This is a genomic window from Methylobacterium sp. UNC300MFChir4.1, from assembly GCF_900110155.1.
Lineage (GTDB): Bacteria > Pseudomonadota > Alphaproteobacteria > Rhizobiales > Beijerinckiaceae > Methylobacterium.
This window is the reverse complement of record NZ_FOCS01000019.1, coordinates 55,812-109,922: the sequence shown is the minus strand read 5'-3', so window position 1 is coordinate 109,922 and position 54,111 is coordinate 55,812. Positions and strand designations below refer to the sequence as shown.

The following is a 54,111-nucleotide window of genomic DNA, read 5'->3' as shown; positions in this document are numbered from 1 at the left end:
CGCGTGACGTAGGAGAGGCCGAAATCCCCTTGCAGGGCGCGCCACAGCCAATCGAGGTATTGGACGACGAATGGTCGGTCGAGGCCGAGCAGGATGCGTGCGTCGGCGAGGGCGGCGTCGGTGGGAGGTATCTGCGACAGGCGCAGGTAGTCGAGGGCCGGGTCGCCCTGGCCAAGCCGCAGCATCACGAACACGAGGATCGACACGCCGAGCAGCATCGGCGGGATCAGTGCGAGGCGGGCGGCGATGAAGCGGAGCATCGGCGTGGCGGTCATCGGGCTGCCGGCCGCATGGCAGCGAGGGGGATCTCGTTGATCGTCGCGCCGAAGCCGACGTCCGTTATCGAGGTACGATGAACCTCGATGGCCACGGCGTGAGAGATCGGCAGGTAGATTGCGGCCTCGTGCAGTGTGGTCAGCAGCTTGGCATAGAGCCGTCGGCGCTCGGTCTCGTCGGTCGTGGCGAGCACTTCCGCGATGGTCGCGTCGATGCCCGGCTTCTCCGGCAGCCCGACCTGCGCCTGATAGTCTGCGTGTGACGGGGTGCGCATCGAACTGATGAAAGAGGCGGGATCGTAGGGCGGCCCCCAGGTCTCGCCGAAGATCAGGCCAAAGCGGCCATCCTTCTGGCGGGCCAGGATCGAACTCTCCTCCTCGCCGATCAGCCGGACGTCGATGCCCACGCGGCTAAGATCGGACTGGAGAACCTCGGCAATCGCGCGCTGCTGGGCGTTGGTCCCGACGAAATCGACCTCGACGGCGAGGCGGCGTCCGTCCTTTGCACGCACGCCGTCGCGCCCGAGCGTCCAGCCGGCCGCGTCGAGCATGCGGGAGGCCGCGCCCCGGTCGAAGCCATAGGGCTTCAGCCCGACGTCGGCGTACGGCACGCGCGGCGCGAATAGGAAATCGGCTCGTGGCTCGATCCCGTCGAGCACCGTCCGGACCAGCGTATCCTTGTCGACGGCATGGTTGATGGCGAGGCGGACCGCCCGATCATCGGTCGGGAAGCGCGCGGAGTTCATCGCCAGTACCCGGGTCGCCAGTGGCGGCGAGACCGCTGCGGCGAAGTTCGAACCCATTTGCCGGAGCCGGACGAAGGCTTCTGAAGGAATCTGCCCGGCCGCGCCGTAGACGAGGTCGATCTCACCCGTCTGCAGGGCCATGACGCGGGTGTTGGGATCGGGGACGACCTTTACGACGAGCCGGTCGAAGATGGGTCTCCGGCCCCAGTAGCCCGGATTGCTCTCGAACGTGTCAAAGACACCGAGCTGGGTGTCGACGAGCCGCCACGGCCCCGTGCCGACCGGCCCCCTGATGCCGACGGCCGTCGTACCGCCGGGGCCCAGGGCGCTCGGAGACAGGAACCGGAAGGGCCGCGGCAGGGAGAGTTCGAGTAGCGTTGGGTAGTGCGGCGCCTTCAGGACGAGGCGGAACGCCAGAGGCCCGACAACTTCAGTGCGCTCGATCTGCTGGACGAGATCGAGCCACGCGTGCCGCTGGCGGTTTGCCAGGATCGCGTCGAAGTTCGCCTTGACCGCGGCCGCGTCGAAGGGCGTCCCATCGCTGAAGGTGACGCTGGGGCGCAGGGCGAAATCGTAGGTCCGCCCATCCTCGGAGATGGTCCACGAGGTCGCTAGCCAGGGCTCGACCGATCCATCTCCGCGGTACTTCACCAAAGGCTCGTAGACGCTCGCCTGCGCGAACATCTGGTTGGGCGCGTAGAGGTGCGGGTTCAGCGGTCCGACGTTCGAGGGCCACGAATAGGTGAGTTGCCCGGCTGCTGTCTGGAGCGGTCCGAGGAAGCTTGCCGCCATCGCGGCGACGGCGAGGGTCGCCAACTTGATCATGTATCGGCCGCGGTATGAGGATCGCTGCAGAACGTCATACACTGCCCAAGCTTGACCGTGAACCGCATCCTACAAGGCAATCACCTCGACCGAAGATCGGACGACCATTGCTGAGGTGTTCAGCGTGCCCAACCTCTCCTGTGCGAGCGCGGCAGCCGTTCGTCGCTTTGCGAGGGTGTGACTTCGAGACGGATTGGCGGAAATCCAACCTGTCTTGACATCGACCGACGCCTCAGACGCCACACATCTGAACAACGTGTTTCCGTGCGTTGACGGATGGACACACCGCAGCTTAGCTTGGTCGAGACGGTTCCCCTCGGGGATCAAAAGGGAACGCGGTGAAGTCAGGCCCGTGAGGGCTCGGCCGATGCCGCGGCTGCCCCCGCAACTGTAAGCGGCGAGTCCTTCATCACGACGTCACTGGGCGGCCTCGCCCGGGAAGACGATGAGAGGGCGGTGACCCGCGAGCCAGGAGACCTGCCGTCAGCCGTGGTCACACGCGGAGCTTGCCGGGCGGGGTGTCCTGGGAGGTGTCGCGGCGTCGTGGTTCCTTGGAGGACGCGACCGCCGAGGCCTCGTTCGCGGTGACGTGCCACAGCCGTCCCCCGAGGCCGCCCCGTGTCCTGTTCCGTCCCCTCCGCGCTCCGGCGCACGCTGGCGCCGTCCTGCGCGGCATCCGCGCTGCTCGTCTCCATTCCCGCCCTCGCGCAGCAGGTCGCCGCGCCCTTCGCCGATGCCCAGGGAGGCGCGCAGGCCGCAGTCGCCCTTTCCGAGATCTCGGTCTCAGCCACCGGCGTGCCGACGCCGATTGCCAGCACGGGATCGAGCGTGACCGTGCTCACCGACCGCCTGCTTCAGGAGCAGCAGCGCCGGACGGTGCCGGATGCCCTGCAGCAGGTGCCCGGCCTCAACGTCGTGCAGACCGGCGGCTCCGGCGGTCAGACCTCGGTCTTCATCCGCGGCACCAACTCGAACCACGTGAAGGTCCAGATCGACGGCATCGACGTCAACGACCCCTCGACCCCAAACCGCGCCTTCGATTTCAGCCAGTTGCAGACCTACGACCTTTCGCGGATCGAGGTGCTGCGCGGGCCGCAGAGCGGCCTCTACGGGGCCGACGCCATCGGCGGCGTCATCTCCGTCGTGACCAAGCGTGGCGAAGGACCGGCTCGGGCAACGGCGACGGTCGAGGGCGGCTCGTTCGGAACCTTCAACCAGTTCGGCAACATCTCGGGCTCGGAGGGGATCTTCGACTACTCGGTGTCGGTCGGCCACATCCGGCAATCCGCCGTTCAGGTCACCCCGTTCGAACTGCTGCCCCGCGGCGTGCCGCTGCGGACGGCCTTCACCGACATCAAGACGGTATCGACCAAGCTCGGGGCGCAACTCACCGACGAGTTCCGGCTCAACTACGTCCTGCGCTTCTCCGACAGCGCTTATCTCGACCAGGCTGACGGCGGCTTCCCATACGTGCTGCTTCCGTACCGAAACCTCAATGACCAACAGCAACTGATCATGAGGGGCGAGGCCGAGTGGACGCCGGTGCCGGGCTTCCACAACGTCTTCGGGGCGAACTACTCGAAGTTCGACCGCCTGTTCGCGGGCCCGCTGGATCCACTCGCGCCGCCGACGCCCACCACCTACCTCGGCGAGCGAACCCGGTTCGACTACCGCGGCGACTGGCAGGTCTCACCCGGCAACCTCGTGCTGTTTGGGGCCCAGCGCGAGGATGAGCGCTTCGAAACGACCGGCATCGACCGATCCAACGGCAACACCGCCGGCTTCGCCGAGCTACAGACGACGCCCTTCGCGGGAGCCGCGCTGGTCGCCAACATCCGCCACGACGCGAACGACCAGTTCGGCGGCGCGACCACCTACCGGGTGGCGCCGAGCTACATCGTGCCCGGCACCGGGACCCGCCTGAAGGGCAGCGTCGGCACGGGCTTCAAGCCGCCGACCCTGAGCCAACTCTATCAGGACTACCCGGGCTTCCGCTTCTTCGGGAACCCAAACCTGCGGCCGGAGGAGAGCTACGGCTTCGACGGGGGCTTCGAGCAGCCGCTGTTCGATGGGTTCATGACCGTGGGCGCGACCTACTATCAGACCGACTTCAAGAACCTGATCCAGACGGCCTACTATCCGACCTTTTCCACCAACGTGAACGTCGGCCGTGCGACCGCCTACGGCACCGAGAGCTTCGTCGCCCTGCGTTTCAATGAGTTCTGGAGCGGGCGGCTGGACTGGACCACCACGGTGACGAAGGACGAGATCGCCCACCAAGAGCTGCTGCGCCGGCCACGCAACAAGGTCAGTGCGACCGCAATCTGGAACCTGATGCCGGGCCTGACCATGACCGGCACGCTCATCGTGCTGGGGTCGTTCGTGGACGGAAACCGCGACTTCTCCGTGCCCCGCCTGAAAGCCCCCGGCTTCACGCTGGTGAACCTCTCGGTCAACTACGCCTGGAGCGAGACCCTCACGGTGTTCGGGCGGATCGATAACCTGTTCGACCAGCGCTACCAGAACCCGACCGGCTTCCAGGGGCCGGGGCTCGCCGTCTACGGCGGCGTCCGCATGACATCGTTCTGAGGTCGCGGATGCCGTCGCGCCTCATGATCGCCCTCGTGGCCATCTTGTCCGTCGTGCCGTTCGGCGCAGCGGCGGCATCCGTGCGGGTGGTCTCGATGAACCTGTGTGCCGACGAACTTGTCCTGCGGCTGGCGGACCGCGATCAGGTGCTGGCCGTCACCTACCTCGCCCGTGACCCGCGCGGGTCGACCGTCGCGAGCGAGGCGTTCGGGCTGCCGGTAACGCGGGGGCTCACCGAGGAGGTCGTGGCCCTGAAACCCGACCTCGTCATCGCAGGTGCTTTCACGACGCGCACGACGGTGGGCATGCTCAAGCGCGTCGGTGCCCCCGTGCTCGAACTCGGTGTGCCGGCCGACCTCGACGGCGTCCGGGCGCAGATCCGGCAGGTTGCAGCGGCGCTCGGTCATCCCGAACGGGGCAAGGCGATGGTGGCGGCGCTCGATGCGCGTCTTGCCGCCATCGTCCCGGCCAAGCAGCCTCTGCGTGCCTTGGTGATGCGTCCGAACGCCTTCACGGTCGCGCCCGGCGGGCTCGGGGACGCGCTGATCCGCGCCGCCGGCCTCGTGAACGTCTCGGCCGAGATCGGGCGTGACCGCTTCGGGCAGGTGCCCCTCGAAGCCGCGGCGCTGGCGAACCCAGACCTGATCGTCGTCGACGAGGGCGCACCGGGCTCGCCCTCGCTCGCCGACACACTCCTGCACCATCCCGTCTTCCAGGCCTTCGCACGAGCGCATCGGACAGTCGACATTCCGAACCGCTTCTGGACCTGTCCGGGGCCACAGGTCGCGGAGGTCGTTGCGCGGCTCGCCGAGGCTGCGAATGCACGGGCGCCCGGACCATGAACGCCCCCGTCACCGCGCTCAGCCCCGCGGCATCCCGGCGCCTCGGCACGCCGCGGGGCCGGCGTTCCGTCATCGCTATCCTCCGCATCGCCGTCGTCGCGCTGACGCTCGCCTCCGTCGCCATCGGCTACGCGCCCTTCGACGTGCCCGCCGCCTTCGCAGACCTCGTCTTCGGTCGCACGACGCTGCCGGCCCTGGTCCTGTGGGAGCTTCGTGTTCCGCGCGCCTTGCTCGGCGGCCTCGTCGGCTTCAGCCTCGGCCTGACCGGCGCCGCGATGCAGGGCTACCTGCGCAACCCGCTCGCGGACCCCGGCATTCTCGGCATCTCCTCCGCGGCGGCGCTCGGCGCGGTCATCGTCTTCTACGGCGGGTTCGCTGCCACCATGAGCCTCGCCCTGCCGCTCGGCGGCATCGCCGGCGCCGGCGTCGCCGCGCTCCTCCTGAACGCGCTCGCCGCCCGCGGCAGCAGCACCCTCGGGCTGATCCTCGCAGGGGTCGGGCTGTCGAGCCTAGCCGGGGCTTTGACCGCGCTGGCGCTGAACCTGTCGCCGAATCCATACGCGGCCCTGGAGATCGTGTTCTGGCTGATGGGTTCGCTCAGCGACCGCAGCCTGGACCACGTGCTCCTGTGCCTGCCGCTGATGGCTGTCGGCTGGGGCCTGATGCTGTCGACCGGCTCCGCCCTCGACGCCCTGACGCTCGGCGAGGACACCGCCGCGAGCCTCGGGGTCGGCCTGGTCTCCGTGCGCCTGCGTCTCGTCACCGGTGCGGCCCTGGCGGTCGGCAGCGGGGTCGCGGTTACCGGAGCCATCGGCTTCGTCGGCCTTGTCGTACCGCATCTGATGCGACCGCTCGTCGGTGCCCGTCCCGGCGCCTGTCTGCTGCCGAGCGGCCTCGCGGGAGCGGTCCTGGTCCTCGCAGCGGATATCGGCGTGCGCCTGCTCGCCACCCGACCCGAACTCAAGCTCGGCGTGGTGACCGCGCTGGTCGGGGCGCCATTCCTGATCGTGCTGCTCCTACGCGGTCGCGGGAGGCGGGCATGAGCCTCGGTCTGCACGACGCCCGGGTGACGCTGGATGGACGGACCATCGTCTCGGACATCGGTCTGATCCTGGAGCCCGGTCGCTTCATCGGGCTGGTCGGCCCGAACGGAGCCGGTAAGACCACGCTCCTTCGTGCCCTGGCGGGGCTCATTGTCCCGACGCAGGGTCAGGTCACCCTCGACGGCCATCCGTTGTCCGGCTTGGCCCGCGAGGAACGGGCTCGCCGCATCGCCGCCCTATTCCAGGGTGCGGGGGTCGGCTGGCCGATGACGGTTCGCGAGATCGTGGCGCTCGGCCGGCTGCCGCACCGCCGGGCCTTCGCATCCCCCACCGAAGTCGACGATGCCGCGGTCGCACGGGCGATGGCGCGCGCCGACATCCTCCACCTCGCCGACCGAGCCGAGCCGACCCTCTCGTCGGGCGAGCGCATGCGCGCGCTGCTCGCCCGGGCTCTGGCGGTCGAGGCGCCTTGGCTTCTCGTCGACGAGCCGGTCACGGCCCTCGACCCGGCGCACCAGCTCGACGCCATGGCGCTGCTCCGGGCCATCGCGCGAGACGGTACCGGTGTCGTCGCCGTGCTGCACGATCTGACGCTCGCGGCCCGGTTCTGCGATCGCATCGTCGTGCTGGCCGGTGGCCGCCTCGTCGCCGACGATACCCCGGAGGAAGCTCTGACCGACGTCCTGCTTGCCAAGGCGTTCGGGGTTACGGCCGAGCGGGGCTGGGCTTCTGACGGATCCCGATACATCCTGCCCTGGGCGCGGTCCGGGGCTTAGACGGAGGAACGCGATGACGTCACCATCACGGGCTGACGCGGTCACGACCCTGCTGCGCGAGGCGTTGGCGGATCCCGGCACCGCCTGGAGCCTCGGCAGCTTCGGGGCCATCGCCGAGTTCATGCGCGATCCCGACGAGGCCACGTCGCCGCTGCCGGACGGGCGCATGGGTCTGGCGACGGAGCGGGGCGCCATCGCGCTCGCTCCCAGTCCCGACCTGCGTCCGGTGGCCTACGAGACCGCCGTCGCGACCGGCTGGAACCACGCCGTCGCCCTTTGCCTGCCTGAGGCGAGCTGCGCGATGAACCGGCGCGGCGCGGTAACGGAACTCGGCCCGGACCGGGACGCCGCCCGCGAACGGGACCGCGATGCCATCCTGTTCGACCTCGGCCTTGGTCTCCTCGCGGTCGATGCCTGCGTGCGCACGAGCGACCCGGAAGCCATCGCCTGTCTTCGGTCCGGCGTCGGGCTTCCCCTGTTCGACCCTGCGAGCTCCATCGGCCGCCAACTCGTCGCGCTGAGCCCCCACCGAGTCTTCCTCGCCCGGATCGGCCGCATCGAGGTCTACGCTTCGATCCCGGGCCCGGGCGGCACCAGCCCGGAGGGCCCTCACACTCATGTCCTGCCCAAGCTCCTGCGCGTGGGCCGCACGCACGCGGCGACCACGCCGATCCCGGCAGGCTGGGTCCCCTGCGCCGGCATTCATCCGGCCCACCCCTACAAGGACATGATGGGCCAGCGGATTGCCTTCGACGTCGGCCGGCACGACGCCTTCCAGACCCTCCTCGACCGGTGGGGTGATCCTGACTTGCTCGCGGCCAAGCGCGGCGGGGACCTCGACCCGGACAGCCTCGTATCGAACCGCCACGCGCAGGCTGCCCGCCGTGTCGCCGAGGTCCAGGCGCGCTACCTGCGCGGTGAGACCGTCGAGGCTGACCCCAAGCTCGACGAGGACGAGGACGCCGCCAACCATGCCTGACCCAGTGCTCCATGGACTTTGAGGCACCCCCGCGCCGGCAGCGGGTGGTGGGGCTGATCGGGTGCCCCGGCGCGGGCAAGACGACTTACGCGCGCCGGTACGACCCGCTGCAGGGCTGGGTGCACCTCACCCTGGACGACCTACGCCAGACATTCTGGCCACCGGACCGTCAGGTCTACTGGCAGGTGCGCCGGACGGGCTGGGACGAGGAGGCGCGCGGGCTTCTTCACAGCGTGAAGGTCGCTGCCCTGGATGCGGCCCTGGCAGCGGGGTTCAGCGTGGTGATGGCCGACACCCACCTGAACCGCGAGGTGTTCGAGGCCGAGCTTGAGGTCATCGAGCGATACGGTCTCTCGGTCGAGTGGAAGGTATTCGACCTTACCTGGGAGACACTCCTCGCCCGCAACGAGGCCCGCGGCGAGGTCGACCCGTCACATCGTCAGCCGGAGACCGTCCTGCGGTTGGCCTACAATGCCTTCCATGCGCCCGACGCTTGGTGGCGATCGCTTCCTCACGCCGAAGTCGAGTTTGTCGAGCCTCGAAACGTGCCCACCGTGTGAGCTGCAAATCGGCCACCACGCCGTAGCGAAGCTGTCCCCTTCGACATCTGCCTCTGGGATACCGTCGGGCCCGGCCAAGCGGTGACCAAAGGCGCATCCCCGCCATTGTAACAACGAAATATGTGTCTGCTTTCGGGATTCGGGCAGCCGCGCGTGAGTGACTGTCTTGGGCGCAAAGCGGAACGTCCGATCCGTATCTAAAGGTCAAGGTTGCCCCTGGGCCGGCAGGAGCCCGGCAGCGCGGCAGCTCTTGGACGTGATCATGCCCAAACAGTTCCTGAAAGACATCGACCGCAGCAGCCTCGACAGTGGCACGTTCCAGGACATGCGCGTCGACACCGCTGGCGCGCCGTGTCGCGACTTCGTGCTCAACCGGCCGGAATAGGCAAACGCGCGCGTCCTTGTGGTCGGACCGAACTTCGGTTGTGGCTCCTCGCGCGAGCATGCTGTGTGGGGCCTGATGCAGCTGGGAATCCGGACAATCATCGTCACGACTTTCGCCGGCATCTTCAACGACAACGCCGCCAACAACGGGCTGCTGTTAATTTCGATGGAGCCTGAGGAGGTGAGCACCCTCTCGGCGCAGGCGGTCGATCCCGCTCCCAACCGACTGACCATCGACCTACCCGCCCAACTGGTCCTGGCTGCGGACGGCACGCGGTTCGCCTTCGACATCTCGCCGGTGCGTAAGGACGCGCTCGTACGCGGACTTGACGCCATCGGGACTACCCTCGACCAAGCCGACGCGATCCGCGCCTTTGAGGCACGGCATCATGCCACCCAGCCCTGGCCGGTCCCACATGCGAGTTGACGGTCAGCGGCCTGCGGCGTTCACCTGCCTTGGGCCGCTAACCTTCGAGGAGATGGCCATCCCGGCGGCAATGAGCAAAGAATTCATAAGCGCCTATCGATGGAGATCCGAGCCGATGCCGCATGCACAGGACGTCGGCCCGCTGCCAAGGCGTTCTAGCCACGCAGCGTGACGAAGGCCCCTTATGGCTACGACCTCAATTTATTGATCGGCAACGGTACAACTTGCTAACATCTATGAGCGCGGCGACACGAAGCAGGATCATTCATTAACCTTAAAACGATCGCCTCAACAGAACCATTGCCTTCGGCAGACAATTAGTCTATTAGATCCTGCTGCCTTCTCCCCGCCCTTAAGGGCGGTTTAAACGTTAGTGCGACTTTACCACCCATCGTTGGGTGGATGTCAGTCATATGAGACTGGCGGCAGAGTGTTTGTCTATGTCTGACCATGAAGATGTAAAAACTGGCTATGTGCATCTTGCTCGCGAGGTGCACTATCGGAATCACGATGGGCTATTCAGTGTTGCAGCTAACCCGAACGAAACAGCGATCGATGCGGTCGTCCGAGCAGAAGTTGCTCGCAGCAAAAGTATTGATCGACTGACAATCAAGCAAAGCGCCGGCGGTTTCGATGGATCGTCCGTTTGGGACGTCGAAGGCTGGAAAAAGTATAGATCAATCTATCGCGCCAGCATCACTATCTTGTACGTGATAGCCGCAGAATAAATAGAACCAGTCTCGCGGGCGTCGCAGGAATGCGACGCCCGTTTGATTTGGATCCTAATCTTCGCTTTGATGCGTCTTCCACGGTGCGGGCGGAGCCAGAAATTGGATTGCTGCTTTGTGATCAAAATGAATGATTTAAATTAATCATTAGAACTCGTAAAATTGCTTTAATTGTGAGTGATGGGTCAGCGCAGCTGGGCGATAGGGGGCAGTCCCATCGCACCGGATTACCAAGATGCAGAAACGCTCGTTCACAGTGGTGCGGGAGGCCGACCGCCGCACGGGAAGGGCGTGCGGGTGTCGGTGCGCAACGAAATCCCGAAGCTGCGCCACGGCAGGTCGCACCGTGCGGTGGGGCTGCTCGAAGACGCACGTGCTTCCCCCACACGGCGTTACAGGATCGTCCCATCGGCGTTACAGACCCACGAAGTAACGGGGCGCTCCTCAACAATACGAACGCCCTCCTGCAGGGGGGTTTCGATGAAGACGATTACGTACTCCCGGCCAGGTGTGTGTTTACCCTGACGTGAATCGCGGCTTGCCAGGATTCGTCGGATGGCGATCTCATGTGCGAGACACAGGGGGCCGCCATGAACGCACACGCCATCGTACAGCCGCTTGACGCCGGCCTGCAGCGCCTCGCCGGGATCGCTTTCGACCTGCATCAGGATCGGGCCATCGCCCGCAAGGAGGCTGCCTACGAGGAGCGTGAGCGTTCCCTGTCGGCGGTCGGCAAGGTCGCCGCCCGGGTTCAGGGTGACGCCGTCACTATCGCTGCCCTGCAGGCTGAGGTTGCCCGGCTCCGTGGAGAGAACAACACCTGGCGCGTGCGGGCCCTCGGCGCCGAGGGCAAGCTCGCCCGGATGGCCGCCGCGATCCGCTCGATGCACTCGGCGGCATGAGGTCGGCACGTGTGCGCACGACAGTGGGCGCAGAGATGCTGACGATGTGTGCACAGGGCAAGGCACAATAGGCTGCAGCAAGATTTCCGAACAAAAAGAGGGCCGCCCCGGCATTCGAGGCGGCCCTCTTTCGTTCAGTGGTGGCTGGTGCGGTCAGGCGGCCCGTAGCGTCGTCGTCTCCGGCTGGTCGTCGATGAGGTCCTCCAGGATCGCGAGCGTCCGCTCCTGTGACGTCTCCTCTCGCGCGGGAGGCGGTCCGACGTCCGCCTTCTTGATCTCCCCGATGTACTGGATGCGGTCACCGATTTTCGCGAATCCGGGCTCGACGCGCGGCGCCCGGCATAGGGGCAGGTCGGCGATGGCCTTCACCCCCAGGACGTGCTCGCCGACCCTGCGCGGCCCATGCTGGGTCAGGCGGCCGAGGTCGGCGTCGGGCAGGCTGGCGACCCACCGGACGATGTCGTCCGGCACTGGGGTCATGTCGGGCGCCGGGTGGCGGCCACCGGACAGTTTCGACAGGGCGAAATCGAAACAGCGCTGACCCGCGTCGACAGTGACGAGCGGCAGGGGCGCGCCGCCGTCGGCGGGGGGCGTCGCCGCGACCCGCTCCATGGCCTCCTCGACGTCGTCACCGGCGGGCATCGGCAGGCTCGGGATCACCGACCGGAGCACGGCCTTGCCGCCTTCCCAGACGACCTTCGTAGCCGCCGCCATCGCCGCGATGACCGCGGCCAGCATTCGAGCGAACTTCCTCATTGTGGGTGGTGTCCTTCCCGTTCGTACGTGGTCCCGGTCTCGATTGTCGCCGCACGTACGAATGGCACCAGGGGCGCACGTACGGATTTTTCAGGCGCCCCAAATCCGCGCCGCGGCGGCCCGGGCCTCTGGGGTGTCGCTGCGGGCGATGGGCAGGCCGGCTTCGGTCATCTCGGCGTAGGAGGGCGCCCGGGCCCAGACCTGTAACCGGGTGGCGCGCTCGATGATCGCCCAGTAGCCCGCCCATTCGGTGCACGTGCCACCTTCGTAGCCGTGCCCCTCGCGCATGCGGAGGCGGGTCGTTTCGAGGCTCAGCCCGGCAGCCAGGGCGAGCCGCCGGTGGAGGCGGGCCTCGGCGCCGGTGGGGTCGAGCTCGTCAGCGGCGGCATCCATCGGCACGTCCGTGAGGGAGCCGTCGGCGCCTAGCCGGTGGACCGCGTGCGAGCCGCCCCAGTAGCCGGCGCCCCGGGATGACGTGCCGGCCGGCGTCGACACGAGGAGCGTGCCGGCCGGTGCGTCGACCTCGTGGACCGCGATCATGGCAAGTCCGATTCCCTCGAACCGAACAGCACGCTGTGGATAACCGTTCGCGACGTGACCTGTCGCGCGGTCGGCGAGCTCGGCGCGCCAGAGCCAGCGGTCAGCGGAGATACGGACGGAGATCATGCATTTAAAATAGCTAAATGCTTGGCCAATTACAAGCAATCCGGCACCGTTAACCAAGGTGGCCCCGCCTCCCTTGCACGGAATAAGTGGTATCATAAAAACTACCTTTGCCGTTTTATGATACCACTTAATATTGGCCCGCCCAATCTATTGAAACTGGTCATCGACGGTGGCATATACTGCTTGTCGCGACGGCGTTTTACTGCGCGGGGCAAGATGGTGCGGAGACGGACAGCCAGTAGATCGTTGTCGGGCCTGACGGTGCGCGAGCGCCTGATGCACGCCTGCGCCGCGGTCGGCGGGCAGCGGGCGTGGGCCCGGATGCACGGCGTGGCGCCCTCGTACGTGTCGTCCGTCGTCTCCGGCGATGCCGAGCCCGGCCCGAAGATCCTGAGCGCCCTCGGGCTGCGCCGTGACGAGCCGACCTACCGTCCAGCCGAGGAGCCCACCGATGAATGAAGTCGTTACCGTCGCGCCGCCCGGCGCGGCCTTCCACCCCGCCGACGAGCTCGCCTACGTGCGCGGGGAGCTCGACCGCCTCACCGGCCGCGAGATCGCCCTGACGCGGACCCTCGTCGCCGACAGGGAGTCCCGGGTCGGTTCGCTCCACCACGCCGTCGTCCAGCGCGTGTCCGGACGGGACGCCGTCGACATCGAGCGCCTGCCCGACCTGCGGGAGGTCCTCCGTCTGCTATCCAGGCCGGTGCTCTGCATCGACTGCGAGACGACCGGGCTGCATCCGCTCGACGGCGACCGGATGGTCTCGCTCGCGATCCTCCAGGCCCAGGTCTGCTCCACGACGACGTACGGTTCCGACCGTAGCCCGCAGTGGCAGCACGGCGAGGGCGTCGCACTCGAATCCCGCACCGCCTACGTGGCCGCGTTCAACCCCGAGGGGCGGAAGTCGTCTCCGGAGGCCCTGGCGGTGCACGGCCTGTCGGACGAGCGGCTGGCGGCCTGCGCGCCGTTCTCCGACCGGGCCCGCGATGTCGACGGCATCCTGACGGGACAGGACGACGAGTTCGGCGCGACGACGGTCGTCGCCCACAACGCCCCCTTCGACGTGGGCTTCCTCGACATGGAGTTCGAGCGCGCCGGCCGGGCCGTGTCGTGGGGCCCCATCGTGGACACCCGGCTCCTCAGCAAGATGCTCTGGCCCGAGGCGAAGGGCAGCCTCGATGCCCTGTGCGAGCGCCTCGGCGTCGACCGTGGCGACCGCGACGAGCGGCACGAGAGCCTCAAGGACGCGCGGTTGCTCGCACTCTGCATCCCCGGCCTCGTCGCCGAGCTTCGCCGGAGGGTGGCATGACGACCCGCACCGCGTTCGGGGACGGCCTCGTCACCCTCGACGCGCGCGAGACCCGCGCCCGGCTCGCAGAGGCGCTCGCGGCGGTTAAGGCGCACCCGGCCTTCGCAGCGGGCCCGCGGTCCAAGCTGTTGCAGGACGCCGTCGGCGCGGTCGAGCGGTCTCTCCTCATGGCATCCCGCGAGGCGATCCACGTCCTGGCCGATGCCCTGGCGGAGGCCGACCGGCCGCCCACCGCCGCCACGACCGCCGAGGCTCACGCGCAGATCGTCGAGGGCCTCGATGCCGACGCCCCGGCGCCCCCGTCGCGATCAGGCCCGCCCGTGCCGCCGCTCGGACGGGCGCGCGTCACCGTCCCTCCGCCGCGTCCCCGTCCCCAGCATCCGAGGCAGTCATGACCCACCTGACCTTTGACTTCCCCGAGGCACCCGTTCCAGCCGAGCTACCCGCCGGATACGTCTGGGACCTCTCCGGCTGCAGCGGGCGCGGCCCGGTCATGACCGCCCTGGCAAGCGTCGAGGGTGCCGCCGGGTCCGTCATCCCGCACCGCCTCCGGGCTTCCGCCGACGACATCCCGCTCATGAACCTCAGCGCGCTCCGCATCCGCGGGCGGGCGGTCGTCATCGGGGCGTGGGAGCCGGTCCCGGACGGGGAGCCCTGCAGGGGGACGCCACTGCGCCCGGATTTCTGCGGCGCGCCCGAGGCCATCGAGCTCACCGACTTCCTTCCCCGGGTCTGCTCACCGGCCTGAGGAGTCCGTCGACGCGTCAGGCGGTCAGTGGCGCCCAGAACAAAGAACCGTTCCATCTGATCCAGAGGCAGACATGGCCAAGAATGACTACCCCACAACGAAGGTGATCCCCGCATTCAGGAGGCCGGACGGAAGCTTCCGGCCGACCTGGGAATACCGCGGCGTCCAAATCGACGGCCTCGGCTTGAAGGGTTTCGTGATCGCGATCCGTGGTCGCCCGACATGCGTCACGTTGGGCGAGGCCCGCGACCGGATCGACGCCTACCACCGCCGCCGTGCCGGGCAGGCCCGCCGTCGTGTGCTGGCCTTCCTGGAGACGCCGGTGCGTCCCGGCGTGCTCGATGAGATCCAGTCGCCCGATTACGCCGACCTCATGGAATGCATGGCGGAGGACTGCGCGACCGCGGCCTGATCGGACACCCCGTCGCGCGCCAGGCGGCAGTGGCGCCCACGATTCCGAGCATCCCCCAGAACAGGAGAGCGCCCCGTGCGCGAGACCGACGCAAACACCAGGGCAGTCAGCATCATCGGTGAGACAATGCTGATGCAGCACCCCTTTCAGCCGACATACTTCGAGCTCGCCGCCATCGCCGTTCGCAGCTTGGCAGAAGCCGGCTTTGAGATCGTGCCAACGGTCCAGGACGAGCCCCTCTACGAGCAGAACGAGATCCGCTTGAGCGTCGGGCCCGGCGAGACCCCGTTGCCATCTATGCCTGCCGGGAGCGCCGCTCGCGTCGGAGAGGCGCGCCGGACTGGCGACTGGTCCGGGGTCTCCGACGCCGACTGGACGGCCTGGGTGAACGTCCTGCGGCGGGACGATCCCGCGGCCGCGGCGGAATTCCTGCCGACCTACGAGACCCTCGCCCGCCTGCACGGCCTCTACGTCCGGGGAGACGGTACGGTGACGCCGCTCGACAAGGCCGCCGTCGATGCCGGTGTGATCGGGATCATCGAGCGGGATATCAAGCCCGCGGCGGTGACGCTGGAGCCCGGCCGGATTGAGGAACCGCTAGCCGGCGCCAAGGCCTCGACACCGGAATCCGAGACTGGCTACGCGGAGGCCGTCCGCCTGATCCGCGAGGGACGGGCTTGGCCGGGCGCGATCACGAGGGCGCTCGGCGGAGCTTCGGCCGATGGGCCGGAAGGCAACGTCTGGACGCTCTACAACGAGCGCATGCGCACGATGGGTTCGGATGCCGAGCCCGACGACGAGGAGCCCGAGAAGGATACCTGGGGCGTCCGCGCGTGCCTCGCCGACGATATGGCCGAGCGGCACGGGTGCCGCGTCGAGCTCTCAGGCATCGACGACCCGCACATGCCCCTGACGTACGTGGACGACCTGACCGCCTATGCAGTCGTGACGGAGCGGGTGTCAGGACGCCTCGTCGGTATCGTCGAGTGCTGGCAGAGCGAGGACGGTGATTTCATCGTGCCGCGGACGTGGCTGGAGATCACCCTCTCGGCCTGGGTCACCAAGAGCACAGCGATGAGGGCCGCCTGATGCGCGCCCTCCTCACCCTCACCTGCGGCGGACCCGGGCGGGTCGCCACCTCCGCCGGGGCCATCGTCGCGATCCTGGCGGTCGCCTCGGGCAACGCGTCGGAAGTCCTCCGCGCCGGGTGGATCACGGGCATCGTGGCGTCGGGGTTCGTTTTCACGTTCGCCGTCCTGGCGATGATCGGGGCCGCCACGGGCGTCTGCGACGAGACCCCCGCTCCGCCGAAGGAGGCCGATCATGGCTGAGCACCGCCCCGTCCTCCGCCTTTCCCCGAGGCTGCCCCCGGTCGCCCGAGGGGCCTGCGCCGTCGTGCATCAGACCGAGACGGTCGTACTGCCGGAGCCGGTCGCCCCGGCGCAGGCCGAGGACGCGCCGCTCGCGGAGGTCCTCGCCACGGAGGCGGCCGCGCTCGCCGTCGTTGCCGATCCCATCGTGCTGGCCGCGGCGCGCCGGGAGGCCCGGGCGGCGTCGCTGGTGGCGGACCTCGACGCGGTCATCGCCCGGAACCCGCTCGACGCCGGGCCGATGCTAATCGACGGGAGGGAGCCGAAGCACCACGAGCGGTCGGCGGCGCTGGGCCTCCGGGCGGCTCGGTGCGGCGGCGCGGCTGCCCGGCTGCGGGCATACCTCCTCGACCGCGAGCATCCCCGGCACGCCGAGCTCGTCGACCTGCACGGGCGGCTCAGCGCCGAGGAGAAGCGTCTGTTCGCCGAATCGCGAGGGCTCTCCGCCTAGCGGCGCTTGTCGATTGCGACGCGACCGATACCATGGACCCGTGAGCAGGCATCGCCGCTCCTCGCTAGGGAAACCGCGACCATGACCGTGAAGACATCCACCCGCAGCCGCACCCCCTCACCGACGCCATCGAGGCCCGTATGGCCGAGGGCGGACCGCGCCGACCGTTCGAGTATCCCAAGAGCGAAGCGGCGCTGGAGATCGAGAGGTACCTCCCCGAGCCGTACGTCCTGAAGACCACCCGGGGGCGCCCTGTGGCGATCTGGCGGTCGGACGACCTCGGCGAGGTCTGCGTGCTCCTCGGTGTCGACCAACTGCCCCGCGATTTCGTGCGGCAGTTGGTGTCGATGCACGTCGCCGGCGTGAAGGAGGGACGTCGCGTCGAGAAGGTCCGTCGGCGGCAGGCCGAACTCGCGCGGGCCGCTGCGCCGGCGGACGAGGATGCCGCCGCGGCCCCGGGCATGCGCTGATGCGCGATCCCGATCTCCTGCGCCGGGCAGGCGAGGCCCTGTACGGTGACGGCGACTGGCGCCGGCCCATGGCGCGCCTCCTCGGGCCGCACCACCCGGACGGCCCCCGGGACGAGGTCGACCCCCGCTCCGTGTCGCGCTGGTCGAACGGGGGCCGGGAGATCCCGGACTGGGTCTGGCCGGTCCTGGCCCGGCTCCTCCGGGAGCGGGCCGCCGACGCAGCCGAGGTCGCCCGGGACATCGAGGGCGGCACCTAAACGAAGGGCCCCGGATCGTCTCCGGGGCCCTTCGTCATTCCGCGTCGTCGTCCTCGTCCGGGTCCGCCCCGCGCCGCTCCTCCGGCGGGTTCGGCGTCGCCGCCAGCCGGGGCAGGATCTCGTCCAGGGTCACCGGCCTGTACTGCCAAGCGTCCACGCCAACGTCGCAGGATTGGCTGGTCCCCTCGAACGCGCCGTGCACGTGCCCGAAGAGGTGCAGCGAGCCGTGGTAGGCGCTGTCCCAAGAGCGCAGCGGGAAATGGTCGAGGATGACCTTGTGCCCGGCGAGGCGGATGGTCATCCGGTCGTGGATGCTCTCCCAAGGCAGGTCCAGGGTGCGCTTCCTGTCGTGGTTACCCCGGATCAAGTGCTTCCGTCCCCGGAGTTGGGCGAACACCTCTGCGCAGCGCTCGGGGCTCGCCTTATGGGCGAAGTCGCCGAGGTGGTAGACGGTGTCGTTCTTGCCGACGCTGGCGTTCCACGCCTCGATCAGCAACCGGTCCATCTCGGCGACGTCGGCGAAGGGGCGGTCGGAATGGCCGATGGCTCCTTGGTGGCCGAAATGGGTGTCGGCCGTGAACAGGACGCGCCCGGTCGGGAAACGGGGGTCGGCGATCTTCTTGGTCATGGCAGCCTCCGTGAGGGGGGCTGCGCGCACGGCGTCACGCCCCCGGGGGTGTCGGTTGGTTCGTGTCGGGGGGCGCTATTCGGCGTTTCACGGGGGCCTCTCGGGCGGGGTCGAATCGTGAGGATCGCAGCTCGGGACGGGGGGTCAACCGGGTGAGCGAGGCAACCCTGGGCGATGGTGAAGGAAGGGTAAGCCCGACCGCCTCGAATGGACGGCCCGGTTGCGCATAAGGGCGCCGGACCGCCCCGAAACCGGGATATCTTGAACATAAGGCACCCCTGAGCGGGATAACCTCCGCATAAGGCCGTCCCGTTGAAACCGGTCCGCATGTTCCTATTTCGTTCTCAATGCGGAGAGGGTTCATGACTGGTTACGACGAGATCGCGATGGCGTCGGCCGAGGAGCGGGACGCCCTGTGCCGGGCGCTCGCCGAGGACCTCGCGGAGGCCTCGGGCAACCGGCGCGCTCCGTCGGGCTTCGTGTCGGCCGAGCGCCCCCGGGATCTCGCCCGGGCCCTCGGCCGGGACCGTCGGGAACGCCGGCTGCTGCGTCGGATCGGCTAGCCCGTCCGAGACCCGAACTCGGACGGTTCAGGCAAACCCCGTCCGAAACCCGTCCGAGAACGAGAAAGCCCCGGACGGTGGGTCCAGGGCTCGGCGTTCGTCCGGTGTGCTCTACGGCTTCTAAGTCTATGTCCAGGCTCTGGTAATCGTCCTGGGGATTTTGGTAGCGAGGGAGGGATTTGAACCCCCGACACAAGGATTATGATTCCTCTGCTCTAACCAGCTGAGCTACCCCGCCACGAGCCGCGACCGTCCATCGAGACGATGCGTGCAGTGGCGGCGGTATAGGAAGAGCGGGCGCTCCGTGTCAACGTCTTCTGGTGAGCAAATCGCGCCTCCGGAGGTCGGGCAGGCCGCGTGCCGTCGCGCGCGGGAGGGAAACGCTTGGCTGTCACCGAGAATCGCTCGGCGACAGCCCGTCCGCCATGTCCGACCCGTCCCGGCCCGCTAGGTTTGGCACGGGCCGCTCGACGGCCCGTCAGATCGCGGAGCGTTCGATGACAGCGCGCAAGAGCCATCGCTGGACCACCAGCCTCGCCGCCCTTCTCGTCCTCGGGGTGCCGCTCGCCACGGGTCCGGCATTCGCCGCGGGCAAGGACGTCACCTACCGCGCGGCGCTCACCGGCGGCAGCGAGGTGCCGGCAACCGCGTCCTCCGGCAAGGGCGAGATCACCATGACCTTCGATCCCGCCACCAAGCGCCTGATCTGGTCGGGCCAGTACAGCGGCCTCACCGGGCCGGTCACGGCCGCCCATTTCCACGGGCCGGCCAAGGCGGGCGAGAATGCCGGCGTGCTCGTGCCGGTGACGGCGGCGAGCAGCCCCTTCACCGGCGAGGCGACCCTCGACGACGCCAAGGCCGCCGATCTCGAGGCGGGGAAGGTCTACTTCAACCTCCACACCGCCGCGAACCCGAAGGGCGAGATCCGTGGCCAGATGGAGCGCGCACCCTGATCCGGAACGCCGGGAGCCTCGACGTTCCCGGCCGCGCCCGGTAGGCGGATCCCCGTCCACCTGCCGGAGCCTTCGATGAAGCACACCGACGCCATCATCGCCTGGACGCCCGTCCGCTGGGCGGAACTGAAGCCGGAAACCGCCGGGCAGGTCGTCGTTCTGCCCGCGCCAGACGCGGCCGGAGAGGCCAAGCGCTACATGATGCGCGCCGGCGCGAGCTCGTCCGCCCTGGCCACCCTGACGGAGGAGGCCCGCGTCGCGCGCCTGTTCATCGACTTCCAGACCCTGGTCGTCCGCGACGGGATCGACCCGCAGGTCGCCCACCGGGCGTTCCTGGCGATCGACGAGTACCGGTTCCGCATCGCCCCCGATACCGAGGGCGCGGAATTCGAGGACCCGCCCGAGGAAGATTAGCCCGAGCCTCGAAGGTGCAGCGCGCATCCCTCGCGGAAGCGTGAGAATTAAGAATACACAGAGCGCGGACGCGCCCTATCTCCCGGCGGGTCCTGAATCCGTCGGAGGCCGGCCATGCCCGTATCCCGTCGCGCCGTCATCGCCGCAGCCGCTATCGCCCCGCTCGCCGGCCGCCTCGCCGCGGCGGCCGAGCCGCTGATCCGCCGCCCGATACCCTCCACCGGCGAGACGCTCCCGGCCATCGGGATCGGCACGTCCCGGCGCTACGAGGTCGAGCCGACGCCCGAGGCGGTGGCGCCCCTGAAGGAGGCGGTGAAGACCTTCGTCGCACTCGGCGGATCGGTGATCGACACGGCCCCGAGCTACGGCACCGCCGAGGACGTCCTCGGCCTGATCCTGGCGGAGCCCGGCCTGCGCCAGAAGATCTTCCTCGCCAGCAAGGTCGACACGACCGGCCGCGACGCGACGCTGGCGGAGTTCGACCGATCGCTGAAGCGCATGAAGGTCGACACCCTCGACCTGGTGGCGGTCCACAACCTGATCGACGTGACCGGGAATCTGGCGGTCCTGCGCGATCTGAAGGCGCAGAAGCGCGTCCGGTACGTCGGCGTCACGGTCTGGCGCGACAACCAGCTCGACGCCCTGGAGGCCGTCATGAAGCGCGAGAGCCTCGACTTCATCCAGGTGAACTACGCCATCGACAACCGTGCCGCCGCGGAGCGCGTGCTCCCGCTGGCCGCGGATCGCGGCGTGGCGGTGATGACCAACGTGCCGTTCGGCCGCGATCGCCTGTTCAAGGCGGTCCAGGGCAAGGAGTTGCCGGCGGTCGCCAAGGATCTCGGCTGCGCGAGCTGGCCGCAGTTCTTCCTGAAATACGTGCTCGGCAACCCGGCCGTGACCTGCCCGATCCCCGGCATGGCGAAGGCCGCCTATGTCGAGGACAACCTCGGGGCCGCGCGGGGCAAGCTGCCCGACGCGGCGCAGCGCAAGCAGATGGAGACGTTCATCGATGCGGTCTGATCTCACCTCGCGCCGCGCGGCGCTCGCCCTCGCGGCCGGCCTCGCCGTGGCCGCCGCTCTTCCCGCTTCCGTGCCCGCCGCGGCCCAGGACGGCGCGAAGAAGATCCGGATCGGCGTGATCGGCGCCGGGAACATCGGCGGCACGATCGGGTCGCTCTGGGTCAAGGACGGCCACGAGGTCATGTTCGCCTCCCGCCACCCGGAGCAGCTCGCCGCGATGGTCTCGGAGCTCGGGCCCAAGGCCAGGGCCGGCACGCCCGAGGAGGCGATCAAGTTCGGCGACGCCGTGTTCATCGCCGTCCCCTACAAGGCCTATCCGGACCTCGCGAAGGAGATCGGCCCGTCCCTCAAGGGGAAGGTCGTCCTCGATGCCGGCAACGCCACGCAGAAGCGCGACGGCGCGCTCTACGACGAGGTCCAGGCCAGCGGGATCGGCGCGACCTCGGCCAAGTACTTCCCCGGCGCCAAGATCGTGCGCGCCTTCAACGCGGCCAATTACAAGATCTTCGCCAAGGAGGGCGCGGACGGCGGCAAGGGTCGTGCGGGCGGGCGGATGGCGATCCCGATCGCCGGGGACGACCCGGAGGCGCTGAAGGTCGCCGAGGGCCTCGTCCGCGATGCCGGGTTCGACCCGGTGGTGGTCGGCCCGCTCAAGGATGCCGACAAGTTCGCCATGGGCAGCCCGGGCTTCGGTCACGACGTCACCGCGCCGGAGATGCGCGAGAAACTCGGATTGGCGAAGTAGGCGCGTCGCCCGGCCCCTTGCCGGGCCCCGCAACGGCGAGGGGGCCGACCGAGCCTTCCCCGAGGGAGGCCCGTCCGGGGAAGAAGCCCATTCCGGTGAGATCGGCCCATGCCTGAACCCGCCCGCGGCACGCTCGCGCGCCTGATCGACGTTCAGCCCGGCGAGGGCCGGGCGCTGGCCTGGTCGTGGGCCTACATCTTCTCGATCTTGGCCGCCTACTACGTCCTGCGCCCGATCCGGGACCAGATGGGCGTCGCCGGCGGCATCGAGAACCTGCCCTGGCTGTTCACCGCCACCCTCGTGGGGATGCTCGCCCTCAACCTGCCCTTCGCCTACCTGGTGAAACGGATGCCGCGGGCGCGGTTCGTGCCGATCACCTATCGGTTCTTCGCGGCCAACATCCTGGCGTTCGCGCTGACGCTCTACCTCGCGCCCGCCGAGTGGGGCGTGTGGATCGGCCGGGTGTTCTTCGTCTGGCTGTCGATCTTCAACCTGTTCGTGGTCTCGATCTTCTGGGCGACGATCGTCGACGTGTTCTCGAACGCCCAGGGCAAGCGGCTGTTCGGCTTCATCGCGGCCGGCGCGACGCTCGGCGCCATCGCGGGCTCGGCGACCACCGCGATCCTGGCCAAGAACGTCCCGACCTGGGGCCTGATGCTCTGCGCGGTGGCGCTCCTCGAGGTCGCGGTGTTCTGCATGCGCGGGCTCGCGGCGCTGTCGACGCAGCTCCACGAGGTGCCGGGCCGGAACGGGGGCCCCGAGGACGGTCAGGACCGGACGATCGGCGGCAGCGTGCTCGCCGGCGTCACCCGGACCCTCGCGTCGCCCTACCTGCTCAACATCTCGCTGTTCCTGCTGCTGTTCTCGGTGACCTCGACGTTCCTGTACTTCGAGCAGGCGGGCATCGCGAAGCGGAGCTTCCCGGACCGCGCCGCGCAGACGGCGTTCTTCGCCAGCGTCGACCTCGCGGTGAACGTCCTCACGCTGGGCATCCAGCTGTTCCTCACGGGCCGGATCGTGAACCGAATCGGCGTCGCCCTGACGCTGGCGATCCTCCCGGCCTTCAGCATCCTCGGCTTCGCGGCGCTCGCCCTCTGGCCGACGATCGGCGTCATCGTGGCGTTCCAGGTACTCCGCCGGGCCGGCAACTTCGCGATCGCCCGGCCGGTGCGCGAGGTGCTGTTCACCGTCGTCCCCCGGGAGGACCGCTACAAGGCTAAGAGCTTCATCGACACGGTCGTCTACCGGCTGGGCGATCAGGTCGGCGCGTGGTCGTTCACCGGCATCCAGGGCATGGGGCTCGGCAGCGCCAGCGTGGCCGGCGCCGCGATCCCGCTGTCGATGGCGTGGCTCGTGAACAGCGTCTGGCTCGGGCGCGCGCAGGAGCGGCGGCGGGCCGAGCAGGCGGCGGAGCCGGACATCGAGCCCGAACGGACCGCGCCGGTCGGCCGCGCGGCCGCTGCGCCCGGCGGGTGAGTGCCGTTTCGCCCCGCCTATCGATGCCGCATGAAGTCCCAGACCAGATAGGCCGGGAACGGCAGCATGATCGCGAAGAAGATCCAGTCGAACATCTGAGGCATCAAGCCGTCTCCCGCTCGGTCCCCCCTGGTTCTACCGGCTTGCCGAGGTGAAGTTCCGCGCGGCCGCGGCGGCCGTTAAGAGGCGGTTTACCCTGACGGGTGAGGTATCGCGCTCGATCCGGGCGGGAGAGTGACATGGCGGGACCTGCATGGTCGGCGCCGCGGCGCCGGTGGCGTGCCGCCGATCCCGCGATGGCGCTGCTCGGGCTCCTCGCCCTGACACCGGCACCCGTCGCCGCGCAGGAGCCGCTCTTCATCCGCATCCGCCCGCTGCCGGACGCCGAGGCGGCGCGCCTCGCCCGGGAGATGCTCTGGGCCCGTCGGCAGGCCCATGCCCGCGCGGTGATCGAATCGGTCTGCACCGGCTGCCTGGGCGCCTGGAAGCCCGAACCGGTCCCGCCACCGACGCCTGCGCCCGCGCAGGACAGGATTGCGAACCTCACCGTTCCGATAGGGGTTGAACTCGACCCCGGCTCCGGGGCATCCGAGCCCGGTCCCGATCCATCGACCTCCGAGAGGCATCCATGACGCAAGCGCATCCGACCAGCGGCGCCGAGCCCGAAGTCGATTGCCCGGTGACCCTCGAGGTTCTGGGCTCCGTGTACCGGGCCGACGACTTCGACCTGCCGCTGATCCTGGAGCAGATCCCGCCGCTGAAGCGCGCGCAGCTCGCCGCCTACCTCTACGGCAAGAGCCACATGCACAAGCTCGGGCTGAAGGTCGCCCGCTCCTGTGAGCGCGACGACCTGATCCGCGTGGCGGGGGAGATCGGCTCGGTGATCCACGGCCAGGCGCACCTGAAGCCGTCCCGACCGACGCCCGAGCCCGCCCCGCAGCTGCGCGCCAAGACCCCGCCCGGCCAGAAGAAGGTGAGCCTCGCCGGCGCCGCCGCGAAGCCCGCGATCAGCCTCGGCGGCTCGGCCAAGGTCCGCAACTTCGACTGAGAACTGGCGCGCGTCGGGCCAGCCGAGACCGCCGCGCGCGGCTGGCCGCGCCGGCACCGACGGGGCGACGCCGACGCGCGGGACCTGACGGCCGGGTCCGGCATTCCATCGGTGACGGCACGTCGGAAGGCCGGACAATCCGGACTTGTGCGTTGCACGCGCCGCGGGCTTCGGATAATCGCCCGCGATGAACACCGACCACGACAAGATCCTGATCGTCGATTTCGGCTCTCAGGTGACGCAGCTCATCGCCCGCCGAGTGCGCGAGGAGGGCGTCTACTGCGAGATCGTGCCCTTCACGAAGGCCGAGGCCGCGTTCCGCGAGCAGAAGCCCAAGGGCGTGATCCTCTCCGGCGGCCCCGAATCGGTGACCGTCGAGGCCTCGCCCCGCGCGCCCCAACTGGTGTTCGATTCGGGCGTCCCGGTCTTCGGCATCTGCTACGGCCAGCAGACCATGGCGGCCCAGCTCGGCGGCGCCGTCGAGGGCGGCCACCACGCGGAGTTCGGCCGCGCCGAGGTCGAGATCCTGGCCGACTGCCCGCTGTTCAAGGGCGTCTGGCACAAGGGCGAGAAGTACCCGGTCTGGATGAGCCACGGTGATCGCGTCACCAAGCTGCCGGACGGCTTCACCACCGTGGCGATCTCCAGGAACGCGCCCTTCGCGGCGGTGGCCGACGAGGCCCGCAACTACTACGCGGTCCAGTTCCACCCGGAGGTGGCGCACACGCCCCACGGCGCCCTGCTGATCCGCAACTTCGTGCGCGACGTCGCGGGCTGCTCGGGCGACTGGACCATGGGCGCCTACCGCGAGGAGGCCATCGCCAAGATCCGCGAGCAGGTCGGCTCCGAGAAGGTGATCTGCGGCCTTTCGGGCGGCGTCGATTCGGCCGTGGCGGCGGTGCTGATCCACGAGGCGATCGGCGATCAGCTGACCTGCGTGTTCGTCGACCACGGGCTCCTGCGCCTCGGCGAGGCCGAGCAGGTCGTGGCGCTGTTCCGCGACCACTACAACATCCCGCTGGTCCACGTGGAGGCGTCGGGGATGTTCCTCGCGGCTCTGGAGGGCGTCAGCGACCCGGAAATCAAGCGCAAGACGATCGGCCGCCTGTTCATCGACGTTTTCGAGGCCGAATCGAAGAAGATCGGCGGGGCGAAGTTCCTCGCGCAGGGCACGCTCTACCCCGACGTGATCGAGAGCGTGTCGTTCACCGGCGGCCCGTCCGTGACCATCAAGAGCCACCACAATGTCGGCGGCCTGCCCGAGCGCATGAACATGAAGCTCGTGGAGCCGCTGCGCGAGCTTTTCAAGGACGAGGTCCGGGTGCTCGGCAAGGAGCTCGGCCTGCCCGAGGGCTTCGTCGGCCGCCACCCGTTCCCGGGCCCGGGCCTGGCGATCCGCTGCCCCGGCACGATCACCGGCGAGAAGCTGGAGGCCCTGCGCAAGGCCGACGCGATCTACCTCGACGAGATCCGGCAGGCCGGCCTCTACGACACGATCTGGCAGGCCTTCGCGGTGATCCTGCCGGTGAAGACCGTCGGCGTGATGGGCGACGGGCGCACCTACGACCACGTCTGCGCGCTGCGCGCCGTCACCTCGGTCGACGGCATGACCGCCGACTTCTACCCGTTCGACATGGCCTTCCTGGGCCGGGTCGCGACCCGGATCATCAACGAGGTGAAGGGCATCAACCGGGTGACCTACGACATCACCTCGAAGCCACCTGGCACGATTGAGTGGGAGTGAGCCGGCGTCCGACCCGATTCCCGCGCCGTCATCGCGAGCGGAGCTAAGCGACCCAGAGCAGCGTGACGCTTCGATCCGTGTCGCGCTCCTGGATTGCTTCGCTCCGCTCGCGATGACGCGGCGCCGGTCCTCACGGGGTGCAGAGCGCCGGCTCGACCGCCTTCAGCGCCGGCCGGAACGCCGCGAGGTGCAGCCCGTCGCGCAGGGCGCCGGGCTTGGCGTAACCCGTATCGCCGTCGCGCAGGGCGGCGAACGGATCCGTGAAGACGCAGCCGAGCCGACCGCAGAGGTTCTGCAACCGGCGCGAGTAATCCGCGACCGCGCCGGAATCGACCAGCTTGCCGATCTCGCGACCCACCGGGGGGAGGGCGGTCACCACGACGCGCGGGCTGAGGGTCTGCAGCCGCTTGACGATCGTCTCGGCGGCGGCCTCGAACTGCTCGGTCGGCTTGTGCAGCTGCGGGTTGTTCTTCACCAGGATGTCGTTGGTCCCGATGGTCAGGACCGCGAGCCGGGGATGCACCTTGAAGGTCAGGCGCGCGAGGTAGTCCGCGTAGCTGCCCGCGGTCGCGCCGCTGATCCCGCCGTTGAGGAAGTCGAGCCCGCAGGGCCGCTGGCTCCCGGGCTGCAGCTCCACCTGGGAATCGCCGGCCCAGAACACGTAGTCCGGCGGCGCCTCGTCGAGGCTGACCTGCACGGCGATCAGGCGCATCTCCGCGTAGGCCCGTGCGTCGGCCCCCGGCCGGTGCAGGCGCCACCCGGCGAAGCCGCCGATCGCCAGGAGGGCGAGCCCGCCGAGAACGAGGGAAACGACGCGCTTCACGGCTCGGCCCCGGCCCGGTCGACCCGGGCGTCGGGCCGCGCGTCCGTCGAGGCGTAGTAGGGCTTGATGTCGAGGAGCGGCGTGCCGTCGAGGCAGTCGAGCCCGCGCACGCGGAGCGTGTCGCCGACGCGGCCGAGCAGTTCCACGACCGACAGGGCGATCGGGTTGGGACGGGCGGGCGAGCGCAGGGAGAACGTGCCCCTGGGGCCGTCGGCGTGGCGCGGCCGCTGGATCACGAGGCCGCGGGTCGCCCGGTCCATCCAGTAGAGGAGGATCAGGTGCGTACAGCCCGTGACGTTGCGCAGGCCGGGGGCGTAGGCCGGATCGACCTCGACGGTGCAGATTGCGTCGGCCTGCTGGCCGTTCTTCGGACAGTCGGACCGCGCCTGCCAGGGCGTGCGCAGCCGGCCGATGAAGTGGAGGCCCGCGTCGAAGGTCGCGGGCAGGGCGGCCCTCTCTTCACCGGGACGGGTCCCGAACTCATCCGCGTCCAGCCCCGTGTCCATGCCCGCGTCCTCGCCTTCGCGCTCCGCGCCGGTCGGCTTGTCGGCCATGTGTCCGCGGCTCGCAACCCCGCATCTCGCCCCCGGATGGCGCGGGGTGTAGATCCGGCAGAAGGAACGGAGGCGACATGATCGAGCGGGAATTGCGGCCGATGCAGGCGGTGGCGGATGCCGCGACCGCCATCGACCGGCTGGTCGAGCTCTACGACGACGCGGCCGGCGCCCTGCGGACCGCGCTGGAGCGCTACCTCGCCGGCGGGCCGCCGCCGGACGCCACGGAGCGTCTCGCCTTCCGCTACCCGGAGCTGCGGATCAGCTATCGCCCGGACGGGCCGCTGCCCCGGGTCCGGCGCGCCACCGCCAAGCTCCAGGCCGCCGGCACCTACGCCACCACAATCACGCATCCGGGATTCTTCCGGACGTACCTGACCCGCCAGCTGGAGCCGCTGATCGCCGACTACGGCATCGCCCTCGAGGTCGGTCTCAGCGCGCAGGAGATTCCCTATCCCTACGTGCTGGAGGCCGGGCTGGACGCGCGCGGGCGGACCGTCGACGGCGCTGACCTCGCCACCTACTTCCCGGTGCCGCTCCTGTCGCTCGTGGGCGACGAGATCGCGGACGGACTGTTCGACCAGATTCCTGGCGAGCCGCTGCCCCTGGCGCTGTTCGACGCGGTTCGGGTCGATTACTCGCTCCGGCGCCTCGTCCATTACACCGGCTGCGACTGGCGCGACGTCCAGCCCTGGATCCTGCTCACCAACTATCACCGCTACGTCGACCAGTTCGTCCGCCACGGCTTGGAGCGGCTCGCCTCGGGCGCGGAGGGGTTCGAGCGGCTGGTCCTGCCGGGTGGCGTGTCCGTGACCCGTGCCGAGGCGGCCGATGCAGACCCGGCCGCTGTGATCGCCGCCTCGCCCTGGCATCGCCATCAGATGCCGGCCTACCACTTGGTGGCGCGCGATTCCGACGGGACCCAGCAGGGCACGACGCTGGTCAATATCGGCGTCGGCCCCTCGAACGCGAAGACGATCACCGACCACCTCGCGGTGCTGCGCCCGGATTGCTGGCTGATGGTCGGCCATTGCGGCGGCCTGCGGCAGTCGCAGACCATCGGCGACTACGTGCTGGCGCACGCCTACCTCCGCCGCGACCGTATCCTCGACGAGCTCGTGCCGCCGGACGTGCCGGTGCCGGCCCTCGCCGAGGTGCAGGTCGCCCTTCAGGACGCCGCCGCCGCGGTGACGGGCGAGCAGGCTGACGCGCTCAAGCGGCGCCTGCGCACCGGCACGGTGGTGACCTACGACGATCGCAACTGGGAACTGCGCTTCAGCCAGGAGCGGCGTCGGATCAACCAGTCCCGCGCCGTGGCGGTGGACATGGAGAGCGGCACGGTCGCCGCCCAGGGCTTCCGCCTGCGCGTGCCCTATGGCGCGCTGCTCTGCGTCTCCGACAAGCCGCTCCACGGCGAGATCAAGCTGCCGGGTGCCGCCAACGCCTTCTACGACCGGGCGGTCTCGGAACATCTCCGCGTCGGGCTGGCGGCCCTCGACGTTCTTCGGGCCGACCGGCAAGGTCTCCACTCGCGCAAGCTGCGAAGCTTCGACGAACCGCCTTTCCGGTAAGGTTCCGCGAAGTCTTCGGAGAGGCTTAGGCCCGCAACGGACAGAGCACCGACGCAGCGACCGACTGCCACGCCGTCAACAATACTCAAGCTTGGATACAGCCGTTGCGAGCGGTGTTGAGAGGTCAAGACACCACACATCAAGCTGAGCTTTCCCATGAATCGTATGGCACTCGTTTCAACCGCCCTCCTGGCGGCCGTCGCTTTCGCGCCGACCGTCGCCGATGCCCGCGGCTTCGGCGGCGGTGGCTTCCACGGCGGCGGATTCGGCGGGGGCGGTTTCCACGGTGGCGGTTTCGGCGGCGGCTCGCGCGGCGGCAGTGTCGGCGGCGGAGCGTTCCGGAACGGCGGCTTCGGCGGCGGCGCCTTCCAGAACGGCGTCGGCGGGGCGCGGGTCGGCGGACTGGGCGGCGGCTTCCGCGGGGCCGGGCTCGGCGCGGCCGGCGTCGGCGGCGTCCGGACCGGCGGCCTGCGGGCTGGCGGATATAACCAGGCCGGCCGGTTCGGCGGGATCGGGAACCGCGGGATCGCCGGTCGCGGCTTCGTCAACCGCGGCTATTACGGCCACCGCTACGGACGCGGCGTCGGCTACGGACTCGCCGGCCTCGGCCTCGGCCTCGGCGTCGGTTACGGCCTGGGCGGTCTCGACTACGGCTACGACAATTGCGCCTACACTTACGGCTACGGCGCCTACGACCCGGCTGCCTGCAACGGCTACTACGGCTACGGCTACTGAGCCAGGCGGCGCGGGTCTCGTCCCCGCGGCGCATCCTCCAAACCGCGCGACGCCCGGCCGGCCTTCGGTCGGGCATTGCCGTGAGGCCCCCTGGGCCAGATCGGCCCACCGGATCCACAGCCTTCGCCGCAGGCGAAGGCTCGCTCAACAAGTCCCGAATTGCGAACCGTTCCAATCCGATGAGGATGCCGCTTCCGGCGGAGCGTGGTGCGGGGACGATCGCGGTGAGCGGCGAGGGACTGGTTGCGGCGACGGCGGCGCTGCTCGTGCTGTGCATGGGCCTGTGGGCGACCGCGCTGCTGCCCGAGATCGTCACGGCACTCGCCTTCTTCGGACTGGCGATGCTGCTGCGTCTCGGCTCGGCCGCGACGGTGTTCTCGGGCTTCTCGTCCTCCGCGTTCTGGCTGGTCCTGTCCGGCATGGTGGTGGGGCAGGGCATGACCCGGACCGGACTGGGCGCCCGGATGGCGCGCACCCTCGCCCTGCGGCTCTCCGGCTCCTACGGCCGCTTCATCGCTGGGCTGGTGACGCTGAGCTTCCTCATCGCCTTCGTCATGCCGTCGAATCTGGGCCGCATCGCCCTGATGATCCCCGTCACCCTCGCACTCTGCGACGCCTTCGGTCTCGCGGCAGGGCGCCCGGGGCGGACGGGTGCGGTCCTGGCCGTCGGCCTCGCCACCCCGATCCTCTCTGCGGCGATCCTGCCCGCCAACGTCCCGAACCTCGTGATGGCCGGCTCGGCCGAGCACCTGCTCGGTCTGCACCTGTCGTACCTCTCCTACTTCCTCCTGCATGCCCCGGTCCTGGCGCTGGTGAAGGGCGTGCTGCTCGTCGCCCTCATCGTTCGGCTGTTCCCGGACGACCTCGGCTCCGCCGCTCCGGTCCTGCCGGACCTTCCTCCGCTGTCCCCGCCCGAGCGGCGCCTCGCGGTGATCCTCGCCTGCACGCTGATCCTCTGGATGACCGACAGCCTCCACGGCCTTGCCCCCGCCTGGGTCGGCCTCGCCGCGGCGGTCGTCTGCCTGCTGCCGCGGATCGGGGTCCTGCCGCCGGAGGCGTTCCAGCAGGTGAACCTGCGAACCTGCTTCTACATCGCGGCGCTGCTCGGCCTCGTCGCCCTGGTCAACGAGACCGGGCTCGGCGAGCGCCTCGGCCATCTCCTGCTGACCGTCGCCCCCCTGGCGCGCGACGCACCCACGCAGAACTTCGCGGTGCTCACCGGCATCGCCACGGTGCTGACCCTCCTCGTCACCGCCAACGGCGCCCCGGCCCTGTACACGGCGCTCGCGGGCGAGATGTCGGAGGCGAGCGGCCTGTCACCCTTCGCGGTCGTCTCGCTGCAGGTGATCGGCTACTCGACACTGTTCTTCCCCTATCAGGCCCCCCCGATCGTGTTCGCCAGCGAGCTCGGGCGGGTCCGTCTCCGGGACGCGACCCGGCTCACCCTGAGCTTCGGTTTCCTGTCGCTCCTCGTGGCGGCACCGCTCGACTACGCGTGGTGGCGCCTCCTGGGACAGCTGAAGTGACAGAATCGGCAAAGTGTCGCCCCAGAGGGCACATTGCGCCGCACCATGACGGATTGCGGGTTGCCCGCTCAGGCTCTAGCGCTACCAGATTAGAGACGGTCCAGTTCGCAGCTGCGAGGCTTCAACACGATGGCACCCACCGCCCGCCCGACAGTGGCTCAGCCCATGTCGCCGCATCTCCAGATCTATCGCTGGACCTGGACGATGGCGATGTCGGTGTTCCACCGCATCACCGGCACCGCGCTCTACGGCGGGACTGCTCTCGTCGCGATCTGGCTCGTGGCTCTGGCCTCGGGACCGGCCGGCTACTCTTACGTGGCCGGGTTCTTCGGCTCGATCTTCGGGCGCCTGATCCTGTTCGTCTACACGTGGATCCTGATGCACCACATGCTCGGCGGCATCCGGCACCTGATCTGGGACACCGGCGTCGGCTTCGACCGGGAGAAGCGCCTCTCGATGGCCCGGCTGACGCTGATCGGCTCGGTGGCCCTCACCCTCGTCATCTGGGCGGTCGCCCTTCTGGTCCGCTGAGGAGGACGACATGGCTAAGGAAGAGGTCCGGCAGGACACGCGCGTCTCGATCCGCACGCCGCGCGCCCGCGTGCGCGGCCTCGGCGTCTCCCATCACGGCGCCGGGCACTGGTGGCTGCAGCGGCTGACCGCCGTCGCCAACGTCGTGCTGATGCTGAGCTTCGTGGTGATCATCGCCAAGATGGCGGGCCGCGGCTACGTGGAGGCGCGGCTCCTCGTCGCGACCCCTCTGGTGTCGATCCTCCTGATCCTGGCGCTACTGTCGGTCACGGTCCACATGCGCCTCGGCATGCAGGTGATCATCGAGGACTACGTGCACGCGCCGGCGACGAAGATCGCGGCGGTGTTCGCCAACAATGCCTACGCGGTCGTCGTGGCCGTCGCCTGCCTCTACGCGGTCCTGCGCATCGGCTTCGGACAGCCGGCCTGACCCCGCCAACATCGATCTCGAGGAGCCGAACATGGCCGCCAACGGCACAAACGGCAGCGGGCCTGCCTACACCATCCACGATCACGCCTTCGACGTCGTGATCGTCGGCGCGGGCGGCGCAGGACTGCGCGCCACGGTGGGCTGCTCGGAAGCGGGCCTGCGCACCGCCTGCATCACCAAGGTGTTCCCGACGCGCTCGCACACGGTGGCGGCGCAGGGCGGCATCTCGGCCTCGCTGGGCAACATGGGCCCGGACGACTGGCGCTGGCACATGTACGACACCGTGAAGGGATCGGACTGGCTCGGCGACCAGGACGCCATCGAGTACCTCGTGCGCAACGCGCCCGCCGCCGTCTACGAGCTGGAGCACTGGGGCGTACCGTTCTCCCGCACGGAGGAGGGCAAGATCTACCAGCGCCCGTTCGGCGGCATGACGACCGATTACGGCAAGGGCACCGCCCAGCGCACCTGCGCGGCGGCCGACCGGACCGGCCACGCGATGCTGCACACCCTCTACGGGCAGGCGGTGAAGAACCAGACCGATTTCTTCATCGAGTACTTCGCCCTGGACCTGATCATGGACGACGAGGGCCGCTGCCGCGGCGTCATCGCCCTCGATCAGGCCACTGGCGAGATCCACCGCTTCCGCGCCCAGATGACCATCCTGGCGACCGGCGGCTACGGCCGCGCCTACTTCTCGGCGACCTCCGCCCATACCTGCACGGGCGACGGCAACGCCATGGTGCTGCGCGCCGGCCTGCCGCTGCAGGACATGGAGTTCGTGCAGTTTCACCCGACCGGCATCTACGGCGCGGGCTGCCTGATCACTGAAGGCTCCCGCGGCGAGGGCGGCTACCTCACCAATTCCGAGGGCGAGCGCTTCATGGAGCGCTACGCTCCGTCGGCGAAGGACCTCGCCTCGCGTGACGTGGTCTCGCGCTCTATGACCATGGAGATCCGCGACGGCCGCGGCGTCGGCAAGAACAAGGACCACATCTACCTGCACCTCGACCACCTGGACCCGAAGATCCTGCACGAGCGCCTGCCGGGCATCTCGGAATCCGCGCGGATCTTCGCGGGCGTCGACGTGACCAAGGAGCCGATCCCGGTCATCCCGACCGTCCACTACAACATGGGCGGCATCCCCACGAACTATCACGGCGAGGTGCTGACGCTGCGCGACGGCAACCCCGACACGGTGGTCCCGGGGCTGATGGCGATCGGCGAGGCGGCCTGCGTCTCCGTCCACGGCGCCAATCGCCTCGGCTCGAACTCGCTGATCGACCTCGTGGTCTTCGGCCGCGCCGCCGGCAAGCGCTGCGCCGAGATCGTCGAGCCGAACGGCCGGGCCATGGAGTTGCCCAAGGGCGCGACCGACAAGGCCCTCGAGCGCCTCGACCGGTTCCGCTACGCCAACGGCTCGACGCCGACCGCCGAACTCCGTGCCGAGATGCAGAAGACGATGCAGAACAACTGCGCCGTGTTCCGCACCGGCGAGGTGCTGGAGGAGGGCAAGGGTCTGATCCACAAGGTCTGGAACGCCGCCGCCGACGTGAAGATCACCGACCGGTCGCTGGTCTGGAACACCGACCTCCTGGAGACTCTGGAGTTCGACAACCTGATCGGCCAGGCGGTGGTGACGATGGAATCGGCCGCCAACCGCACGGAATCCCGCGGCGCCCACGCGCGCGAGGACTTCCCGGACCGCGACGACAAGGACTGGATGAAGCACACGCTGTCCTGGCTCGACGAGGGCCAGCACCAAGTGGTCATCGATTACCGCCCGGTCCACACTTACACGATGTCCAACGAGATTCAGTACATCGAGCCCAAGGCGCGCGTGTACTGATCTGCAACTCTGCACAACGACTGCGGCGGCGGGGCCTCACCCCTCCGGCCGCCGCATCCTGCTCCAGCGGAAGCCGTCGAGAACCATGGCTCAGTTCAACCTTCCGAAGAATTCCCAGATCACCCAGGGCAAGTCCTGGCCGGCCCCGCCCGGCGCCAGGAACCTGCAGACCTTCAAGATCTACCGCTGGAACCCGGATGACGGGGCCAACCCGCGGATCGACACCTATCAGGTCGACCGCGAGGATTGCGGCCCGATGGTCCTCGACGCGCTGCTGTGGATCAAGAACAAGGTCGACTCGACGCTGGTCTTCCGCCGCTCCTGCCGCGAGGGCATCTGCGGCTCCTGCGCGATGAACATCGAGGGGCAGAACGCGCTCGCCTGCACGATGGGCATCGACGAGTGCAAGAGCCCCGACAACGCCCTGCCGGTGATGACCCGCAAGGACAAGGACGGTGCGATCCGGATCTACCCGCTGCCGCACATGCCGGTCCTCAAGGATCTCGTGCCGGACCTGACGAATTTCTACGCCCAGCACGCCGCCATCGAGCCCTGGCTCCAGACCGAGACGCCCGCGCCCGAGAAGGAGTGGCGCCAGACGCCGGAGGACCGCTCCCGCCTCGACGGCCTCTACGAGTGCATCCTGTGCGCGTGCTGCACCACGTCGTGCCCGAGCTACTGGTGGAACGGCGACAAGTTCCTCGGCCCGGCGGCCCTGCTGCAGGCCTATCGCTGGCTGATCGACTCGCGCGACGAGAACACGGGCCACCGCCTCGACGGGCTGCACGACCCGTTCCGGCTGTACCGCTGCCACACGATCATGAACTGCGCCAACACGTGCCCGAAGAGCCTGAACCCGGCGAAGGCCATCGCCGAGATCAAGAAGATGATGGTCGAGCGCACGCTCTGATCGCGCAGTCGAGTCGGGTGTTGAGGCCTGAGGGCCACACCCGGCCGAAAAGGCCGGCTCTCCGCAGCAGAGTTGGTCCAGGCTGAGAGGGCTGCCTTGCGGACAGCGCAATTGCCACGGAGTCAGGATCGAAGCGCCTCCGCGCCGTGAATCCTGACCCGAAGTGGACCGATGCTGCGCCCGAGCCTGTCGACGTTCGCCGTTCTCTGTCTGGCCGCCAGCCTCGGCGCCTGCGCCTCCAGCCGCCTCGACGGGCCGCGCACCCGGGGGCCGTCGCCCCAGGCGTCCCTGGACACGGTGCCGGCCATGCCGTCGGGCACGGTGACGGCGGCCCCGCTGGCGCCGCCGCCCGGCGTCGCGGCGAGCCCCGACGCGCCGCCCCCGCCCGGTGCCCAGGCGGCCGCGCCGCCCGCCGGCGGCCCCACCGTGATCGCCGAGCCGGTCGCCCCGCCGGCGCCGCCGCCGCCGGTCGCCACGGGCGGCCGCTCATCGGTGGTCGGAAGCTGGGATGCGCGGGACGCGACCGGTGCGAACTGCAAGGTCACGCTCTCGAGCACCCCGGCCCTCGACCTCTACCGGGCGACGGCCTCGGGCTGCGCCAACAAGGATCTCGCGCGGGTCTCGGCCTGGGACTTCCGCGACGGCGAGGTCTACCTCTACCAGCCGGGCGGCTCGGTGGCGGCGCGGCTGCGCCAGGGCGGCGGCGGCCTGGAAGGCGCCCTCACCAAGTCCGGCGCGGCCCTCGCCCTGAACCGCTGAGGCCGGGCGGCGCGACCACGCCGCGCGGTTGGCGCGCGGCGGGAGGCGCTTACATGAGGGGCTCCCGCCGCGTCACGCCCCCATCAACATGTTCCTCGATTGGCTTGAACGCCGCGTCGACCCCTTCGCGCCCTTCGACGAGGCGCGGATGCCGCCGCGGTCGGTGCTCGGCTTCGCCTGGTTCTACCTGCGCCCGATCCGCGCCGCCCTGGCGGCGCTGTTCGTCATCGCGGTGATCGCCGGCACGGTCGAGGCCTCCCTCTACCTCGTGATGCGCTGGTTCATCGACCTGCTCGGCTCGGCCGACCGGGCGACGGTGCTGTCGGACCACGCGGTCGAGCTCGGGCTGGTGGTCCTGCTGATCGCCGTGGTGCGACCGCTGTCGATCTGGGCCCACGAGGTGCTGTCCAACCAGCTCGTCGTGCCGCAATCGACCAGCCAGATCCGCTGGCGGGCGCATCTCTACACCCTCGGGCACGCGCTCTCGTATTTCCAGGGCGACTTCTCGGGACGGCTCGCCAACCGCGTCGTCCAGGTGGGCCCGGCGGTGCGGGAACTCGCCGTCGTCTTCATCGACACGCTCCTGTACGTGGCGATCTACGCGATCACCGCGGTCGGGCTGTTCAGCGCGATCTCGCCGTGGCTCGCCGTCCCGGTGCTGCTCTGGATCGCCGCCTACGCGGCCCTGACCGCGTGGTTCGTGCCCCGAGCCCGCGCGCGCTCGCACAAGACCGCCGACACCCGCTCGACGCTGATCGGCCGCATCGTCGACAGCTACACCAACATTCTGACGGTGAAGCTCTTCGCCCGCGACCGCGAGGAGCGGGCCGCGGTGCAGGACGCCGTGGAAGTCCACACCGCCGCCTATCTCCACCAGTTCCGGCTGGTCACCCTGACGACGAGCCTCCTCGGCCTGCTCAACAGCGGGCTCCTGATCGCCACCGGCGCGGCCTGCCTCGTACTGTGGCGCGACGGCGGCATGACGACCGGCGAGGCGTCGGCGGGGCTCGCCCTGGTCCTCAGGCTCATCGCCATGTCGGGCTGGGTCATGCAGACCGTGCGCGGCGTCTTCGAGAATGTGGGCGTGGTCCAGGAGAGCATGCAGACGATGGCCCGGCCGCACGCCCTCGTCGACGCGCCGGACGCGCGGACGCTCGCCGTCACCGGCGGCGAGATCCGGTTCGAGGAGGTCGGCTTCCACTACGGGCGCGGCGACGCCACCGTCATCGAGGATTTCTCCCTGACGATCCGTCCGGGCGAGAAGGTCGGGCTGGTCGGCGTCAGCGGCGCCGGCAAGTCGACCCTGGCGGGCCTGCTCCTGCGGCTCTACGACGTGGAGAGCGGGCGGATCCTGGTGGACGGCCAGGACATTGCGACGGTGACCCAGCGATCCCTGCGCGAGGCCATCGCGATGGTCAGCCAGGACACTTCCCTGCTGCACCGCTCCATCCGCGACAACATCGCCTACGGCCGCCCCGGCGCCACCCAGGCGGAGATCGAGCGGGCCGCGCGGCTCGCCCACGCGGACACGTTCATCGCCGACCTCGTCGACCACAAGGGCCGGCGCGGCTACGACGCCCAGGTCGGCGAGCGGGGCGTCAAGCTGTCCGGCGGCCAGCGCCAGCGCATCGCCATCGCCCGCGTCATGCTGAAGGACGCGCCGATCCTGATTCTCGACGAGGCGACCTCGGCGCTCGACAGTCAGGTCGAGGCGGCGATCCAGGAATCGCTCGACACGCTGATGGCCGGCAAGACCGTGCTGGCCATCGCGCATCGCCTGTCGACGATCGCGGCCCTCGACCGGCTGGTCGTGATCGACCGAGGCCGGATCATCGAGGAGGGGACTCACGCCGAACTGGTCGCCGCCGGCGGCGTCTATGCCGGGCTGTGGTCGCGGCAGTCGGGCGGCTTTCTCGATGACGGGACGGCCCGGTACGACAGCGCCGTCGCCTGAGCGTCGGAGGAGCGAGATTGCCGGCAACATACCGCTACGATCGAGGGGCGACCTTATCGCCGCGCCGCACACTGCGGCTTGACTCGGGGGCGGCAGACGGTCTCATTGCTCAGATTAGAACCATAATGCTTTGTTCCCGGGACGAGCCGGGACGAGGGCACCTGCGGCCCTGACGCCGACGCATGGAGTTCCGAACCTTGGCGAACACATCAGCCGCCGCTGCCGCGGTCTCTGGTCATGAGGGCAGCCGCCGTGACTTTCTGTTCCTGGCGACGGGCGCCGGGTTGGCGGTCGGGGCGGGAGCCGTCGTCTGGCCGCTGATCTCCTCCATGGCGCCCGACGCCGACACGATCGCCGCCGGCGCGCCGATCGAGGTCGACCTGACACCGATCCAGGACGGTCAGATCATCAACGTCTTCTGGCGCGGCAAGCTGATCTTCGTGCGCAAGCTGACCGCCAAGGAAGTGACCGACATGAAGGCGGTCCCGCTCTCGGCCATGATCGATCCGGCCGCCTTCCCGACGCGGGTCAAGAGCGGCCACGACCAGTGGCTGGTGGTCTACGGCAACTGTACGCATCTCGGCTGCGTGCCGATCGGCCACCAGGGCAATTTCGAGGGCTGGGCCTGCCCGTGCCACGGCTCGCAATTCGACGCGGTGGGTCGCGTGCGCCACGGACCGGCGCCCATCAACCTGCCGATCCCGCCCTACGCCTTCCAGACCGATACCAAGATCCGGATCGGCGAAGGCGGCAAGGAAGCGGCCTGAGGAGGACGGAAGCATGAGCGGAACAGCCAGCACCTACGTCCCGAAGAGCCGCGTGGCCAAATGGTTCGAGGCGCGCCTGCCCATTGCCGGGCTGGTGCACTCGTCCTTCATCGCCTACCCGGTTCCGCGGAACCTCAACTACTTCTGGACCTTCGGGGCGATCCTCGCCGCCTTCCTGGGAATCCAGATCGTCACCGGCATCTGGCTGGCGATGCACTACGAGCCCTCGGCGACAGGTGCCTTTACCTCCGTCGAGAAGATCATGCGCGACGTGAACTACGGCTGGCTGCTGCGCTACGCGCACGCCAACGGTGCCTCGATGTTCTTCGTGGCCGTCTACGTCCACATGTTCCGCGCCCTCTATTACGGGTCGTACAAGGCGCCGCGCGAGGTGCTCTACATCCTCGGCGTCGTCATCTACCTCTTGATGATGGCGACCGCCTTCCTCGGCTACACGCTGCCGTGGGGCCAGATGAGCTTCTGGGGCGCGACCGTCATCACCAACATCCTGGCGGCGATCCCGGTGGTCGGCGACACGATTCAGACCCTGCTGTGGGGCGGCTACTCGGTGGGCAACCCGACCGTGAACCGCTTCTTCTCGCTGCACTACCTGCTGCCGTGGATGATTGCCGGCGTGGTCGTGCTGCACGTCTGGGCCCTGCACGTCACCGGGCAGAACAACCCGGCCGGCATCCCGATCAAGTCGGGCAAGGACGCGGTGCCGTTCACGCCCTACGCGACGGTCAAGGACGTGTTCGCGACCTGCGTGTTCATGATCCTGTTCGCGTGGTTCCTGTTCTACCAGCCGAACTATCTCGGCCACGCCGACAACTACATCCAGGCGAACCCGGCGGTGACGCCCGCGCACATCGTGCCGGAATGGTACTTCCTGCCGTTCTACGCGATCCTGCGCGCGGTCCCGAGCAAGCTCGGCGGCGTCATCCTGATGTTCTCGGCGGTGATCATCCTGGCGTTCGCGCCGTGGCTCGACACGTCGCGGATCCGGTCGTGCAACTACCGGCCGATCTACCGCCAGTTCTTCTGGGTGTTCATCGGCGCGACCCTCCTCCTCGGCTGGCTCGGCTCGCAGCCCCCGGAGGGCGGCTACGTGCTCGCCGCCCAGGTCTGCACCGCCTACTACTTCGCGCACTTCCTGATCGTCATGCCGCTCTGCGGCCTGTTCGAGACGCCGAAGAAGTTGCCGGGCTCGATCCTCGAGAGCGTGACCGGACCGGGCAAGCAGGTGACCGGATCCGGCATGCCGGCGGGCGCCGCCGCCGCTCCGACCACCAAAGGCTGACGGGCTGACGACAGGACCATGATGATGACCCGCGTCCTCTCGACGACCGCCGCGGCCGCCCTGGCGGCCCTGCTGATCGGCGCCGTGCCGGTCTCCGCCCAGGAAGGGCATGGCGGGCCGATCCCGGCCCGCGTGAACTGGAGCTTCGCCGGCGTGTTCGGCCGCTTCGACACCGCGCAGCTGCAGCGCGGCTTCCAGGTCTACAAGGAGGTCTGCTCCGCCTGCCACTCGATGAAGCTGGTCTCCTTCCGCAACCTCGCGCAGGAGGGAGGGCCGCACTTCTCCGCCGGGCAGGTCAAGGCGCTGGCCGCGACCTACCAAGTGAAGGACGGGCCGAACGACGCCGGCGACATGTTCGAGCGGCCCGGCCGCCCGGCCGACACCTTCCCGCCGCCCTTCCCGAACGATCAGGCTGCGGCCGCGGCCAACGGCGGCAAGGCCCCGCCGGACTTCTCGGTCATCGCCAAGGCGCGGACCTTCTCCCGCGGCTCGCTCTACTTCCTGACCGACTGGCTGCCGCTCGTCGGCTACTCGGAGCAGGGGCCGGACTACATCCACGCCCTGATCAACGGCTACCAGGATCCGCCGAAGGACTTCGCGCTGCCGGAGGGCGGCCACTACAACAAGTACTATCCGGGCCACATCATCGCGATGCCGCCGCCGATCACCGACGGGCAGGTCTCCTACCCCAAGAACGATCAGGGCCAGCCGGTCGTGCCCGAGACGCTGGACCAGTACGGCAAGGATGTCTCGGCCTTCCTGATGTGGGCGGCCGAGCCGCACATGATGGACCGCAAGGCCCTGGGCTTGAGGGTGATCCTGTTCCTGATCGTGCTGTCGGGCCTGCTCTACTACGTGAAGAAGAAGATCTGGTCGGATGTCGGTGGCGAGGTGCACGGCCTCCAGCCGGAGCTGCACAAGACCTACTGAGGCGGGCCGGATCGGTTCGCAGTTCGGATGGGCCTCCCTCGCGGAGGCCCATCTTTTTTTCGGCCGGCGCTCCATGCTACCGCTCGCCCGCCGCGACGGTCCGCCTCCCGAGACTGCCCGTCCCCTGCACCACCTCACCTGAGGTGACCGCGTCAGCGGGCCTCGCAGGAGGGCTTCAGGGATCAGAGCGGCGTCCGGAGGTCTCCGTCGAGGCCTCCGCATGGCTCCGGCACCCGAGGACGAGGTGCCGGTTGGGATAGGCCGCGCTGCCGAGGCGTCGCGCGTTGAGGGAGTCCGGCATGAGAGCCGCGGTACTGGGTGTCATGGGTGGGTCCGGCGTCTACGATCTGCCGGGTCTCGAGGACGTGCGCGAGGAGCGCGTGGCGTCGCCCTGGGGCGAGCCCTCGGACGCCCTGCGGATCGGGCGCATCGGCGACACCAAGGTCGTGTTCCTGGCGCGCCACGGGCGGGGGCACCGGCTGTCGCCGTCGGGCATCAACTACCGCGCCAATATCGACGCCCTGAAACGGGCCGGGGTCACCGACCTCGTCGCCCTCTCGGCCTGCGGCTCCTTCCGCGAGGACCTGCCGCCGGGCCTCTTCGTGCTCGTCGACCAGTTCGTCGACCGCACCCACGGCCGGGCCTCGTCGTTCTTCGGCGACGGCTGCGTCGCCCACGTCTCCCTCGCCCATCCGGTGGGCCCCGGCCTGCAGGCGCGGATCGCCCAGGCCGCGAAGGCCGAGGACATCGCGGTCCATCGCGGCGGCACGTACGTGTGCATGGAGGGGCCGCAATTCTCGTCGCTGGCCGAATCCCGCGCCTACAAGGCCCAGGGCTTCGACGTGATCGGCATGACCAACTTGCCCGAGGCCAAGCTCGCCCGCGAGGCGGAGATCACCTACGCGACCATCGCGATGGTGACCGACTACGATTGCTGGCACCCGGGCCACGACGCCGTCGACGTCGCCGCGGTGATCGCCGTCGCCCGAGCCAACGCCGACAAGGCGGCGCGGCTCGTCGCCCGTCTAGCCCGCGATTTCCCGGCCGAGCGGGAGCCGTGCCCGGCGGGTTCGCACCGGGCCCTGGACGGCGCAATCATGACGGCGCCCGCCGTCCGGGATCCGGCGCTCCTCGCCAAGCTCGACGCCGTGGCGGGGCGTGTTCTCAACGGCTAGCCGGCCGGCCTTTCCATTCGGCGACGAGTCCCTCTAGAAGGCGCGGGCGGCCCGGGCCGCCCCCGACGCGAAGTCCAGACCGAAATGCGCAGCGCCTCCATCAGCCGGAAGACCGCGGAGACCGATATCGCGGTCACCTTCAACCTCGACGGGACCGGGCGGTCGAAGATCGCCACCGGCATCGGCTTCCTCGACCACATGCTGGATCTGCTGGCGCGGCACGCCCTGTTCGACCTGGACGTGAAGGTCGACGGCGACCTGCACATCGACCAGCACCACTCGGCCGAGGATTGCGGCATCGCCCTGGGGCAGGCCTTCGCCAAGGCGCTCGGCGACAAGCGCGGGGTCACGCGCTACGCCGACATCCACCTGCCGATGGACGAGGCGCTGACCCGGGTCTGCGTCGACATCTCCGGCCGACCCTTCCTAGTGTTCCGCACGACGTTCCGCGTGGAGAAGATCGGACAGTTCGACACCGAGCTGGTGCGCGAGTGGTTCCAGGCCTTCGCGATGAATGCCGGCCTGACGCTCCACGTGGAGACCCTCTACGGCGACAACGCCCACCACATCGCGGAGAGCTGCTACAAGGGGCTGGCCCGCGCCTTGCGGAAGGCCGTGGCGATCGATCCGCGGGAGGAGGGGCGCGTTCCCTCAACCAAGGGCTCCCTGTAGACCCGTTGTCGTCGGGCGCCCGGATCGGCCACACGGCCGTCGCGGCGCGCGCTGTCGGAGTTTCGCGATGCGGATGCGCAGCTACACGCTCCACCTGCCGGCCGATGCGCGGCCCGGCGAGACGGTCGGGCTCGACCGGGCTCTCCTGGTACGCGACGGCTTCTCCTGGCCGGCCTTCGCCTTCTCGGTGCTGTGGTTCCTTTTCCACCGACTCTGGCTCGCCGCCCTGCTCGTCCTCGTCGGCCTCGTGGCGCTGGCCGCTGCCGGCATCGCCCTCGGGCTCCCGGCCGGTGCCGGCCTGATCGTCACCCTGCTGGCCGCCTGGCTGATCGGCCTCGAGGCCTCCAGCCTGCGCCGCTGGACCCTGGCGCGGCGCGGCTGGCCGGCGCGCGACGCGGTGGTCGCCGCGACGCCCGAAGAGGCCGAGGCCCGGGCGCTGAACCGCTGGATCGAGGCGGTCCCGGGCGCCCCCCGGGCCCCGTTCCCGAGCGGCCCCAGCCGGCGGGCCGAGCCGGTGATCGGGCTGTTCCCCGCCCAGGAAGGCGCCCGGTGAGTTCCCGGGCGAGACGCGCATGACCACCGAGACCGTCGCGATCATCGATTACGGGTCGGGCAACCTCCACTCCGCCGCCAAGGCCTTCGAGCGCGCCGCCCGCGAGAGCGGGCGCGACGCGCGGATCTGCCTGACCTCGGACCCGGAGGTGGTGGCCGCGGCCGACCGCGTCGTGCTGCCCGGCGTCGGCGCCTTCGCGGATTGCCGCCGCGGGCTCGATGCCGTCCCCGGCATGGTCGAGGCGATGACGCGGGTCGCCCACGGGGCGGGCCGCCCGTTCCTCGGCATCTGCGTGGGGATGCAGCTCCTGGCGAGCCGCGGGCTCGAGTACACGACCACGCCGGGGCTCGGCTGGATTCCCGGCGACGTCGGTCCGATCCGGCCCTCGGATCCGGCCCTCAAGGTCCCCCACATGGGCTGGAACACCCTGCGGACCGAGCGCGACCACCCGCTGCTCGCCGGCATTCCCACCGGCGAGGACGGGCTGCACGCCTACTTCGTGCACAGCTACGCGCTGCAGGCGGAGCGTCCGGACGACGTCGTCGCGCGCGCCGAGTACGGCGGCCCGGTCACCGCCCTCGTCGCCCGCGGCAACGTCGCCGGCACGCAGTTCCACCCCGAGAAGAGCCAGCGGCTGGGCCTCGCGCTCATCGCCAACTTCCTGAACTGGCGCCCGTGAGCGCCGTTCGGCCCAGGCAAGAAGGACGGAAGCGCCCGTGATCCTGTACCCGGCGATCGACCTGAAAGAGGGGCGTTGCGTTCGCCTCATCCAGGGGGACATGGCGCAGGCCAAGGTCTTCGGCGACGATCCGGCCGCGCAGGCCGCGATCTTCGAGGCGCAGGGCTTCTCCTGGCTCCACGTCGTCGATCTCGACGGCGCCTTCGCGGGCGCCCCGCGGAACGCCGAGGCCGTCGACGCGATCCTCGCGCGGGTCACGATCCCGGTCCAGCTCGGCGGCGGGATCCGCGAGATGAAGACCCTGGAGGGGTGGCTGAGCAAGGGCGTCGCCCGCGCGATCATCGGCACCGCGGCGGTGCGCGATCCCGGCTTCGTCCGGGAAGCGGCCCGCAAGTATCCCGGGAAGATCGCGGTCGGGATCGACGCCAAGGACGGCCGCGTCGCTGTCGAGGGCTGGGCCCAGACCTCCAGCATGACCGCGGAGGAGCTGGGGCGCCGGTTCGAGGACGCGGGCGTCGCGGCGATCATCTACACCGACATCGCCCGCGACGGGATCCTAAAGGGCCTCAACGTCGAGATGACCCTGGCGCTCGCCCAGGCCGTGCGCATCCCGGTCATCGCCTCGGGCGGCCTCGCGTCGATCGACGACGTCCACCGGCTGCTGCAGCCCGACTGCGCCCTGATCGCGGGCGCGATCACCGGCCGGGCGCTCTACGACGGCCGCATCGATCCGGAGGCGGCCCTGGCGGCGATCGCTGCGGCGCGCGGCCCGACGGCGTGATATCCAGAGGCTCGCGACATGAGACGCCGCCCGTGCTGAAGACCCGCATCATCCCCTGCCTCGACGTGAAGGACGGGCGCGTCGTGAAGGGCGTGCGCTTCGAGGGCCTGCGCGACGCCGGCGACCCCGTCGAGGCCGCCAAGGTCTACGACGCGGCCGGCGCAGACGAGCTGTGCTTCCTCGACATCACCGCGAGCCGCGAGGCCCGCGGCACCCTGCTCGACATCGTCAGCCGGACCGCCGAGGCCTGCTTCATGCCGCTGACCGTCGGCGGCGGCGTGCGCACCGTCGAGGACGTGCGCGCGCTGCTGCTCGCCGGCGCCGACAAGGTCGCGATCAACACCGCCGCGGTGAAGGATCCCGACCTCGTGGCCCGGGCCGCCGAGAAGTTCGGCGCGCAGTGCATCGTGGTGGCGATCGACGCCAAGCGTGTCTCGCCCCCCGGCACGCCGGCCGCCTGGGAGATCTTCACCCATGGCGGCCGCGACCCGACCGGGATCGACGCCGTGGCCTTCGCGCGGCTGGTGGCTGAGAAGGGCGCCGGCGAGCTGCTCGTCACCTCCATGGACAAGGACGGGACGCGCTCCGGCTACGATCTCGCCCTGACGCGGGCGATCAGCGACGCCGTCACCGTGCCGGTGATCGCCTCAGGCGGCGTCGGCGGCCTCGACGACCTCGTGGCCGGCGTGGCCGAGGGCGGCGCCAGCGCCGTGCTGGCCGCCTCGATCTTTCATTTCGGGCAGGCGAGCGTCGCCGAAGCGAAGGCGCACATGGCGGCGGCCGGCCTCGCCATGCGCCTCGACGGCCCGGCCTCTTCCGCGAGGGCGCCCCTGTGAGCAGCTACCTTCTGGCCAACGCCAACCTCCTCGACCCCGCGACCGGCCGCGAGACCGCCGGCGCGGTGCTGGTGCGGGACGGCCGCATCGCCGATATCGCCGCCGGCGCGGCGCCGGGCGCCCCGGCCGACGCGAAGCGCGTCGACTGCGCCGGCCGCGTGCTGACCCCCGGGCTGATCGACATGCGCGCCTTCGTGGGCGAGCCGGGGGCCGAGCACCGCGAGACCTTGGCCTCGGCGAGCGCCGCGGCGGCCGCGGGCGGCGTCACGACGCTCGTCTGCATGCCCGACACCAACCCGGTGATCGACGAGCCGGCCATCGTCGATTTCGTGCTCCGGCGTGCCCGCGACACGGCGAGCGTCAACGTCCTGCCGGCGGCCGCCATCACCAAGGGGCTGGCCGGCCGGGAGATGACCGAGTTCGGCCTGCTCAAGGAGGCCGGCGCGGTCGCGTTCACCGACGGGCTCAGGGCCGTGGCGAACGCCCAGGTTCTGCGCCGCGCCCTGACCTACGCCCGGGATTTCGACGCGCTGATCGTGCAGCACGTGGAGGAATCGGCCCTCGTCGCCGAGGGCGTCATGAACGAGGGCGAGCTCGCCTCGCGCCTCGGGCTCATGGGCATCCCCCGCGAGGCCGAGACCGTGATGCTGGAGCGCGACATCCGCCTCGTGCGGCTGACCGGCGCCCGCTACCACGCGGCGATGATCTCCTGCGCCGATTCGGTGGAGATCGTCCGCCGCGCCAAGCAGGACGGCCTGCCGGTGACCTGCGGCGTCTCGGTGAACAACCTCGTCCTCAACGAGAACGACATCGGCCATTACCGCACCTTCTGCCGGCTCTCGCCGCCCCTGCGCCACGAGACCGACCGTCAGGCAGTGGTGCGCGCCCTCCACGAGGGCGTTATCGACGTTGTCGTGTCCGACCACAACCCGCAGGACGTGGAGACCAAGCGCCTGCCCTTCGCCGAGGCGGCGGACGGGGCGCTGGGCATCGAGACGCTGCTCGGCGCCGCCATGCGCCTCGTCCACACCGGCGACCTCGCGCTGCCCAAGCTCGTCGCCGCGCTCACCGTGAATCCGGCGCGCATCCTCGGCCGCGAGGCCGGCCGGCTGGCGGTCGGCGCCCCCGCCGACCTCGTGCTGATCGATCCCGATCTCCCCTACGTCCTCGACAAGCGCCGGCTGAAGTCGCGCTCCAAGAACTCCCCCTTCGACGAGGCGCGCCTCCAGGGCGCGGCGGTGCTGACGCTGGTCGGTGGCCGGATCGTCCACGCGGTCGACGACCTCGCGGCCGCGGCATGATGCCACCCGATCTCGCAACTCCGGCCGCCCTCGGCGGCCTCGCCCTCGGCTACGCTCTGGGCTCGATCCCGTTCGGACTGATCCTCACGAAGTTCGCCGGCCTCGGCGACGTGCGGGCGATCGGCTCCGGCAATATCGGCGCCACCAACGTGCTCCGCACCGGCCGCAAGGGCCTCGCCGCGGCGACGCTCCTGGGCGACGCCCTCAAGGGCACGGCGGCCGTCCTCATCGCCCGGCAGTTGGGCGAGGGCCCGGCGCTCGCGGCCGGGCTCGGCGCCTTCCTCGGCCACCTCTTCCCGGTCTGGCTGGGCTTCAAGGGCGGCAAGGGCGTCGCGACCTTCATCGGGGTGCTCCTCGCCTTCAGCCCGCCCGCCCTCGCGGCGTTCGCGGCGATCTGGCTCGGTCTCGCCTTCGCGCTCAAGTACTCGTCGCTGGCGGCGCTCGCCGCCTCGGCGGCCACACCCCTCGTCCTCTGGGCGCTGGGTGCCCCGACGCAGGCGTTGCTGTTCCTGCTCCTCGGCCTGCTGCTATGGTGGAAGCACGCGCCCAACATCCGCCGACTCGCGTCCGGCACCGAGGGGCGCATCGGCCAGAAGGGCTGAGTGCCGGCGCGCCGCGCCGACCTTCGGGCAGGTGTGGGGGTGGTGGATGCAGCTCACCGAGGCCCAGCGGCTCGACTGGCTGCGGCTGATCCGGACCGAGGGCGTCGGTCCCCGCACCTTCCGGAGGCTCGTGAACCGTTTCGGCGGCGCGGCCGCCGCCCTCGACGCCCTGCCGGAGCTCACCGGCCGCCAGGGACGGCGGATCGTGCCACCCACCCGCGCTGAGGCCGAGGCCGAGCTGGCGGCCCTGACCCGCCTCGGCGGCCGGCTGATCGCCACCGGCGAGGCGGAATACCCGCGGCTCCTGACACAGGTCGACGCGGCGCCTCCGCTTCTGGCCCTGCGCGGCGCACCGATCCTCAATCGGCCCGCCGCCGCCCTCGTCGGCTCGCGGAACGCATCGTCGGCGGGGCTCGCCTTCACGGAGCGGCTCGCCCGCGGGCTCGGCGAGGCAGGCCTCACGGTGGTCTCGGGCCTCGCCCGCGGCATCGACGCGCGCGCCCACAGGGCGAGCCTCCGGACCGGCACGATCGCCGTCATGGCCGGCGGCCACGACCGGATCTACCCGGCGAGCCACGCGACCCTGGTCGAGGCCATCCTGGCGGAGGGCGGCGCGGTCCTCGCGGAGATGCCGATGGGCTGGGAGCCCCGGGGGCGGGACTTCCCGAGGCGCAACCGGATCATCTCCGGGCTGTCCTACGGGACGGTGGTGGTGGAGGCCGCGCGCCGCTCCGGCTCGCTGATCACGGCGCGCTACGCCCTGGAGCAGAACCGGGAGGTCTTCGCGGTTCCCGGCTCGCCGCTCGACCCGCGCGCCGAGGGCACCAACGACCTGATCCGCCAGGGCGCCACCCTGGTCTCCGAGGTGGACCACGTGCTGGAGTTGCTGGGACCGATCATCGAGCGCGGCCCGGACGCCGAGGCGGCCCCGGCGCGCGGGCGGCCGGACCTCGCCGAGCAACCGGATTTCTGGGACGAGATCGCGCTCGACGCGGCTCTCGACCCGGGACCGGAGCGAGCCGACGGCGCGTCCGCCGACAATCCCGCGCGCGACGAGCCGCCCGAGGCCGAGGACGACCGGGCGCGGATCGTGGCCCTGCTCGGCCCGAGCCCGGTCGGCACCGATGAGCTGGCGCGGAGCGCCGGGGTCGGTGCCCGGACCGTGCAGAGCGTGCTGCTGGAACTGGAGCTCGACGGACGGATCGAGCGCCACGGCAGCGGCACCGTCTCGCTGGTCAGCCGCTGAGGGAGTCCTCTTCGGGATCGTCGTCCGCATCGGCGTCCGCGAGGTTGCGCATGACGTCGAGGCAGCCCTGGAGGATGTAGGCGGCGGCGAGCTTGTCCACGAGTTCGCCGCGCCGCGCCCGCGAGGCGTCGGCCTCGATCAGCGCGCGGGTGACCACGGCGGTCGAGAGGCGTTCGTCGAAGAAGACGTGGGGCAGGGGGAGGATCGGCGCGAGGTTGCGCATGAAGGCGCGGGTCGACTGCACCCGCGGCCCTTCGCTCCCGTCCATGTTGAGCGGCAGCCCGACGACGAGGCCGCCGACCGCGTGCTGCCGGCACAGGGCGGCGAGCCGCTGCGCGTCGGGGGTGAACTTCACCCGGCGGATCGTCTCCAGCGGCGTCGCGATCTGGCGGCCGAGATCCGACAGGGCGAGGCCGATCGTCTTGGTGCCGAGATCGATGCCGATCAGGCGGGCGCCGCCGCGAGACTCGGCCGCGAAGGCGCGGATCGCGTCGAAATTCATGGTTCCGCCCGCGCGACGCGCGCCAGAATGGCCTCGGTGACGCCCTCGAACCGGGCGGGGAGGGGCTCCGAGCCCGGTCCCAGGACCAGGGCCGCGGACGGCGCCGTGACCCGGGTGAAGAAGTCGTCGAGGCTATCGCCGCCGAACCGCACCGTCTCCAGGTCAGGCGCCAGCAGCCAGACGTCGTACTCGCCGTCGGTCCCGGTGACGTCCCAGAACAGGAAGCTGCCGTCCTCGCCCGCGCCGAAGAAGCAGGCGCGCTCGACGACGCCGGCGTCGCCGCCCTCGACGTCGAAGCGGTGCGGCTCCGCCCCGTCCTCCAGCATGGCGACCGCGGCGCCGACGCTGTGGGCGATGAGGGCCGCCTGGCTCACCAGATCGCAGGCCTCGAACGGTGCCGGCACGGCGACGCGGAACTGCCCGCCCGCGAGGCCGACGCCGCAGGTCCGGCAAAAGTCGCGGTAGGAGGCCGGAAGGGCGAAGCCCAGCGCCTCCGCTGCACGGTCGAGGGCCGCCTCGTCCGGCACGAAGCCCGGCGCGAGCTCCTCGAAGACCGTCTCCCACATCGCTCCCGCTCCACCGTCCACAGACTTCGGTTCCTCCGCAGATCGCCCCCGGTGCGCGCGGAGCCGTTCGCGTCTAGGTAGGTTAATGTTCCGTTAAACCACGCTGTAGGGGTCCGCCTTGTCGACGAACGGCCAGCTCTCCTCTTCCGCTCCGTCCGGCCGCCGGCGGGCGATGCCGCGCAAGCACCGCTGGATGCTGCTCCTCGCCTTCGAGGTGCTGGTCGCGGGCTTCACCCAAGGCATGATCCAGCCGGTCCGGCAACCGGGAATCACCATCGAGATGTCGGTGACGCCCCACCACGTCGTGACCTGATCCGCCCGTCCCCCGCCCGCGCCGAGCGCGCGGTCAGCCGGGTCCCGCGCGGCCGGCCGCCCTGCGGGCGGCGCGGCATAGCCCACCCGCGTTGCGGCGCGTCGAGCGCCGATGCTATAGCGCGACCGACTTCGGGAGAGCGCTCCCGGGCAGGGACGAACGGTACGGCATGTCGGTCGACGAGAAGACGGTTCGGCGCATCGCGCATCTGGCGCGGATCGCGGTCACCGACGACGAAGTCGGGCCTCTGCAGGGCGAGCTGAACGCCATCCTGTCCTTCGTCGAGCAGCTCGGCACGGTCGACGTCGCGGGCGTCGAGCCGATGACCTCGGTGACGCCGATGGCGATGAAGAAGCGCGAGGACGTCGTCACGGAGGGCGGCCGCGCCGCCGACGTCGTCGCCAATGCGCCCGAGACCGAGGACAATTACTTCCTGGTCCCGAAGGTGGTCGAGTAGGCCGAGGACGGCCCGGACCTTGCGGACCGGATTTCTGGCGGGCAGGCGCGCGGCGGCGCGCGCGGGGACGTGAACAGCGTGGATCCGAACGAACTTACCCTGGCCGAAGCGCGCGACGCCCTGAAGGCGAAGCGGATCTCGGCCCGCGAGCTGACCCAGGCCCATCTGGACGCCATGGCCAAAGCCCGCGTCCTGAACGCGTATATCCGGGAGACCCCGGACCGCGCCTTGGCGATGGCCGAGGCCTCGGACCAGAAGATCGCGTCCGGCGAGGCGCGGCCGCTCGAGGGCATTCCCCTCGGCATCAAGGACCTGTTCTGCACGCACGGCGTGACGACTACGGCGGGCTCCAAGATCCTCGAGACCTTCGAGCCGCACTACGAATCGGCCGTGTCGGCCAATCTGTGGCGCGACGGCGCCGTGATGCTCGGCAAGCTGAACCTCGACGAGTTCGCCATGGGCTCGTCGAACGAGACCAGCGCCTACGGCAACGTGGTCTCGCCCTGGCGGCGCGCCGGATCGGACGCGCCGATCGTGCCCGGCGGCTCGTCGGGCGGCTCCGCCGCGGCGGTCGCCGCGCGCCTCTGCCTCGGCGCCACCGCGACCGATACCGGCGGCTCCATCCGGCAGCCCGCCGCCTTCACCGGCACGGTCGGGATCAAGCCGACCTACGGGCGCTGCTCGCGCTGGGGCACGGTGGCTTTCGCCTCCTCCCTCGATCAGGCCGGCCCGATCGCCCGGACGGTGCGCGATTGCGCCATCCTGCTCGGCTCCATGGCGGGCGCCGACGCCCGGGACACGACCTGCGCCGACCTCGCGGTGCCCGATTTCGAGGCCGCCGTGTCGCGCGGCGTGAAGGGCCTGACCATCGGCATCCCGAAGGAGTACCGGGTCGACGGGATGCCGGCGGAAATCCAGAAGCTCTGGGACGAGGGCGCGGCGTGGCTCAAGGCCGCCGGCGCGACGATCCGGGAGATCTCGCTGCCGCACACCGCCTACGCGCTGCCGGCCTACTACATCGTGGCCCCGGCCGAGGCCTCCTCGAACCTCGCCCGCTACGACGGCGTCCGCTACGGCCTGCGCGTGCCCGGCAAGGACATCGCCGGGATGTACGAGAACACCCGCGCCGCCGGCTTCGGCCGCGAGGTGAAGCGCCGGATCATGATCGGCACCTACGTGCTCTCGGCCGGATACTACGACGCCTATTACGTCCGCGCGCAGAAGATCCGCACGCTGATCAAGCGCGACTTCGAGGCCGCCTACGCGGCCGGGGTCGACGCGATCCTGACGCCGGCGACGCCGTCGGCCGCCTTCGGCATCGGCGAGAAGGCCTCGGCCGACCCGGTGGAGATGTACCTCAACGACGTGTTCACCGTGACGGTGAACATGGCCGGGCTGCCGGGCATCGCGGTGCCGGCGGGTCTCGACGGGCAGGGCCTCCCGCTGGGCCTCCAGCTCATCGGCCGACCCTTCGACGAGGAGACGCTGTTCGCGGTCGCCCAGGTGATCGAGGACGCGGCCGGTCGCACCGTCCTGCCCGAGCCGTGGTGGTCATGACCGTCCCGTACTATCCCTGGACGGTCTGGATCTGGGCCGCGTTCGATCCGGCGCTGATCGTGGTGGCGGTCTATCTCGGCTGGACCGCCAGCCAGTTCGGCAAGGTCTTCATCGCGGCGATCGCGGCGCTCGGCTTCTCGGTGCTGTTCTCCTACGCGGTCAGCGCGGCCGGCATCCCGTGGCCGGCGCCGATCACCCGCGACGGCCCGACCTTCTTCCCGGTACGCGCCGTCGCGGCCCTGATCTGGGCCGTCGTGGGCTACGGCGCCCGGCAGGCGGTCGGACGCCGCGCTTGACCCTGCGGGCAGGGGCCTCCTAGAAAATCTCTCGCTCGACGCATGCGGCGCCTCCGCCGTCTCTGCGAGCGCAGCGAAGCGATCCGGCGGTGCAACGCCTGGAAGCCTCGCGCTTCCCTGGATCGCTTCGCTGCGCTCGCGAAGACGGCGACGCCTCGAACGCCAGCCGCCTTTCGGACCGACCATGAACGCACCCGTCGACCCCAAGAAGCTGATCAAGGGCGGCCTCCACGACTGGGAGGTGATCGTCGGCATGGAGATCCACGCCCAGGTGTCCAGCCGGGCGAAGCTGTTCTCCGGCGCCTCGACGGAGTTCGGGGCCGAGCCGAACGACCACGTCTCGCTGGTCGACGCCGCGATGCCCGGGATGCTGCCGGTGATCAACGCCGAGTGCGTCGCCCAGGCGGTGCGCACCGGCCTCGGCCTGAAGGCCAAGATCAACCTGCGCTCCGTGTTCGACCGGAAGAACTACTTCTACCCGGACCTGCCGCAGGGCTACCAGATCTCGCAGTACAAGGACCCGATCGTCGGCGAGGGCGAGGTCCTGGTGGATCTGGCCGACGGCGCCTCGATCACAGTGGGCATCGAGCGCCTGCACCTCGAGCAGGATGCGGGCAAGTCGCTGCACGACCAGGATCCGACCCGGAGCTTCGTCGACCTCAACCGGTCGGGCGTGGCGCTGATGGAGATCGTCTCCCGACCCGACCTGCGCTCCTCCGAGGAGGCGAAGGCCTACGTGACCAAGCTGCGCACGATCCTGCGCTATCTCGGCACCTGCGACGGCGACATGGAAAAGGGCTCGCTCCGCGCCGACGTGAACGTCTCGGTGCGCCGCCCCGGCGAGCCGCTGGGCACGCGCTGCGAGATCAAGAACGTCAACTCGATCCGCTTCATCGGGCAGGCGATCGAGACGGAGGCGCGGCGCCAGATCGCCATCCTCGAGGACGGCGGCAAGATCGACCAAGAGACGCGCCTGTTCGACCCGACCAAGGGCGAGACGCGCTCGATGCGCTCGAAGGAAGAGGCGCACGACTACCGCTACTTCCCCGATCCGGACCTGCTGCCGCTGGAATTCGACCAGGCCTACGTCGACGCCCTGGCCGAGGGGCTGCCGGAGCTGCCGGACGCCAAGAAGGCGCGGTTCGTCTCGGCGTTCGGCCTCTCGCCCTACGATGCCGGCGTGCTGGTCGCCGAGCGCGCCTCCGCGGACTACTACGAGGCGGTGGCGAAGGGCCGGGACGGCAAGGCCGCGGCCAACTGGGTGATCAACGAGCTGTTCGGGCGCCTCAACAAGGAGGGTCTGTCCATCGACGCGACCCCGGTCTCGGCGGACCAGCTCGGCGCGATCATCGACCTGATCGGCGAGGGCGTCATCTCCGGCAAGATCGCCAAGGACCTGTTCGAGATCGTCTGGACCGAGGGCGGCGACCCGCGCGCCGTCGTCGAGAGCCGCGGCATGAAGCAGGTGACCGACACGGGCGCCATCGAGGCGGCGGTGGACCAGATCATCGCGGCGAATCCCGACAAGGTCGCCCAGGCCAAGGAGAAGCCGACCCTGCTCGGCTGGTTCGTCGGTCAGACCATGAAGGCCACCGGCGGCAAGGCGAACCCCGCGGCGGTGAACGCGCTGCTCAAGGCGAAGCTCGGGATCGAGTGAGCGTTCCGCGGCGAGCGGCCAGTCCGCGCCCGGCCTTAGGATGAGTGCCGGGATCGGCTGGCCGTCGCTTCGACGTCGCCGGCCAGTCCCATGCTCGCCAAAGCCACGACGAGATCCCGCCGCGGCGATGCCGGGCAGGTGGGCCACGAACAGATCCTCGAAGAGAAACCGCG

At 69.9% G+C, this 54,111-nt stretch carries 64 protein-coding genes, 1 tRNA gene and 1 riboswitch (1 of these 66 cut by a window edge); of the genes, 55 read left to right on the top strand and 10 right to left on the bottom strand.

Going from position 1 to position 54,111, the window contains the following annotated elements; translation table 11 throughout:
* Together nikB and nikA are read right to left on the bottom strand one after the other, a co-directional pair.
* A protein-coding gene (gene nikB / locus BMY19_RS22580; RefSeq protein ID WP_100253003.1) for a nickel ABC transporter permease subunit NikB crosses the window boundary here: on the bottom strand, positions 1-260 show its 5' end (the start). It extends 685 nt beyond the left edge of the window; the window shows 260 of its 945 coding nt (coding positions 1-260); its start codon is at positions 258-260; the stop codon falls past the left edge of the window.
* An 11-nt stretch (positions 261-271) separates the two neighbouring features.
* The gene (nikA, locus tag BMY19_RS22575) at positions 272-1,813 is read right to left on the bottom strand and encodes a nickel ABC transporter substrate-binding protein (RefSeq protein ID WP_244534982.1); all 1,542 of its coding nucleotides are present in this window, start codon (positions 1,811-1,813) and stop codon (positions 272-274) included.
* Positions 1,814-2,136: 323 nt separating this feature from the next.
* Positions 2,137-2,346, top strand: a riboswitch (cobalamin riboswitch).
* Between the two features lie 118 nt (positions 2,347-2,464).
* Here nikA and BMY19_RS22570 point away from each other — a divergent pair.
* The 10 genes from BMY19_RS22570 to BMY19_RS22535 all read left to right on the top strand — a co-directional run bounded on the left by BMY19_RS22570 (position 2,465) and on the right by BMY19_RS22535 (position 11,076).
* Positions 2,465-4,435, top strand: a complete 1,971-nt coding sequence (locus BMY19_RS22570) for a TonB-dependent receptor plug domain-containing protein (RefSeq protein WP_100252994.1) — start codon at positions 2,465-2,467, stop codon at positions 4,433-4,435.
* 8 nt (positions 4,436-4,443) lie between these two features.
* The gene (locus BMY19_RS22565) at positions 4,444-5,277 is read left to right on the top strand and encodes an ABC transporter substrate-binding protein (protein ID WP_100252993.1); all 834 of its coding nucleotides are present in this window, start codon (positions 4,444-4,446) and stop codon (positions 5,275-5,277) included.
* Positions 5,274-6,320, top strand: coding sequence for a FecCD family ABC transporter permease (locus BMY19_RS22560; protein ID WP_100252992.1), 1,047 nt, complete (start codon positions 5,274-5,276; stop codon positions 6,318-6,320). Before BMY19_RS22565 ends, BMY19_RS22560 begins: the two co-directional genes overlap by 4 nt.
* The gene (locus BMY19_RS22555) at positions 6,317-7,096 is read left to right on the top strand and encodes an ABC transporter ATP-binding protein (RefSeq protein ID WP_100252991.1); all 780 of its coding nucleotides are present in this window, start codon (positions 6,317-6,319) and stop codon (positions 7,094-7,096) included. Before BMY19_RS22560 ends, BMY19_RS22555 begins: the two co-directional genes overlap by 4 nt.
* A 13-nt stretch (positions 7,097-7,109) precedes the next feature.
* Positions 7,110-8,075, top strand: coding sequence for a DUF6925 family protein (locus BMY19_RS22550; protein WP_100252990.1), 966 nt, complete (start codon positions 7,110-7,112; stop codon positions 8,073-8,075).
* A gap of 11 nt (positions 8,076-8,086) precedes the next feature.
* Entirely contained in the window at positions 8,087-8,635 is a 549-nt protein-coding gene (locus BMY19_RS22545; protein ID WP_100252989.1) for an AAA family ATPase, read from the top strand.
* Positions 8,636-8,897: 262 nt separating this feature from the next.
* Positions 8,898-9,020 carry a hypothetical protein gene (locus BMY19_RS31665; RefSeq protein ID WP_280141641.1) on the top strand — a complete coding sequence of 41 codons (123 nt, stop codon included), beginning with the start codon at positions 8,898-8,900 and terminating at the stop codon, positions 9,018-9,020.
* A gap of 18 nt (positions 9,021-9,038) precedes the next feature.
* Entirely contained in the window at positions 9,039-9,446 is a 408-nt protein-coding gene (locus tag BMY19_RS22540; RefSeq protein WP_210186927.1) for a 3-isopropylmalate dehydratase small subunit, read from the top strand.
* Positions 9,447-9,859: 413 nt separating this feature from the next.
* Positions 9,860-10,174, top strand: coding sequence for a hypothetical protein (locus BMY19_RS30540; protein WP_139215666.1), 315 nt, complete (start codon positions 9,860-9,862; stop codon positions 10,172-10,174).
* 590 nt (positions 10,175-10,764) lie between these two features.
* The gene (locus BMY19_RS22535; RefSeq protein WP_139215665.1) at positions 10,765-11,076 is read left to right on the top strand and encodes a hypothetical protein; all 312 of its coding nucleotides are present in this window, start codon (positions 10,765-10,767) and stop codon (positions 11,074-11,076) included.
* 153 nt (positions 11,077-11,229) lie between these two features.
* Here the strand turns inward: BMY19_RS22535 and BMY19_RS22530 are convergent, their stop codons facing one another.
* Both BMY19_RS22530 and BMY19_RS22525 read right to left on the bottom strand, forming a co-directional pair.
* On the bottom strand, positions 11,230-11,832 hold the full coding sequence (locus BMY19_RS22530; protein WP_139215664.1) for a hypothetical protein: 603 nt from the start codon (positions 11,830-11,832) through the stop codon (positions 11,230-11,232).
* 90 nt (positions 11,833-11,922) lie between these two features.
* Positions 11,923-12,372 carry a hypothetical protein gene (locus BMY19_RS22525; protein WP_100252986.1) on the bottom strand — a complete coding sequence of 150 codons (450 nt, stop codon included), beginning with the start codon at positions 12,370-12,372 and terminating at the stop codon, positions 11,923-11,925.
* Positions 12,373-12,744: 372 nt separating this feature from the next.
* Here BMY19_RS22525 and BMY19_RS31005 point away from each other — a divergent pair, with 372 nt between their 5' ends.
* From BMY19_RS31005 to BMY19_RS22475, 10 genes are all read left to right on the top strand, one after another.
* A complete protein-coding gene (locus BMY19_RS31005) occupies positions 12,745-12,957 on the top strand; it encodes a hypothetical protein (protein WP_170863022.1) in 213 nt (70 codons plus the stop codon).
* A complete protein-coding gene (locus BMY19_RS22515) occupies positions 12,950-13,807 on the top strand; it encodes a 3'-5' exonuclease (protein ID WP_170863021.1) in 858 nt (285 codons plus the stop codon). The genes BMY19_RS31005 and BMY19_RS22515 overlap by 8 nt, the downstream gene beginning before the upstream one ends.
* The gene (locus BMY19_RS22510; protein WP_100252984.1) at positions 13,804-14,202 is read left to right on the top strand and encodes a hypothetical protein; all 399 of its coding nucleotides are present in this window, start codon (positions 13,804-13,806) and stop codon (positions 14,200-14,202) included. Before BMY19_RS22515 ends, BMY19_RS22510 begins: the two co-directional genes overlap by 4 nt.
* On the top strand, positions 14,199-14,555 hold the full coding sequence (locus tag BMY19_RS22505) for a hypothetical protein (RefSeq protein ID WP_100252983.1): 357 nt from the start codon (positions 14,199-14,201) through the stop codon (positions 14,553-14,555). Before BMY19_RS22510 ends, BMY19_RS22505 begins: the two co-directional genes overlap by 4 nt.
* Before the next feature lie 73 nt (positions 14,556-14,628).
* Positions 14,629-14,967: a hypothetical protein gene (locus tag BMY19_RS22500; protein WP_100252982.1), complete on the top strand. Its 339-nt coding sequence runs from the start codon at positions 14,629-14,631 to the stop codon at positions 14,965-14,967.
* Positions 14,968-15,099: 132 nt separating this feature from the next.
* On the top strand, positions 15,100-16,056 hold the full coding sequence (locus BMY19_RS22495) for a hypothetical protein (RefSeq protein WP_139215663.1): 957 nt from the start codon (positions 15,100-15,102) through the stop codon (positions 16,054-16,056).
* The gene (locus BMY19_RS22490; RefSeq protein WP_100252980.1) at positions 16,056-16,298 is read left to right on the top strand and encodes a hypothetical protein; all 243 of its coding nucleotides are present in this window, start codon (positions 16,056-16,058) and stop codon (positions 16,296-16,298) included. Before BMY19_RS22495 ends, BMY19_RS22490 begins: the two co-directional genes overlap by 1 nt.
* Complete coding sequence (locus tag BMY19_RS22485; protein ID WP_139215662.1) at positions 16,291-16,788, top strand: hypothetical protein; 498 nt, start codon at positions 16,291-16,293, stop codon at positions 16,786-16,788. Before BMY19_RS22490 ends, BMY19_RS22485 begins: the two co-directional genes overlap by 8 nt.
* Positions 16,789-16,928: 140 nt before the next feature.
* The gene (locus BMY19_RS22480) at positions 16,929-17,258 is read left to right on the top strand and encodes a hypothetical protein (protein WP_100252978.1); all 330 of its coding nucleotides are present in this window, start codon (positions 16,929-16,931) and stop codon (positions 17,256-17,258) included.
* Positions 17,258-17,515: a hypothetical protein gene (locus tag BMY19_RS22475; RefSeq protein ID WP_100252977.1), complete on the top strand. Its 258-nt coding sequence runs from the start codon at positions 17,258-17,260 to the stop codon at positions 17,513-17,515. The genes BMY19_RS22480 and BMY19_RS22475 overlap by 1 nt, the downstream gene beginning before the upstream one ends.
* Positions 17,516-17,549: 34 nt before the next feature.
* Here BMY19_RS22475 and BMY19_RS22470 read toward each other — a convergent pair whose 3' ends face one another.
* Positions 17,550-18,143, bottom strand: coding sequence for a metallophosphoesterase (locus BMY19_RS22470; protein ID WP_100252976.1), 594 nt, complete (start codon positions 18,141-18,143; stop codon positions 17,550-17,552).
* Positions 18,144-18,505: 362 nt separating this feature from the next.
* Between BMY19_RS22470 and BMY19_RS22465 the strand changes: the two genes are divergently transcribed.
* Positions 18,506-18,706: a hypothetical protein gene (locus BMY19_RS22465; protein WP_100252975.1), complete on the top strand. Its 201-nt coding sequence runs from the start codon at positions 18,506-18,508 to the stop codon at positions 18,704-18,706.
* A gap of 161 nt (positions 18,707-18,867) precedes the next feature.
* Here the strand turns inward: BMY19_RS22465 and BMY19_RS22460 are convergent.
* A tRNA-Met gene (locus tag BMY19_RS22460) sits at positions 18,868-18,944 on the bottom strand.
* Positions 18,945-19,203: 259 nt separating this feature from the next.
* Between BMY19_RS22460 and BMY19_RS22455 the strand changes: the two genes are divergently transcribed.
* From BMY19_RS22455 to guaA, 8 genes are all read left to right on the top strand, one after another.
* Positions 19,204-19,659 carry a CHRD domain-containing protein gene (locus BMY19_RS22455; protein WP_100252974.1) on the top strand — a complete coding sequence of 152 codons (456 nt, stop codon included), beginning with the start codon at positions 19,204-19,206 and terminating at the stop codon, positions 19,657-19,659.
* A gap of 75 nt (positions 19,660-19,734) precedes the next feature.
* The gene (locus BMY19_RS22450; protein ID WP_056521301.1) at positions 19,735-20,073 is read left to right on the top strand and encodes a hypothetical protein; all 339 of its coding nucleotides are present in this window, start codon (positions 19,735-19,737) and stop codon (positions 20,071-20,073) included.
* 114 nt (positions 20,074-20,187) lie between these two features.
* Positions 20,188-21,093, top strand: coding sequence for an aldo/keto reductase (locus BMY19_RS22445; RefSeq protein WP_100252973.1), 906 nt, complete (start codon positions 20,188-20,190; stop codon positions 21,091-21,093).
* Positions 21,083-21,838, top strand: coding sequence for an NADPH-dependent F420 reductase (locus BMY19_RS22440; protein WP_100252972.1), 756 nt, complete (start codon positions 21,083-21,085; stop codon positions 21,836-21,838). Before BMY19_RS22445 ends, BMY19_RS22440 begins: the two co-directional genes overlap by 11 nt.
* Positions 21,839-21,946: 108 nt before the next feature.
* Positions 21,947-23,314 (top strand): NTP/NDP exchange transporter, encoded by a 1,368-nt coding sequence (locus BMY19_RS22435; RefSeq protein ID WP_100252971.1) that lies wholly within the window; start codon positions 21,947-21,949, stop codon positions 23,312-23,314.
* Between the two features lie 296 nt (positions 23,315-23,610).
* A complete protein-coding gene (locus tag BMY19_RS22430; protein ID WP_091924676.1) occupies positions 23,611-23,946 on the top strand; it encodes a hypothetical protein in 336 nt (111 codons plus the stop codon).
* On the top strand, positions 23,943-24,362 hold the full coding sequence (locus BMY19_RS22425; protein WP_020091761.1) for a hypothetical protein: 420 nt from the start codon (positions 23,943-23,945) through the stop codon (positions 24,360-24,362). The genes BMY19_RS22430 and BMY19_RS22425 overlap by 4 nt, the downstream gene beginning before the upstream one ends.
* Positions 24,363-24,549: 187 nt before the next feature.
* A complete protein-coding gene (gene guaA / locus BMY19_RS22420) occupies positions 24,550-26,106 on the top strand; it encodes a glutamine-hydrolyzing GMP synthase (RefSeq protein WP_012317458.1) in 1,557 nt (518 codons plus the stop codon).
* A gap of 130 nt (positions 26,107-26,236) precedes the next feature.
* On the opposite strand, the gene BMY19_RS22415 is transcribed toward guaA, so the two are convergent.
* The gene (locus BMY19_RS22415; RefSeq protein WP_100252970.1) at positions 26,237-26,929 is read right to left on the bottom strand and encodes an SGNH/GDSL hydrolase family protein; all 693 of its coding nucleotides are present in this window, start codon (positions 26,927-26,929) and stop codon (positions 26,237-26,239) included.
* Positions 26,926-27,435, bottom strand: coding sequence for a tRNA (N6-threonylcarbamoyladenosine(37)-N6)-methyltransferase TrmO (gene tsaA / locus BMY19_RS22410; protein WP_100253002.1), 510 nt, complete (start codon positions 27,433-27,435; stop codon positions 26,926-26,928). Before tsaA ends, BMY19_RS22415 begins: the two co-directional genes overlap by 4 nt.
* 125 nt (positions 27,436-27,560) lie before the next feature.
* On the opposite strand from tsaA, the gene BMY19_RS22405 reads away from it, so the two are divergent.
* The 21 genes from BMY19_RS22405 (at position 27,561) to dprA (ending at position 48,590) form a co-directional block, all read left to right on the top strand.
* Positions 27,561-29,054: an AMP nucleosidase gene (locus BMY19_RS22405; protein WP_091978059.1), complete on the top strand. Its 1,494-nt coding sequence runs from the start codon at positions 27,561-27,563 to the stop codon at positions 29,052-29,054.
* Positions 29,055-29,219: 165 nt separating this feature from the next.
* A complete protein-coding gene (locus BMY19_RS22400) occupies positions 29,220-29,789 on the top strand; it encodes a hypothetical protein (RefSeq protein ID WP_170863020.1) in 570 nt (189 codons plus the stop codon).
* Positions 29,790-30,013: 224 nt separating this feature from the next.
* Entirely contained in the window at positions 30,014-31,315 is a 1,302-nt protein-coding gene (locus BMY19_RS22395; protein WP_100253001.1) for an SLC13 family permease, read from the top strand.
* 129 nt (positions 31,316-31,444) lie between these two features.
* Positions 31,445-31,846: a succinate dehydrogenase, cytochrome b556 subunit gene (gene sdhC, locus BMY19_RS22390; RefSeq protein WP_026604731.1), complete on the top strand. Its 402-nt coding sequence runs from the start codon at positions 31,445-31,447 to the stop codon at positions 31,844-31,846.
* 10 nt (positions 31,847-31,856) lie between these two features.
* Entirely contained in the window at positions 31,857-32,276 is a 420-nt protein-coding gene (gene sdhD / locus BMY19_RS22385) for a succinate dehydrogenase, hydrophobic membrane anchor protein (RefSeq protein ID WP_100252968.1), read from the top strand.
* A 31-nt stretch (positions 32,277-32,307) separates the two neighbouring features.
* Positions 32,308-34,125 (top strand): succinate dehydrogenase flavoprotein subunit, encoded by a 1,818-nt coding sequence (gene sdhA / locus BMY19_RS22380; RefSeq protein ID WP_056521268.1) that lies wholly within the window; start codon positions 32,308-32,310, stop codon positions 34,123-34,125.
* A gap of 85 nt (positions 34,126-34,210) precedes the next feature.
* Positions 34,211-35,035 carry a succinate dehydrogenase iron-sulfur subunit gene (locus BMY19_RS22375; protein WP_024831121.1) on the top strand — a complete coding sequence of 275 codons (825 nt, stop codon included), beginning with the start codon at positions 34,211-34,213 and terminating at the stop codon, positions 35,033-35,035.
* 171 nt (positions 35,036-35,206) lie between these two features.
* Positions 35,207-35,794: a protease inhibitor Inh/omp19 family protein gene (locus BMY19_RS22370; protein WP_056521266.1), complete on the top strand. Its 588-nt coding sequence runs from the start codon at positions 35,207-35,209 to the stop codon at positions 35,792-35,794.
* Between the two features lie 88 nt (positions 35,795-35,882).
* A complete protein-coding gene (locus BMY19_RS22365) occupies positions 35,883-37,748 on the top strand; it encodes an ABC transporter ATP-binding protein (RefSeq protein ID WP_100252967.1) in 1,866 nt (621 codons plus the stop codon).
* A gap of 182 nt (positions 37,749-37,930) precedes the next feature.
* Complete coding sequence (gene petA, locus BMY19_RS22360) at positions 37,931-38,515, top strand: ubiquinol-cytochrome c reductase iron-sulfur subunit (protein WP_165923088.1); 585 nt, start codon at positions 37,931-37,933, stop codon at positions 38,513-38,515.
* Between the two features lie 13 nt (positions 38,516-38,528).
* A complete protein-coding gene (locus tag BMY19_RS22355; RefSeq protein ID WP_020091775.1) occupies positions 38,529-39,815 on the top strand; it encodes a cytochrome b in 1,287 nt (428 codons plus the stop codon).
* Between the two features lie 18 nt (positions 39,816-39,833).
* Complete coding sequence (locus tag BMY19_RS22350) at positions 39,834-40,745, top strand: cytochrome c1 (RefSeq protein WP_100252966.1); 912 nt, start codon at positions 39,834-39,836, stop codon at positions 40,743-40,745.
* 299 nt (positions 40,746-41,044) lie between these two features.
* On the top strand, positions 41,045-41,920 hold the full coding sequence (locus tag BMY19_RS22345) for an S-methyl-5'-thioadenosine phosphorylase (protein WP_100252965.1): 876 nt from the start codon (positions 41,045-41,047) through the stop codon (positions 41,918-41,920).
* A gap of 84 nt (positions 41,921-42,004) precedes the next feature.
* Entirely contained in the window at positions 42,005-42,592 is a 588-nt protein-coding gene (hisB, locus tag BMY19_RS22340) for an imidazoleglycerol-phosphate dehydratase HisB (protein WP_100252964.1), read from the top strand.
* A gap of 67 nt (positions 42,593-42,659) precedes the next feature.
* On the top strand, positions 42,660-43,145 hold the full coding sequence (locus BMY19_RS22335; RefSeq protein WP_100252963.1) for a DUF2628 domain-containing protein: 486 nt from the start codon (positions 42,660-42,662) through the stop codon (positions 43,143-43,145).
* 19 nt (positions 43,146-43,164) lie between these two features.
* A complete protein-coding gene (hisH, locus tag BMY19_RS22330; protein WP_020091780.1) occupies positions 43,165-43,824 on the top strand; it encodes an imidazole glycerol phosphate synthase subunit HisH in 660 nt (219 codons plus the stop codon).
* 37 nt (positions 43,825-43,861) lie between these two features.
* Positions 43,862-44,605, top strand: coding sequence for a 1-(5-phosphoribosyl)-5-[(5-phosphoribosylamino)methylideneamino]imidazole-4-carboxamide isomerase (gene hisA / locus BMY19_RS22325; RefSeq protein ID WP_020091781.1), 744 nt, complete (start codon positions 43,862-43,864; stop codon positions 44,603-44,605).
* Positions 44,606-44,637: 32 nt separating this feature from the next.
* Positions 44,638-45,441, top strand: coding sequence for an imidazole glycerol phosphate synthase subunit HisF (gene hisF, locus BMY19_RS22320; RefSeq protein WP_053620281.1), 804 nt, complete (start codon positions 44,638-44,640; stop codon positions 45,439-45,441).
* Positions 45,438-46,742: a dihydroorotase gene (locus BMY19_RS22315; RefSeq protein ID WP_100252962.1), complete on the top strand. Its 1,305-nt coding sequence runs from the start codon at positions 45,438-45,440 to the stop codon at positions 46,740-46,742. Before hisF ends, BMY19_RS22315 begins: the two co-directional genes overlap by 4 nt.
* A complete protein-coding gene (gene plsY / locus BMY19_RS22310; protein WP_244534981.1) occupies positions 46,742-47,344 on the top strand; it encodes a glycerol-3-phosphate 1-O-acyltransferase PlsY in 603 nt (200 codons plus the stop codon). The genes BMY19_RS22315 and plsY overlap by 1 nt, the downstream gene beginning before the upstream one ends.
* Positions 47,345-47,390: 46 nt before the next feature.
* Complete coding sequence (gene dprA, locus BMY19_RS22305) at positions 47,391-48,590, top strand: DNA-processing protein DprA (RefSeq protein ID WP_100252961.1); 1,200 nt, start codon at positions 47,391-47,393, stop codon at positions 48,588-48,590.
* Here the strand turns inward: dprA and ruvX are convergent.
* Entirely contained in the window at positions 48,580-49,092 is a 513-nt protein-coding gene (gene ruvX / locus BMY19_RS22300; RefSeq protein ID WP_020091786.1) for a Holliday junction resolvase RuvX, read from the bottom strand. The two genes, dprA and ruvX, sit on opposite strands and share 11 nt — an antisense overlap.
* The gene (locus BMY19_RS22295) at positions 49,089-49,658 is read right to left on the bottom strand and encodes an SMI1/KNR4 family protein (RefSeq protein WP_100252960.1); all 570 of its coding nucleotides are present in this window, start codon (positions 49,656-49,658) and stop codon (positions 49,089-49,091) included. Before BMY19_RS22295 ends, ruvX begins: the two co-directional genes overlap by 4 nt.
* A 172-nt stretch (positions 49,659-49,830) precedes the next feature.
* Here BMY19_RS22295 and BMY19_RS31000 point away from each other — a divergent pair, with 172 nt between their 5' ends.
* From BMY19_RS31000 to gatB, 5 genes are all read left to right on the top strand, one after another.
* Positions 49,831-49,971: a hypothetical protein gene (locus BMY19_RS31000; protein WP_244534979.1), complete on the top strand. Its 141-nt coding sequence runs from the start codon at positions 49,831-49,833 to the stop codon at positions 49,969-49,971.
* Between the two features lie 169 nt (positions 49,972-50,140).
* Positions 50,141-50,428 carry an Asp-tRNA(Asn)/Glu-tRNA(Gln) amidotransferase subunit GatC gene (gene gatC / locus BMY19_RS22290; RefSeq protein ID WP_020091789.1) on the top strand — a complete coding sequence of 96 codons (288 nt, stop codon included), beginning with the start codon at positions 50,141-50,143 and terminating at the stop codon, positions 50,426-50,428.
* Positions 50,429-50,506: 78 nt separating this feature from the next.
* A complete protein-coding gene (gene gatA / locus BMY19_RS22285; RefSeq protein ID WP_020091790.1) occupies positions 50,507-51,985 on the top strand; it encodes an Asp-tRNA(Asn)/Glu-tRNA(Gln) amidotransferase subunit GatA in 1,479 nt (492 codons plus the stop codon).
* Positions 51,982-52,281 carry a hypothetical protein gene (locus BMY19_RS22280; RefSeq protein ID WP_100252959.1) on the top strand — a complete coding sequence of 100 codons (300 nt, stop codon included), beginning with the start codon at positions 51,982-51,984 and terminating at the stop codon, positions 52,279-52,281. Before gatA ends, BMY19_RS22280 begins: the two co-directional genes overlap by 4 nt.
* Before the next feature lie 184 nt (positions 52,282-52,465).
* On the top strand, positions 52,466-53,938 hold the full coding sequence (gatB, locus tag BMY19_RS22275) for an Asp-tRNA(Asn)/Glu-tRNA(Gln) amidotransferase subunit GatB (protein ID WP_091978070.1): 1,473 nt from the start codon (positions 52,466-52,468) through the stop codon (positions 53,936-53,938).
* The last annotated feature ends 173 nt before the right edge of the window (positions 53,939-54,111 follow it).

Bases quoted from the DNA above. Each gene is read 5' to 3' on its own strand.
- BMY19_RS22375 (WP_024831121.1), top strand. From the start codon at position 34,211: ATGGCTCAGTTCAACCTTCCGAAGAATTCCCAGATCACCCAGGGCAAG.
- BMY19_RS22515 (WP_170863021.1), top strand. From the start codon at position 12,950: ATGAATGAAGTCGTTACCGTCGCGCCGCCCGGCGCGGCCTTCCACCCC.
- gatC (WP_020091789.1), top strand. From the start codon at position 50,141: ATGTCGGTCGACGAGAAGACGGTTCGGCGCATCGCGCATCTGGCGCGG.
- gatB (WP_091978070.1), top strand. From the start codon at position 52,466: ATGAACGCACCCGTCGACCCCAAGAAGCTGATCAAGGGCGGCCTCCAC.
- BMY19_RS22370 (WP_056521266.1), top strand. From the start codon at position 35,207: ATGCTGCGCCCGAGCCTGTCGACGTTCGCCGTTCTCTGTCTGGCCGCC.
- BMY19_RS22435 (WP_100252971.1), top strand. From the start codon at position 21,947: ATGCCTGAACCCGCCCGCGGCACGCTCGCGCGCCTGATCGACGTTCAG.
- petA (WP_165923088.1), top strand. From the start codon at position 37,931: ATGGAGTTCCGAACCTTGGCGAACACATCAGCCGCCGCTGCCGCGGTC.
- BMY19_RS22365 (WP_100252967.1), top strand. From the start codon at position 35,883: ATGTTCCTCGATTGGCTTGAACGCCGCGTCGACCCCTTCGCGCCCTTC.
- BMY19_RS22355 (WP_020091775.1), top strand. From the start codon at position 38,529: ATGAGCGGAACAGCCAGCACCTACGTCCCGAAGAGCCGCGTGGCCAAA.
- BMY19_RS22350 (WP_100252966.1), top strand. From the start codon at position 39,834: ATGATGATGACCCGCGTCCTCTCGACGACCGCCGCGGCCGCCCTGGCG.
- BMY19_RS22400 (WP_170863020.1), top strand. From the start codon at position 29,220: ATGGCACTCGTTTCAACCGCCCTCCTGGCGGCCGTCGCTTTCGCGCCG.
- BMY19_RS22560 (WP_100252992.1), top strand. From the start codon at position 5,274: ATGAACGCCCCCGTCACCGCGCTCAGCCCCGCGGCATCCCGGCGCCTC.
- sdhA (WP_056521268.1), top strand. From the start codon at position 32,308: ATGGCCGCCAACGGCACAAACGGCAGCGGGCCTGCCTACACCATCCAC.
- BMY19_RS22530 (WP_139215664.1), bottom strand. From the start codon at position 11,832: ATGAGGAAGTTCGCTCGAATGCTGGCCGCGGTCATCGCGGCGATGGCG.
- BMY19_RS22510 (WP_100252984.1), top strand. From the start codon at position 13,804: ATGACGACCCGCACCGCGTTCGGGGACGGCCTCGTCACCCTCGACGCG.
- BMY19_RS22485 (WP_139215662.1), top strand. From the start codon at position 16,291: ATGGCTGAGCACCGCCCCGTCCTCCGCCTTTCCCCGAGGCTGCCCCCG.
- BMY19_RS22480 (WP_100252978.1), top strand. From the start codon at position 16,929: ATGGCCGAGGGCGGACCGCGCCGACCGTTCGAGTATCCCAAGAGCGAA.
- BMY19_RS22505 (WP_100252983.1), top strand. From the start codon at position 14,199: ATGACCCACCTGACCTTTGACTTCCCCGAGGCACCCGTTCCAGCCGAG.
- BMY19_RS22470 (WP_100252976.1), bottom strand. From the start codon at position 18,143: ATGACCAAGAAGATCGCCGACCCCCGTTTCCCGACCGGGCGCGTCCTG.
- BMY19_RS22535 (WP_139215665.1), top strand. From the start codon at position 10,765: ATGAACGCACACGCCATCGTACAGCCGCTTGACGCCGGCCTGCAGCGC.
- plsY (WP_244534981.1), top strand. From the start codon at position 46,742: ATGCCACCCGATCTCGCAACTCCGGCCGCCCTCGGCGGCCTCGCCCTC.
- BMY19_RS22405 (WP_091978059.1), top strand. From the start codon at position 27,561: ATGATCGAGCGGGAATTGCGGCCGATGCAGGCGGTGGCGGATGCCGCG.
- BMY19_RS22425 (WP_020091761.1), top strand. From the start codon at position 23,943: ATGACGCAAGCGCATCCGACCAGCGGCGCCGAGCCCGAAGTCGATTGC.
- BMY19_RS22445 (WP_100252973.1), top strand. From the start codon at position 20,188: ATGCCCGTATCCCGTCGCGCCGTCATCGCCGCAGCCGCTATCGCCCCG.
- BMY19_RS30540 (WP_139215666.1), top strand. From the start codon at position 9,860: ATGAGACTGGCGGCAGAGTGTTTGTCTATGTCTGACCATGAAGATGTA.
- BMY19_RS22475 (WP_100252977.1), top strand. From the start codon at position 17,258: ATGCGCGATCCCGATCTCCTGCGCCGGGCAGGCGAGGCCCTGTACGGT.
- ruvX (WP_020091786.1), bottom strand. From the start codon at position 49,092: ATGAATTTCGACGCGATCCGCGCCTTCGCGGCCGAGTCTCGCGGCGGC.
- dprA (WP_100252961.1), top strand. From the start codon at position 47,391: ATGCAGCTCACCGAGGCCCAGCGGCTCGACTGGCTGCGGCTGATCCGG.
- guaA (WP_012317458.1), top strand. From the start codon at position 24,550: ATGAACACCGACCACGACAAGATCCTGATCGTCGATTTCGGCTCTCAG.
- BMY19_RS22495 (WP_139215663.1), top strand. From the start codon at position 15,100: ATGCAGCACCCCTTTCAGCCGACATACTTCGAGCTCGCCGCCATCGCC.
- BMY19_RS22450 (WP_056521301.1), top strand. From the start codon at position 19,735: ATGAAGCACACCGACGCCATCATCGCCTGGACGCCCGTCCGCTGGGCG.
- BMY19_RS22455 (WP_100252974.1), top strand. From the start codon at position 19,204: ATGACAGCGCGCAAGAGCCATCGCTGGACCACCAGCCTCGCCGCCCTT.
- BMY19_RS22280 (WP_100252959.1), top strand. From the start codon at position 51,982: ATGACCGTCCCGTACTATCCCTGGACGGTCTGGATCTGGGCCGCGTTC.
- hisH (WP_020091780.1), top strand. From the start codon at position 43,165: ATGACCACCGAGACCGTCGCGATCATCGATTACGGGTCGGGCAACCTC.
- BMY19_RS22555 (WP_100252991.1), top strand. From the start codon at position 6,317: ATGAGCCTCGGTCTGCACGACGCCCGGGTGACGCTGGATGGACGGACC.
- BMY19_RS22500 (WP_100252982.1), top strand. From the start codon at position 14,629: ATGGCCAAGAATGACTACCCCACAACGAAGGTGATCCCCGCATTCAGG.
- BMY19_RS22550 (WP_100252990.1), top strand. From the start codon at position 7,110: ATGACGTCACCATCACGGGCTGACGCGGTCACGACCCTGCTGCGCGAG.
- BMY19_RS22490 (WP_100252980.1), top strand. From the start codon at position 16,056: ATGCGCGCCCTCCTCACCCTCACCTGCGGCGGACCCGGGCGGGTCGCC.
- BMY19_RS22295 (WP_100252960.1), bottom strand. From the start codon at position 49,658: ATGTGGGAGACGGTCTTCGAGGAGCTCGCGCCGGGCTTCGTGCCGGAC.
- BMY19_RS22565 (WP_100252993.1), top strand. From the start codon at position 4,444: ATGCCGTCGCGCCTCATGATCGCCCTCGTGGCCATCTTGTCCGTCGTG.
- BMY19_RS22335 (WP_100252963.1), top strand. From the start codon at position 42,660: ATGCGGATGCGCAGCTACACGCTCCACCTGCCGGCCGATGCGCGGCCC.
- BMY19_RS31000 (WP_244534979.1), top strand. From the start codon at position 49,831: ATGCCGCGCAAGCACCGCTGGATGCTGCTCCTCGCCTTCGAGGTGCTG.
- BMY19_RS22525 (WP_100252986.1), bottom strand. From the start codon at position 12,372: ATGATCGCGGTCCACGAGGTCGACGCACCGGCCGGCACGCTCCTCGTG.
- BMY19_RS22430 (WP_091924676.1), top strand. From the start codon at position 23,611: ATGGCGCTGCTCGGGCTCCTCGCCCTGACACCGGCACCCGTCGCCGCG.
- BMY19_RS31665 (WP_280141641.1), top strand. From the start codon at position 8,898: ATGCCCAAACAGTTCCTGAAAGACATCGACCGCAGCAGCCTCGACAGT.
- sdhD (WP_100252968.1), top strand. From the start codon at position 31,857: ATGGCTAAGGAAGAGGTCCGGCAGGACACGCGCGTCTCGATCCGCACG.
- BMY19_RS22465 (WP_100252975.1), top strand. From the start codon at position 18,506: ATGACTGGTTACGACGAGATCGCGATGGCGTCGGCCGAGGAGCGGGAC.
- tsaA (WP_100253002.1), bottom strand. From the start codon at position 27,435: ATGGACACGGGGCTGGACGCGGATGAGTTCGGGACCCGTCCCGGTGAA.
- sdhC (WP_026604731.1), top strand. From the start codon at position 31,445: ATGGCACCCACCGCCCGCCCGACAGTGGCTCAGCCCATGTCGCCGCAT.
- BMY19_RS22345 (WP_100252965.1), top strand. From the start codon at position 41,045: ATGAGAGCCGCGGTACTGGGTGTCATGGGTGGGTCCGGCGTCTACGAT.
- nikA (WP_244534982.1), bottom strand. From the start codon at position 1,813: ATGGCGGCAAGCTTCCTCGGACCGCTCCAGACAGCAGCCGGGCAACTC.
- BMY19_RS22545 (WP_100252989.1), top strand. From the start codon at position 8,087: ATGGACTTTGAGGCACCCCCGCGCCGGCAGCGGGTGGTGGGGCTGATC.
- BMY19_RS22440 (WP_100252972.1), top strand. From the start codon at position 21,083: ATGCGGTCTGATCTCACCTCGCGCCGCGCGGCGCTCGCCCTCGCGGCC.
- hisB (WP_100252964.1), top strand. From the start codon at position 42,005: ATGCGCAGCGCCTCCATCAGCCGGAAGACCGCGGAGACCGATATCGCG.